The organism is Pseudomonas sp. MPB26 (assembly GCF_046605355.1).
Lineage (GTDB): Bacteria > Pseudomonadota > Gammaproteobacteria > Pseudomonadales > Pseudomonadaceae > Aquipseudomonas > Aquipseudomonas cedrina.
The window spans coordinates 5,012,714-5,069,573 of the sequence record NZ_CP176793.1 but is presented as its reverse complement, the minus strand read 5'-3'; the positions used below and the strand labels follow the sequence as shown (position 1 = coordinate 5,069,573).

The window sequence follows — 56,860 nt, the reverse complement described above, 5'->3', positions numbered from 1 at the left end:
GTGAACCCGGTCAAGGCCACCCTGTTACGCCGCCATGTCGCCTATGTGAACTGCCTGGCCGCGCACCTCAAGGGCGAGCCGTGTCCTGAGGAAGTGCGTGCGTTTATCCCCGCCGAAGAATTTGCCCGCAATGGCGCGACCAATAACTTTGCCAACGATATTCTCACCGGCTCCGCCGCCTTGCTGGCCAAGGAATACAAAACCGGCCACCTGGACAGCATCCGCCTGGCGCGGCTGGAGTCGACCCTGGTGGACTTGTCCAACGCTCAGGGCGGCATGGAGCGTATCGCCAACACACCGCTGCCCTACCCCTACGTGTATTTCCCGCGCCTGTTTATCTCGCTGTTCTGCCTGATCGTTCCGGTGGGCCTGGTGGAATCGCTGGGCTGGTTCACCCCGTTGGCCTCGACGGTGGTGGGCTTCATGCTGCTGGCCATCGAACGCATCGGCACCGACCTGCAAAGCCCGTTCAGCTCCAGTGAGCACCAGATCCAGATGGAAACCATCTGCGAAACCATCGAGAAAAACCTGCAGTCGATGCAGCGCGACGCGCTGGGTGGCGAGCGCATCGGTTAAACACCCTCCGGTCCTCAAGTGCGTGCCCGTGCAGTCGATATAAAGGGTACGCATGGGTCACACCCCCTCAAAACAACACATGCGACGCTCGACGCTACTGTTTCCCCCTTGCCAAAATTATAAATACCCGCGGGTGAAGTCATGAATATCAAGCAAAAGCTGACCTGGGCGTTTGCCGCCATCGCGTGCGTGCCGGTCATTCTGGTGGCCGTGCTGGTCGTGTTGAATCTTCGCGAGGGGGCCCTGGCCAATTTCCTCGACAGCAGCGGTCGCGAGATCCGCCAGATCGACAACGGCATGAAGCAATTCTTCGACGGCATCAGCCAGAACGTCGACTTCGTGGCCAAGGACCCGCGCGTTGTCGCGGCCAAGGACCTCAAGAGCTACGCTGGCGCCGACGCGACGCAAATCCCGCTGACCCCGACCAACAAAGAGCTGCTGGCGATTTTCGACCAGTTCGCCAAAAGCCATCCGAGCACCGCTTACCTGTCCCTGGGCCTCGCCGATGGCGGCTACGCCAGCTGGCCTGACGACACTAAACTGAACAACTACGACCCGCGCGTGCGCCCTTGGTACAAGGCCGCCATCGCGGCGCCGGGCAGCACCGTGCGTACCGGCGCCTATTACTGGGCGCCCGACGATGTGGTGCTGATCGGCACCGTGCGCACCGTCGCCGACGCCACCGGTAACATTCTCGGCGTGGTCGGGCTGGACGTGTCGCTCAAGCAGCTCACCGAGCTGGTGCGCAACATCAAGCTCGGCGACAGCGGCTACTTGATGCTGGTGGAAGGCAACGGCAACGTGCTGGTGGACCCCAGCGATGCCAAGCATAACTTCAAGCCGCTGGCCGACCTGGGCCCGAACTACGCTGAACTGGCCAAGGGCGGTGACGGCGTCACCCAGATCGACATCGACGGCGTCGCCTACATGGCCAACGTGGTCAGCTCCAAAGACCTGGGCTGGCGCTTTATCGGGCTGATCAAGCGCGATGAAGTGATGGCCGGCGCCACCAGCCTGACTTGGTTGATCGCTGCCATCGCCGCTGCATTGGCCGTGGTGTTCGCCCTTGTCGGCGCCAGTTTCGCCAGCATGATCGTGCGCCCGATTCGCGGCGTGGCCGACGGCCTGCAAGAAATTGCCGAAGGTGAAGGCGACCTGACCCGCCAGCTCCAGGTGCAAGGCAAGGACGAAACCGCCAGCCTGGCCGGCTGGTTCAACCAGTTCCTGGGCATGATCGCCCAACTGGTGCAGCGCATCGGCAACGCCTCTTCCGACTTGCAGACCGCCGCTGCCGACACCAGCGAGGTGGCTCACAACATGAACCAGGCCGCCGGCCGTCAACGCGAAGCCGTGGAGCTGGTGAGCACCGCGTTCAATGAAATGGTGGCCACCGCCAACGAAGTCGCGCGTTCCTGCAGCGCCGCCGCCGTCAGTGCCGACGAAGGCTACCGCGACGTGCACGATGGCCAGCAGCATATCGGCGAAGCCACCGGCAGCGTGCTCAAGCTCAGCGAAGACCTGCAGAAGTCAACCCAGACCATGCAACTGCTGGAGCAAGACAGCAAAAACATCAACACCATCCTCGACACCATCCGTTCGATTGCCGAACAGACCAACCTGCTGGCGCTCAACGCTGCCATCGAAGCCGCACGCGCCGGTGACCAGGGCCGTGGCTTCGCGGTAGTCGCCGACGAAGTCCGCGCCCTGGCCCGGCGTACCGCCGACTCCACGGGCGAAATCGACAGCCTGCTCGGCAACCTCGCCCGTCGCACCCAGGAAGTCACGCAGCAGATGCAAGGCAGTCTGCTGGTGTCGCACACCAGCGTGGAACGTATCCAGCAGGCCCGCGACAGCTTCGACAAGATCCGCGGCTCGGTGGACTCGATCCGCGACCAGAACACTCAGATCGCCACGGCCGCCGAAGAACAGCACCAGGTGGCCGAAGAGATCAACCGGCACATCGCGCAGATCCATGCCGATGCGCAACTGGTCGAAGAGTTTGCCCACACGGCGCAGACCGGCTCAGGTCGGTTGACGGATATTTCCGGCCAACTCAAGGGCCTGGTGGGCCGCTTCAAGTACTGACATCCCCTCCAAAGCAGGCGGTGAGCCTTTCACCGCCTGATCGCCACACCCCTCCCCTCACAACTCGACAAGCCCTGCTGGAGCGCTACCACGCGCGCTTGCTGGGATCTTGCTGTCGCCTATTGCGCTTCTCGTATTATGGTATACCATCATACGCAGACCCTCACTTAGACGGAGCAGCCCATGAGTTTCGAAATCCGCAAGATCGTCAGTTATGTAGAAGAGACCTTTATCGAGGGCGGCAAAGCTTCCGACACGCCCGTGAAAATGGTTGGCCTGGCGGTGGTGCTGAAGAACCCCTGGCTGGGTCGTGGTTTCGTCGACGACCTGAAGCCGGAGATCCGCGCCAACTGCTCCGATCTCGGCGCACTCATGGTCGAGCGCCTGGTGGGCATCATCGGTGGTGCCGAGAACATCCAGGCCTATGGCAAAGCGGCCGTGGTGGGTGCCGATGGCGAGATCGAACACGCGAGCGCGATCATCCATACCCTGCGCTTCGGCAACCACTACCGTGAAGCGGTCAAGGCCAAGAGCTACCTGAGCTTCACCAACAAGCGCGGCGGCCCGGGCACCTCGATCCAGATTCCGATGATGCACAAGGACGACGAAGGCCTGCGCTCGCACTACATCACCCTGGAAATGCAGATCGAAGACGCGCCGCGCGCTGACGAAATCGTCGTCGTGCTGGGCTGCGCCGATGGCGGTCGCCTGCACCCACGGATCGGCAACCGTTACATCGACCTGGAAGAGCTGGCGGCTGAAAAAGCCCAGTAAGCAGCACCGGCCATAACAAAAAGCATGCAGGAGCGCTCCATGATTCGGCTCACCGCTGAACGCACCCCGGCCGGCACCAGTTATCTGGCGACCGGCCAAGGCCAGCCTGTGGTTTTGATCCACGGCGTGGGCCTGAACAAAGAAATGTGGGGCGGGCAAGTCGTTGGCCTGGCCTCCCACTACCACGTGATCAGCTATGACATGCTCGGCCATGGCGCCAGCCCGCGTCCGGCCGCCGGCACGCCGTTGCTCGGCTATGCGGACCAGTTGCTGGAGCTGCTCGACCACCTGCAACTGCCCCAGGCCACGGTGATCGGGTTTTCCATGGGCGGTTTGGTTGCACGGGCGTTCGCCCTGCATTACCCCGACCGTCTCAAAAGCCTGGTGGTGCTTAACAGTGTGTTCAACCGCAGCCCCGAGCAGCGCGCCGGCGTGATCGCGCGCACCGCCCAGGCCGCCGAACACGGACCGGATGCAAATGCAGAAGCGGCACTGTCGCGCTGGTTCAGCCGTGAATACCAGGCGGCCAACCCGGCGCAGATCGCCGCCCTGCGCCAGACCCTGGCGGGCAATGATCCCCAGGGTTACCTCACCACCTATGAGCTGTTTGCGACTCAGGACATGTATCGCGCCGATGACCTCAAGGGGCTGCGCGCGCCCACCCTGGTCGCCACCGGCGAACTGGACCCCGGCTCGACGCCGGAAATGGCCCGGCAACTGGCCGACCGCATTCCCGGCGCCACGGTTGCGGTGCTGGCCGAGCAACGGCATATGATGCCGGTGGAATCACCGCGCCTGGTCAATAGCCTGCTGCTGGGGTTTCTGGCCAACGTGTACGCCCAAAACACTCCAATAAAGGGGATCGTTGCATGACACTCGCACGCTTCCAGATGTGCATCGGCGGCGAATGGGTCGATGCCCTGTCCGGCAAGACCTTCGACAGCCTCAACCCGGCCCTGGCCGAACCCTGGGCGCAACTGCCCGATGCCGATGAAGCCGACGTGGACCGCGCCGTACAGGCCGCGCAAACGGCTTTCGCAAGCCCGGCCTGGCGTGACCTCACCGCCACCGCACGGGGCAAGCTACTGCGCCGCCTGGGCGATTTGATCGCCCAGAACACCGAGCAACTGGCGCAGCTGGAAAGCCGCGACAACGGCAAGCTGATCCGCGAGACCCGCGGCCAGGTCAGCTACCTGCCGGAATTCTTCCACTACACCGCAGGCCTGGCCGACAAGCTCGAAGGCGGCACCCTGCCGCTGGACAAACCGGACCTGTTCGCCTACACCGTGCACGAAGCCATGGGCGTGGTCGCCGCGATCATTCCGTGGAACAGCCCGCTGTACCTGACCGCGATCAAGCTCGCGCCGGCCCTCGCGGCGGGCAATACCATCGTGATCAAACCCTCGGAACACGCCTCGGCAACCATTCTGGAACTGGCGCGCCTGGCCCTCGAAGCCGGTATTCCGCCGGGCGTGGTCAACGTGGTGACCGGCTACGGTCCGGGTACCGGCGCCGCCCTCACCCGCCACCCGCTGGTGCGCAAGATCGCCTTCACCGGCGGCGCGGCTACCGCACGGCATGTGGTGCGCAGCAGCGCGGAGAACTTCGCCAAGCTGTCGCTGGAACTGGGCGGTAAGTCACCGAATATCATTTTTGCCGACGCCGACCTCGACAGCGCCATCAATGGTGCTATCGCCGGTATCTATGCGGCTTCCGGCCAGAGCTGCGTGTCCGGTTCGCGCCTGCTGGTGCAGGAGGACATCTACGACGAGTTCGTCGAGCGCCTGGTGGCACGTGCCCAGCGCATCCGCATCGGCAACCCTCTGGACGATGCCAGCGAAATGGGCCCCATGGCCACCGCCCAGCAACTGGCGGTGGTCGAAGGCCTGGTCGCGGACGCCATCGCCGAAGGCGCGCGCCTGCGCACCGGCGGCAAGCGCCCGCAGAACCTCGGTGAAGGCTGGTTCTATGAGCCGACGTTGTTCGAGTGCGACACCAACTCGATGAAAATCATGCAGGAAGAAGTGTTCGGCCCGGTGGCTTCGGTGATCCGTTTCAAGGACGAAGCCCAAGCACTGGCGATCGCCAACGACTCGCAGTTCGGCCTCGCCGCCGGCATCTGGACCCGCGACCTGGGCCGCGCCCATCGACTGGCCCGGGACGTGCGTTCGGGGATCATCTGGGTCAACACCTACCGCGCCGTCTCGGCCATGGCGCCCATCGGCGGCTTCAAAAACAGCGGCTACGGACGCGAAAGCGGCATCGATTCGGTGCTGGCCTACACCGAGCTGAAGACGGTGTGGATCAACCTGTCCCAGGCGCCCATGCCTGATCCCTTTGTGATGCGTTAAGAGTCCACAACCATGATCGAACCCGGCATTTACAAAGACGTCATGAGCTCATTCCCTTCGGGCGTGACGGTGGTCACCACCCTTGACCCGGACGGCGGCATCGTCGGGATCACCGCCAGCGCATTCAGTGCGCTGTCGATCGACCCGGCCCTGGTGCTGTTCTGCCCCAACTACGCGTCGGACACCTACCCGATCCTGCGCGACAGCAAACGCTTTGCGATTCACTTGCTGTCCGCCGGCCAGACCGCCGAAGCCTATGCCTTCGCCAGCAAAGGCAAGGAAAAGGCCAAGGGTATCGAGTGGCATCTGAGCGAGCTGGGCAACCCGCTGCTGGCCAACGCCACGGCCATCATCGAGTGCGAGTTGTGGCGCGAATACGACGGTGGCGACCACGCGATCATTGTCGGCGCGGTGAAGAACCTGATCCTGCCCGCGCAGCCGGTCACGCCGATGATCTACCACAAGGGCAAGCTGGGCCCGCTGCCGACCCTGGCCTGAGGAGCGCTGAAGCATGAGCAACGAAAAATATGAACAGGGCCTGAAAATTCGCACGCAGGTCTTGGGTGAAGCCTACGTACAGCGTTCAATCGACAACGCCGACGACTTCACCCGGCCACTGCAGGACATGGTCACCGAGTACTGCTGGGGCCATGTGTGGGGCCGGGAGGGTTTGTCGCTTAAAGAACGCAGCATGATAAACTTGGCAATGATTTCGGCCCTCAATCGGCCTCACGAACTCAAGCTGCACGTGCGCGGCGCCTTGCGCAACGGGCTGAGTCGTGAACAAATACGCGAAATTCTGCTTCAGGTCGGCATTTACTGCGGGGTTCCCGCTGCCGTGGACAGCTTCCGGCTGGCCCGTGAAGCCTTCGCCGAAGCCGATGCCGAGACCTCCAGTTAACCGCTACATTCAGAGCAGACCCCATGAAACGCGCGCCCCTCGACGACAGCTTCAAGGTCAATCACAACCCGGTCACCCTGCGCGAAATAGTTCTGGAGAAACTGCGCAGCGCCATCATGAATTTCCAGCTGCTGCCCGGTGACCGCCTGGTGGAACGCGACCTGTGCGACCGCCTCGGCGTCAGCCGCACGTCGGTGCGCGAAGCCTTGCGCCACCTGGAGTCCGAAGGCTTGGTGGAATTCGCCGATGCCAAAGGCCCGCAGGTGGCAATCATCACCCTGGCCGATGCCGTCGATATCTATGAACTGCGCTGCGTGCTCGAAGGCTTGATCGTGCAACTGTTCACCCTGCGCGCCAAGGCCAAGGACATCAAGGCCCTGGAAAAAGCCCTCGAGGAAAACCGCAAAGCCCTCAAGGAAGGCGAACTGCAGCAAGTGATCGACTCCGTGCAGGGCTTCTACGATGTGTTGCTCGAAGGCTGCGGCAACCACGTGGCCGCCACCCAGTTGCGCCAGTTGCAGGCGCGCATCAGCTACCTGCGCGCAACCTCGGTGTCCCAGCAGAACCGGCGTGGTGCCAGCAACCAGGAAATGGAACGCATGGTCCAGGCGATCAAGAGCGGTGACCCCCTCGCCGCCCACCAGGCTTGCGTCGACCACGTACGTGCAGCGGCCGCCGTGGCCCTGGATTACCTCAAGCGCAAACAGGAAGAAACCGGCAAGCTCCCCGAGATCACCCTGCCCATTGCGCTCAAAGAACCGCGCATAGGTCACTGACCATGCCCAGCCCCAGCTTCTGCCCGACCTGCGGCGGCCGTGACCTCGGTCACCAGCTGCCACCGGGCGACACCCACGAGCGCCTGATGTGCCGGGGCTGCGGCTATATCCACTACATCAACCCCAAGATCATCGCCGGCTGCATCATCGAGCAGGACGGCAAATACCTGCTGTGCCAGCGCGCAATCCCCCCGCGCCCCGGCACCTGGACGCTGCCGGCCGGCTTCATGGAAGGTGGCGAAACCACCGAAGAAGCGGCGTTGCGCGAAGTCTGGGAAGAAAGCGGCGTGCGCGCCGAGATCGTGTCGCCCTACTCGATCTTCAGCGTGCCCAAAATCAGCGAGGTGTACATCATCTTCCGCGCCATCGCGCTGGAGATCACCGGCCAGTTCGGGCACGAAACCCTGGCCTACAGATTCTTCGCCCCCGAGGACATCCCCTGGGACAGCATCTACTACCCGGCGATCCGGCAGATCCTCGAACGTTACATCGAGGAACGCCAGGCGGGGGTGTATGGCATGTACATGGGGAATGATGACAGCGGCAAGATTCACTTTATGCGCTGAGCCCGGCCCGAATGTGGTTCAACCTGTGCTGACTGGCTTTTGTGGGAGCTGGCTTGCCTGCGATTCAGGCACCTCGGTAGATCAGGCACACCGAGTTGATGTCATCGCAGGCAAGCCAGCTCCCACAGAAAAGCAGATCGGCACAATTCATCCTACCTGCTTTTGATCTTGATCTAAGGCGCCAGCCCTTCCACGATAATAATCTGCGCCTGCGCCACGCCTTCCCGTTGCGCCTTTGCCTCTTGATATTCCACAGACGCGTAGCACGCCAGCGCCTGCTCATAGCTATCAAACTCAATCACTACGTTGCGCTGCCGCGCCGGCCCACCTTCCAGCGCCTCACTGCGCCCGCCCCTGGCCAGAAAGCGCCCGCCAAACTTGGCGAACGCCGCCGGCGCACGGCTCGTGTATTGCGTGTATTGCTCGGCATCCGCCACATCGACATGGGCAATCCAGTAAGCCTTCATCCTGACATCCTCTTGCTTGAATTCTGTGGTATACCATAATACACAAAGCCAACAACATGAGCATTCCCTATGCCCTTCAACAGCATCGCAGACATCATCGAAGACTACCGCCAGGGCAAGATGGTGTTGCTGGTGGACGACGAAGACCGGGAAAACGAAGGCGATCTGTTGCTGCCCGCGGCGTGCTGCACCGCCGAGACTATCAGTTTCATGGCCCGCGAAGCCCGCGGCCTGATCTGCCTGACGCTCACCGACGAACACTGCCAACGCCTGGGCCTGGAACAGATGGTGCCCAGCAACGGCAGCGTGTTCAGCACCGCGTTTACCGTGTCCATCGAAGCCGCCACCGGCGTGACCACCGGCATCTCCGCGGCCGACCGCGCACGCACCGTGGCGGCGGCCGTCGACATCAACGCCGGCCCCGCCGACATCGTGCAGCCGGGGCATATCTTCCCGCTGCGCGCCAAGGATGGCGGCGTACTGACCCGCGCCGGCCACACCGAAGCCGGTTGCGACCTGGCGCGCCTGGCCGGACACACACCGGCCTCGGTGATCGTCGAGGTGATGAACGATGACGGCACCATGGCCCGCCGCCCCGAGTTGGAAGCCTTTGCCCACAAGCACGGGATCAAGATCGGCACCATCGCCGACCTGATTCACTACCGCCTCAGCACCGAACGCACCGTGGTGCGCATCGGCGAACGCGACCTGCCCACGGTGCACGGCACCTTCCGCCTGATCACCTTTGAAGACCACATCGACGGCGGCGTGCACATGGCCATGGTCATGGGCCAACTGCGCCGTGATGAACCGGCGCTGGTGCGTGTGCATGTGATCGACCCACTGCGCGACCTGGTCGGCGCCGACTACAGTGGCCCCTCTAACTGGACCTTGTGGGCCGCCCTGCAACGCGTGGCGGCAGAAGGCAGCGGCGTGGTGGTGGTGCTGGCCAATCATGAATCGTCCCAGGCATTGCTGGAACGCGTACCGCAGTTGACTCAGGCGCCGCGTCAGTTCAACCGGTCGCAGTCGCGGATTTATTCGGAAGTCGGCACCGGGGCGCAGATATTGCAAGACCTGGGTGTGGGCAAATTGCGCCACCTCGGCCCACCGTTGAAATACGCAGGCTTGACCGGTTACGACCTGGAAGTCGTGGAAAGCATCCCCTTTATTTGAGGCGACAAACCCAGCGCTGGCGGATAGCCGGTATGGCAAAGTGCTTGCGCAAAGCTTGGAATACCATAATATGATATTCCATAGGCCGGACAAGCTTGACCAGTCATCCGGACCGACTGCTCCCGATAGGCGGGCACTCCAAAGCCCCGCTCATAAACACAACAATGAGGGCGTAAAAATGGTGTTGAACAAAGGTGCAACTGCGGTGCTGTTCGCGGGCTTGCTGGCGACGGCCAGCCACGCGGCCATGGCAGCCGAAAGCGTCAATTTCGTCAGCTGGGGCGGCAGCACCCAGGATGCGCAGAAGCAGGCGTGGGCCGATCCTTTCAGCAAGGCCAGCGGCATCACCGTGGTCCAGGACGGCCCCACCGACTACGGCAAACTCAAGGCCATGGTCGAAAGCGGCAATGTGCAGTGGGACGTGGTGGATGTTGAAGCCGACTTCGCCCTGCGCGCCGCCGCCGAAGGCCTGCTCGAGCCCCTCGATTTCTCGGTGATCCAGCGCGACAAGATCGACCCGCGTTTCGTCTCCGACCATGGCGTCGGTTCGTTCTTCTTCTCCTTCGTGCTCGGCTACAACGAAGGCAAGCTCGGCGCCGGCAAACCGCAGGACTGGAGCGCCTTGTTCGACACCAAGACCTACCCCGGCAAACGCGCCCTCTATAAATGGCCAAGCCCAGGCGTGCTGGAACTGGCGCTGCTGGCCGACGGTGTTGCAGCCGACAAGCTCTACCCCCTGGACCTGGACCGCGCCTTCAAAAAACTCGACACCATCAAGAAAGACATCGTCTGGTGGGGCGGCGGCGCGCAGTCGCAACAGCTGCTGGCGTCTGGTGAAGTCAGCATGGGCCAGTTCTGGAACGGCCGCATCCACGCCTTGCAGGAAGACGGCGCACCGGTGGGCGTGAGCTGGAAGCAGAACCTGGTGATGGCCGACATTCTCGTGGTGCCTAAAGGCTCGAAGAACAAAGCCGCCGCGATGAAGTTCCTGGCCAATGCCAGCAGCGCCAAGGGCCAGTCGGATTTCTCCAACCTGACCGCCTACGCGCCGGTGAACATCGACAGCGTGCAGCGCCTGGATTCGGTCCTGGCGCCCAACCTGCCGACGGCCTACGCAAAGGATCAGATCACCCTCGATTTCGCTTACTGGGCCAAAAACGGTCCGGCCATTGCGACACGGTGGAATGAATGGCTAGTCAAATGAAAATGACGGCAACCACGCCGACCGGAGGCGCCCTCGGCGCCTGCGGTACAGTTGGCGCCAAGGCCGGGACGCCGTCCCTGGCGCAGCGTTGGCGCGGGTCGAGCAACCTGATCCCGGCGTTGCTGTTCCTAGGCCTGTTCTTCCTGGCGCCGCTGATCGGCCTCCTCCTGCGCGGCGTGCTGGAGCCGGTGCCGGGCCTGGGCAACTACGAACAGCTGTTCGCCAACTCGGCGTATGCGCGGGTGCTGCTCAATACCTTTTCGGTGGCCGGCCTGGTGACCTTGTTCAGCCTGCTGCTGGGCTTTCCGCTGGCCTGGGCGATTACCCTGGTGCCGCGCGGCTGGGGCCGCTGGATCCTGAATATCGTGCTGTTGTCGATGTGGACCAGCCTGCTCGCCCGCACCTATTCCTGGCTGGTATTGCTGCAAGCCTCGGGAGTGATCAACAAGGCGCTGATGGCCATGGGCATCATCGATCAACCGCTGGAAATGGTGCATAACCTCACCGGCGTGGTGATCGGCATGAGCTACATCATGATTCCGTTCATCGTGTTGCCGCTGCAGGCGACCATGCAGGCCATCGACCCGATGATCCTGCAGGCCGGTTCCATCTGTGGCGCCAGCCCTTGGACCAACTTCTTCCGGGTGTTCCTGCCGCTGTGCCGGCCGGGGTTGTTTTCCGGCGGGTTGATGGTGTTTGTGATGTCCCTCGGTTACTACGTCACCCCGGCCCTGCTGGGCGGTGCGCAGAACATGATGTTGCCCGAGTTCATCATTCAGCAGGTGCAATCGTTCCTCAATTGGGGCCTGGCCAGTGCCGGTGCGGCGTTGCTGATTTTCATCACGCTGGTGCTGTTCTACTTCTACCTGAAGCTCCAGCCGGAATCCCCGGTTGGCGCCAGCAACGCGAGGTAAGCCGTCATGCTCCTGACCCCCAACGCCATGAGCCGCAGGATGCGCCTGGGCCTCTACACCACCACCGGTTTGATTGGCCTGTTCCTGCTCTTGCCGATCGTGTTTATCGTGCTGCTGTCGTTCGGCTCGTCGCAATGGCTGGTGTTCCCGCCGCCCGGCTGGACGCTGAAATGGTACGGCCAGTTCTTCTCCAACCCCGACTGGATTAACGCGGCGATGGCCAGCCTCAAGGTGGCGGTGCTGACCACGATTTTCGCCGTCGCGCTGGGGTTGCCGACGGCCTTTGCCCTGGTGCGCGGGCGCTTCCCCGGCCGCGAATTGCTTTATGGCCTGTTCACCCTGCCGATGATCGTGCCGCTGGTGATCATCGCCGTGGCGGTGTACGCGCTGTTCCTCAAGCTCGGCTACACCGGCACGATGTTCGCCTTTGTGGTCAGCCATGTGATTGTCGCGCTGCCGTTCACCATCATCTCGATCATCAACTCGCTGAAGCTGTTCGACCAGTCGATTGAAGACGCCGCGGTGATCTGCGGCGCCTCGCGCTTGCAGGCGGTGTTCAAGGTGACCTTCCCGGCGATTCGCCCAGGCATGGTGGCCGGTGCGCTGTTCGCGTTTCTTGTCTCGTGGGACGAAGTGGTGCTCAGCGTGATGATGGCCAGCCCGACCCTGCAAACCCTTCCCGTCAAAATGTGGACCACCCTGCGCCAGGACCTGACGCCTGTGATCGCCGTCGCCTCGACGTTGCTGATCGGCCTGTCGGTGCTGGTCATGGTGATTGCCGCCGCCCTTCGTCGGCGCACTGAAACCAGCGCCTAAGCGCCCAGGAGCAGAACATGAGTGCAGTGATCCAAGATGTGCGCAACCCTGGCCAACCCCTGGTCAGCCTGCGCAACCTGAACAAGTACTACGGCGACTTTGCCGCCGTGGACAACATCTCCCTGGACATCCAGGACGGCGAGTTCCTCACCTTCCTCGGCTCCAGCGGCTCGGGCAAGAGCACCACCCTGTCAATGCTCGCCGGCTTTGAAACGCCGAGCAGCGGCGAGATCCTGGTGAGCGGGCAATCCCTGGTCAACGTGCCGCCGCACAAGCGCGACATCGGCATGGTGTTCCAACGCTACTCGCTGTTCCCGCACTTGTCGGTGCGCGACAACATCGCCTTTCCCCTGGCCATCCGCAAACTGGCCAGCGCCGAACGCGAGAAACGCGTCGACGCCATGCTCAAGCTGGTACAGCTTGAGCAGTTTGCGCATCGCCGCCCTTCGCAGCTTTCCGGCGGCCAGCAACAACGCGTCGCCATCGCCCGCGCGCTGGTGTACGAGCCGCGAATCCTGCTGATGGACGAACCCCTGGGCGCCCTCGACAAGAAGCTGCGTGAAGACCTGCAGGACGAACTGCGCCAATTGCACCGGCGCCTGGGCATCACCATCGTCTACGTGACCCACGACCAGGAAGAAGCCATGCGCCTGTCCCAGCGCATCGCGATTTTCAGCCACGGCAAGATTGTCGGCCTGGGCAGCGGTTTCGACCTGTACCGGAACCCGCCGAACGCGTTTGTCGCCTCGTTCCTCGGCAACTCCAACTTCCTCAAGCTCAAGGCCCAGGGCAATGCGGCGGCGTCGTTCGAAGGCCAGTCGCTGTCGATCCGCCTGACCAGCGGGCTGCGCACCGAGCAGGATGTATTGCTGATGGTGCGCCCGGAAAAGGCCCTGGCGCTGAGCGTCGAACAGGCCGCCGAGCAACCGTTGGCGGCGGGCTGGAATGAGGTCTCGGCGATCGTCGCGGAGGTGCTGTTTCTGGGCGAGAGCCAGACGTGCGCGGTGAAGACCCTGGGCGGTACGTCAATGACGGTCAAGGCGCTCTCGGCGGCCGGGATGCCGCTGAAGACCGGCGACCCGGTGCGAGTGCGCTGGGCCACGGCGGATGCGTGTGTGTATACGCAGTGGGCGGAGAGTGATTTGAACAAGGCGGCCGGGGTGCACTGACACCTGACGAATGCATCACCTTCGGGTCGCCACGACGTCGGGTCGTGGCGGCCTTTTTTTGTTTTTATCGAGGATACAAAAATGCCCGGCACTGGCCGTAATGCCGTTCAGTTAAGGCTTTTTGTAGGAGCGAGGGGGGCGCCTAGCTCTTGCTCGCGAAAAACGCACAGGCTCCGCGTTCATTCAGGAAACACGCGTTAATGTTGACGTTTTTCGCGAGCAAGCTCGCTCCTACAGAGGGCGATATACGCTTAACTGAACAGCATTACGGCACTGGCCGGGCACTTGAGCCAATTGGGTGCCTAGTCGGTGTAACGCAGCTTCACGGCCCTGACCTTCTGCGTCTGCTTGCGCGTCGCCAGGCAGTAATACAACGGACACGTCACCGCCAACCCCACCAGCCACGACAGGTCCGCGCCTTCCACCAGGTTGGCCCATGGCCCCACATACAAGGACGTATTGGCAAACGGCAGTTGCACGATGATCCCGATGAAATACGCCACGATCGCATGCAGGTTGAACCGCCCATACACCCCGCCATCCGCCTGGAAGATCGAGGCAATGTCATACACCCCGCGCTTGATGATGTAAAAGTCGATCAGGTTGATCGAGGCCCACGGCACCAGCACCAGCAATAACGCAAGAATCAACCCGATGAATTGCGCGATGAAGTCCGCCGACGCGCCCAGCGCCACCAAGCAGCAACCCGTGAGGATCAAGCCCGACAGCGCCACGCGCACCTTGATACTGGGGGTCCAGCGGCTGGCGAAGGTCTGGATCGAGGTGATGATCGAGAGTACCGCGCCGTACAGGTTCAGGGCGTTGTGGCTGATGATATTGAGCAAAAACAGCACCATCAGGATCGGCCCCAGCGCGCCGGTGGCTTGTTTGACCGCGACCATGGCTTCGGTGCCTTCCGGTGTCGCCAGCGCCGCCACCAGGCCGAAGGCGAACGACAGGATGGTGCCCAGGGTTGCGCCCAGGTAGGTGGCGATAAACGGCTGGGTGATGCCGATGTCCGCCGGCAGGTAGCGCGAATAGTCGCTGGTGTAGGGCGAGAAGCTGATCTGCCAGATCACCCCGAGCGACACCGTGGCCAGCCAGCCGGCGGCGTTGAAGCCGCCGCGGGTGAGAAAGTCCGCCGGCAGCTCATGGGCAAAGATATAGACAAAACCGGCGAGCAACGCGCTGCCCATCACCCAGGTGCCGATGCGGTTCAAGGTATGGATAAAGCGGTAGCCGATCACGCCGATGGCCGTGGCGCTGAGGGCGCCGATCAGGATGCTCGCCGGCACCGGCATCGAGGGCACGATACCGACGATGGATTTGCCGGCCAGCACGATATTGGAAATGAAAAAGCCGACGTAGATCAGCGCCGCGAAAAACACGATCAGCAGCGCGCCGTAGCGCCCGAACTGGCCGCGACTCTGCACCATCTGCGGGATGCCCATGCGCGGGCCCTGGGCCGAGGCAAGGGCAATCACCACACCGCCAAGCAGATGCCCGAGGGCAATCGCCAGCAGCCCCCACAGCAGGTTGAGGTGAAACACCTGGGCCACCATCGCGCCGGTGACGATGGGCAGCGGCGCGATATTGGTACTGAACCACAACGTGAACAGGTCGCGGGCCTTCCCGTGGCGCTCTGCGAGGGGGACGTAGTCGACCGTGTGATGCTCGATCAGGGGGTCTTGCCGGGACATCTGAGGCATAGGAATAACTCGCGTTTGTCTGATCTTATAGTTGTTTGACGCCAACCGGGGGCGCTCTACGGCTGCCCCTCAGATGAACACCATATTATGGTATTCCAACATTTTAACAAGGCTGATCCGCTGTTTTTGCCCGCTCCTGATACGGTGATCCAGGCCCTGAAAAGCGTCTAAACTGGGTAAAAAACCCCGTACTAGAGGGGTTTTAATACGCTCATCGCCCATTTAAAAAAGCCCTTGCAACTCTTGTATTACGGTATACCATCAGACCTATAAATTTAAAAACCGCTTCATAGCAGAGGACCATCCCATGATCGATGCCGCCATCTACAAACAAGTGATGGGTTCGTTTCCGTCCGGGGTCACCGTGATCACCACGCTCGATGACGACGGCCAAATCGTCGGCCTCACGGCGAGTGCGTTCAGCTCGCTGTCCATGGACCCGGCCCTGGTGCTCTTCTGCCCCAACTACAGCTCTGACTCCTACCCCGTACTGATCAAGAACAAGCGCTTCGCCATCCATGTGCTGTCCGGCGGGCAGCAAAGCGAAGCCTACGCCTTTGCGCGCAAAGGCAAGGACAAAGCCCAAGGCATCGAGTGGACCCTGAGTGCATTAGGCAATCCGATCCTGGCCAATGCCACGGCCGTCATTGAATGCGAGTTGTGGCGCGAATACGAAGGCGGCGACCACGCCATCATGGTGGGCTCGGTCAAGAACCTGATCGTGCCGGCGCAGCCGGATGGGCCCCTGGTGTATTGCCACGGCAAAATGGGTACCCTGCCGGTGCCTGCCTGACACCCCGCCGAACCCGTTTTTTTGCGGAAAATAACAATAGATCCGAGGTAAGCGTCATGAAATTTTCGCTGTTCGTACACATGGAACGCTGGGATGAAAGCGTCAGCCACCGTCAGCTGTTCGAAGACTTGACCGAACTGACCCTGATGGCCGAAGCCGGTGGCTTCAGCACCGTGTGGATTGGCGAACACCACGCGATGGAATACACCATATCGCCAAGCCCGATGCCGCTGCTGGCTTACCTCGCGGCCAAGACCACCACTATCCACCTGGGCGCCGGCACCATTATCGCGCCGTTCTGGCACCCGCTGCGGGTGGCGGGCGAATGCGCGTTGCTCGACGTGATCAGCAACGGGCGCATGGAAGTGGGCCTGGCCCGTGGCGCTTACCAGGTCGAATTCGACCGCATGGCCGGCGGCATGCCCGCCTCGAGCGGCGGCCAGGCCTTGCGTGAGATGGTGCCGGTGGTACGCGCCCTGTGGAAAGGCGACTACGCCCACGACGGCGACATCTGGAAATTCCCGACTTCCACCAGCGTGCCCAAGCCGATCCAGCAGCCCAGCCCGCCAATGTGGATTGCCGCCCGCGACCCCGACTCGCATAATTTCGCAGTCGCCAATGGCTGCAACGTGATGGTCACGCCGCTGATGAAGGGCGACGAAGAAGTCCTGGACCTCAAGAACAAGTTCCAGGCCGCCCTGGACAACAACCCTGGCGTGCCGCGCCCGCAATTGATGGTGCTGCGTCATACCCACGTGCACGCCGCTGATGACCCGCAAGGCTGGAAAGTCGGGGCCAAGGCGATCTCGAAGTTCTATCGCACCTTCGATGCCTGGTTCGGCAACAAGAGCGTGCCGGTCAACGGCTTCCTTGAGCCAAGCCCGGAAGAAAAGTTCGCCGCACGCCCAGAGTTCGAACTGGAAAGCCTGCATAAAACCGCGATGATCGGCACCGCAGAAGAGATCATCCCGCGCATCCGTTACTACCAGGAACTGGGCGTGGATGAGTTCAGCTTCTGGTGCGACAACAGCCTGCCCCATGCCGAGAAGAAGAAGTCCCTGGCACTGTTTATCGAACAGGTAGTGCCGGCGTTTCGTTGACCGCTTGCAGGCGTCGCATCAAACCGCTGCGACGCCTGCATGCCGGGGCCATCATTTGAACAGTTCGACACCCAATTGGAACGCGACCCACAGCGCCAGTCCCGTGGCGAAGAGCAACGCAATGTTCTCGAACAGGTTATTGCGGTACTCCTTGCCGAGCAGCGACTTTTGGTTGGACATGATCAGCAAGCCGAGGGAAATCACCGGCAGGCCAATGATGTTCAACGCGCTGACGCCGATGGTCAGGGTGACGAAGTCCGGCATGCCCGGCAGCGACCAGATCAGTGGGGTGACCAGGATGAACAGCATGAACCACTTGTGCATCGGGTCATGGTGGAACTCTTTGCCGTAGCGTTCCCGGCGTCCGGCGCGCACGTGCTGGAACGCATCGGTGATCAGCATCGGGAAGGCCGTGGTCTTGCCCGAGATGCTGGCAAACAGCGTCGCGAACACACCGATAAAGAAGATGTACCAGCCGATCGGGCCGAAGAAGATTTCCAGCGCCTTGCCCAGGTCGCCCAAGGTCTTCACTTCGATGCCGTTGGGCCGCAGGATCTCGGCGCCGACAATCCAGATCGCCAGGTTGATCACGATACCGACGAATACGGCAAACAGCAGGTCGTTACGCTGGATGCGCTTGTGCTGCGGGCCGATCCAGCCCTTCTGGCGCATCACGTAGGGGTGCACGAAGTTGGCGATCGAGCCCGCCACCGCGCCGATCACCGACACCGCCACCAGCAACGCGCCATGTACGCCCTCATCCGGCGGAATGCTGAAACCGATCGTGCCTCGGACAATGCCCGCCATATCCGGCCCGGACATCACCGCCAACGCAATGAACGCCAGGGTCATGATCGCCAGCAGGCCTTTCATCACGCCTTCGATCATCGAGTAAATATTGCGCCCGACCAGCAGCCACACCGCCAGCACCACCGCCACCGAGCAGAGCAGCGCATAGTCGGTCTTGAACAGCATGGCCAGCGCTTCACCCGCGCCCTTGATCATGTAGGCATTCATCAAATGCCCCATCAGCAGCGCGTACACCAGCAGGAACCAGGCGAAAAACGGATTCAGCTGGGCATAGCCCTGAAGGATCGTCATGCCTTGGTTATTGCACAGCTGGAACCGCGCAATGATGTTGACGATCAGGTACCTGAGCAGTAGCGATACCGCGAGCACCCACATCATGGCGTAGCCGTAGTTGGCGCCGGCAACGGAGGAGGTAATCAGATCGCCTGCGCCCAGCCAGGACAGTACGGCGATGACGCCTGGGCCAAGCAGCTTTAGAAGTCGTACAACATGGCCGGGCGCAGGCGCCACAGCCTTGCCTTCGACGGATGGAAAACCGGTCATAGCGGGGAGTCTCCGTTATTTTTTTTGTGAGAGCCCAGCTAGTCGAACACAGTTGATACGACGTCGTACAACTGTAGAGAAGAGATAAGTATTAATAAATGTTTCTGCGCCGACACTGAGTCGCCAGTAGTTGTTGTGGCGAGCGGGCTTGCCCTAATGCCGTTCAGTTAAGCGAACGCAATGCTCAAACCAACGAAGATCAAATGTGGGAGCGGGCTTGCTCGCGAAGACGTCAGCTCAGCAAACATTGATGTTGGCTGACCCACCGCTTTCGCGAGCAAGTCGAAGCGTCGAACCGCCGCTCCCACAGGGGATCTGCGCTTAACTGAACGGCATTAGGGCAAGCCCGCTCGCCACAAGCAGCGCACGCTTCACGCGCCCTCCTTGCCCCTTGGCAACGCCCTGTCAGCCTGCTCGAGCGCCGTGATGCGCTCGACTTTCGCCCCGGAGCGCTCCGCTTCGAATTCCGATGCCAGGAACACCTTGACGATGCTCTTGGCCAGCTCGGTTCCGATCACCCGTGCACCGATGGACAGGATCTGCGCGTCGTTGCTTTTGCGCGCGCGCTCGGCCGAATAGGTGTCATGGGCCTGGGCCGCGCGTACGCCGTTGATCTTGTTGGCTGAAATCGCCATGCCGATGCCCGTGCCGCAAATCAGCACGCCCAGGCGCTGCTCGCCGGCTTCCACCGCCGTCGCAACCGCCACCGCGATATCCGGATAGAGCACGGGGCTGAGTGAGTGACAGCCAAAGTCCTGAACCGCGTAACCCAAGGTCTCAATATAGCGCTTGAGCAATTCCTTGAGTTCGAAGCCTGCCTCATCGCAACCGACGGCTACCGAAAACCTAGTGTGTGCACCCATGACTGCTTCTCCGACACGATCAAATGATCACCTACTGAAATATTGCACAATCATTAGCGGACGGCAAACCCTTCGCTGTCAAGGCTTATTTAGCAGGGGACGCGGGTAAAAACATCAAAAACCCAGGAAGACACGGCGCAACCCATTGACAAAATACGCACAAGCGGTTTAAACATATGATCACTATCCGATCATATGATCAAGCTGTTGGATACGCATAACTAATAAGAAAATCAGCAAGAGGACACACCGATGGCCACGCCATTACTGCTCCAGGCTGAACAAGTTTGCAAAGCCTACGCAGGGGTCCCGGCCCTGCGCGACGGGCGGCTCTCCCTGCGTGCCGGCAGCGTGCACGCCCTGTGCGGTGGCAATGGCGCCGGTAAATCGACCTTCCTCAGTATCTTGATGGGCATCACCCAGCGTGACGCCGGCAGCATCCTGCTCAACGGCCAGCCGGTGCAGTTCGACCGCCCCGGCGCGGCGCTCGCCGCCGGCGTGGCGATGATCACTCAGGAGCTGGAACCCATCCCCTACATGACCGTGGCCGAAAACATCTGGCTGGGCCGCGAACCGCGCCGCGCCGGTTGCATTGTCGACAGCAAGGCCCTTAACCGGCGCACCCGCGAGCTGCTGCAAAGCCTGGAATTCGAGGTGGACGCCACCAGCCCGATGCACCGCCTGAGCGTGGCGCAGATTCAGTTGGTTGAAATCGCCAAGGCCTTCAGCCACGACTGCCAAGTGATGATCATGGACGAACCCACCTCGGCCATCGGCGAACGCGAAACAGAAACGCTGTTCAAGGCCATACGCCGCCTGACCGCGCGCGGCGCCGGCATCATTTACGTGTCGCACCGCCTCAGCGAACTGGCGCAGATCGCCGATGACTACAGCATCTTTCGCGACGGCGCCTTTGTGGAAAGCGGGCGCATGGCCGATATCGATCGCGCCCACCTGGTGCGCGGCATCGTTGGCCAGGAGCTGCAGCGCATCGACCATAAGGTCGGCCGCGCATGCACGGCCGCCACCTGCCTGGAGGTCAGCGGCCTGAGCCGCGACGGCGAGTTCCAGGACATCAGCCTGCAACTGCGCCAGGGCGAAATCCTGGGTATTTATGGGCTGATGGGCTCGGGCCGCAGCGAATTCCTCAACTGCCTGTATGGCCTCACCGTGCCTGATGCGGGCACGGCCACCCTGCAAGGCCAGCCCTTGCCCACCGGTACGCCGTCGGCGACGATTCGCGCCGGCATGTCGCTGGTGACCGAAGACCGCAAAGACAGCGGCCTGGTGCTCAGCGCCAGCATCCTTTCGAACATTGCGCTGTCGGCCTATAAGCAGCTGTCGCGCTGGTCGGTGATCAACCCAAGCAAGGAACAGGCCCTGGCACAGAGCCTGGTCAAGCGCCTGCAGATCAAAGTTTCATCGCTCGACCTGCCGGTGGAGTCCATGAGCGGCGGCAACCAGCAAAAGGTCGTGCTCGCCAAATGCCTGTCGACCCAGCCGATCTGCCTGCTGTGCGACGAGCCCACGCGCGGCATCGACGAGGGCGCCAAGCAAGAGATCTATCACTTGCTGGACGCGTTCGTGCGTGCCGGTGGCGCGGCCATCGTGGTTTCGTCCGAAGCGCCGGAACTGCTGCACCTGAGTGATCGCATCGCCGTGTTCAAGGGCGGTCGCCTGGTGACCGTCAGCACCGACACCGCCCTTTCCCAGGAAGCCTTGTTGAGTCTTGCCTCATGAACAGCAAAGTCCTCGCCGCCCCCGTTACCGCCGCGCCGCGCAATCGCCTGCGCCTGTCCCTCGACCGCTTCGGCTTGCCGCTGGTATTTATCCTGCTGTGCCTGGTCATGGCATTTTCCAGCGAATACTTCATGACCTGGCGCAACTGGATGGACATCCTGCGCCAGACCTCGATCAACGGTATCCTCGCCGTGGGCATGACCTACGTGATCCTGACCAAGGGCATCGACCTGTCGGTGGGCTCGATCCTGGCGTTCGCCGGTTTGTGCAGCGCGCTGGTCGCCACCCAGGGTTATGGCCTGCTCGCGGCGGTGAGCGCGGGGATGTTCGCCGGCGCCATGCTCGGCGTGGTCAACGGCTTCATGGTCGCCAACCTGTCGATCCCGCCCTTTGTCGCCACCCTTGGCATGCTCAGCGTGGCGCGCGGCATGACCTTTATCCTCAACGACGGCAGCCCGGTCACCGATCTGCCGGACAGCTTCCTGGCCATGGGCATCGGCAAGCTGGGCCCCATCGGCGTGCCAATCATTATCTTTGCGGTGGTCGCGCTGATCTTCTGGATGGTGCTGCGCTACACCACCTATGGGCGTTACGTGTACGCAGTGGGCGGCAACGAGAAAAGTGCGCGCACCTCCGGCATCGGCGTGCGCAAGGTGACGTTCTCGGTGTATGTGATTTCCGGGCTGCTCGCGGGATTGGCCGGCGTGGTGCTGGCCGCGCGCACCACCTCGGCCCTGCCCCAGGCGGGCGTTTCCTATGAACTGGATGCAATTGCCGCCGTGGTGATCGGCGGTACCAGCTTGTCGGGCGGCACCGGCAGCATCGTCGGCACGCTGTTCGGTGCACTGCTGATCGGCGTGATCAACAACGGCTTGAACCTGCTCGGGGTGTCCTCCTATTACCAACAAGTGGCCAAGGGATTGATCATCGTGCTCGCGGTGTTGATCGATGTCTGGCGCAAGAAAAAACGTTAAGCGGAGTGTGTGCAATGTCCAATTTCTGGAACCAGGCGTTCGACCTCACCGGCCGTTGCGCCGTGATCACCGGGGGCGCCGCCGGTATCGGCCGGGCCTGTGCCGAACTGTTGGTGGAGCGTGGCGCGACTGTGGTGTTGCTGGATCGCGACCCGGCCGTGGTTGACGTCGCCACAGGGCTGGGTGTCGGCCACCTGGGCCTGATCGTCGACCTGCGCCAGACCGACGCGATACAGGCGGCGGTCGACCAGGCGGCCATCCATCTGGGGCGTATCGATTACCTGGTCAACAGCGCCGGCGTGGCCCTGCTGGACAAGGCGCTGGAAGTCAGCGAAAACGCCTGGGACACCACTCTGGATATCAACCTCAAGGCCAGCTTCTTCGTGGCCCAGGCCTGTGCCCGGCACATGCTCGAACGTGGCGGTGGGCGTATCGTCAACCTCGCCTCCCAGGCCGCCGTCATCGGCCTGGACCGCCACGTGGCCTACTGCGCCAGCAAGGCCGCCGTGGTCGGCATGACCAAGGTCCTGGCCATGGAATGGGCGTCCCATGGCATCAACGTCAACGCCGTGTCACCGACCATTGTCGAAACCGCCCTGGGCAAGCAGGCCTGGGCCGGCGAGCTGGGGGAACGGGCCAAATTGCAGATCCCGGTGGGGCGTTTCGCCCAGCCTGAGGAAATCGCCGGCCTGGTGCTCTACCTGGTCAGCGACGCGGCCAAGATGATCACCGGCGAAAACGTGATGATCGACGGCGGCTACAGCATCCAGTAACCAGGCTTCTCTCTATAAGAACAAAAGGAACACGGCATGAATCGAGTCATTAACGACCCAGACCTGGTGGTCGAGGACATGCTTGCGGGCATCCTTATGGCGCACCCGGAACTGGCGCAGTACGAGAGCAATCCACGGGTGATCCGCAAGCGTATCGCTTCACCGGCCGGCCAGGTGGGCATCGTCACGGGCGGCGGTTCGGGCCATGAGCCGGCGTTTCTCGGCTATGTCGGCCCAGGCCTGGTGGATGCGGTGGCGGTCGGCGAAATTTTCTCGTCGCCCACCGCCAAGAGCTTCTTCGATGCGTTCCGCGCCGCCGACCAGGGCGCGGGCGTGGCCTGCCTGTACGGCAACTATGCCGGCGACAACATGAACGTGAAGCTGGCGATGAAAATGGCCGCCAGCAAAGACATGCACATCCGCACCGTGGTCGCCAACGACGACGTGGCCTCGGCCCCTGTGGCGGAGATCGCCAAGCGGCGCGGCGTGGCCGGTGAGATTTTCATGTGGAAGATCGGCGGTGCCGCCGCCGCCCAAGGCTACGACCTCGACGGCGTGATCCGCGTGGCGCAGAAGGCCGTGGACCAGTGCCGCTCCATCGGCGTGGGCCTCACGCCCTGCACGATCCCGGCCGTGGGCAAAGCCAACTTCCAGATCGCCGATGGCCTGATGGAACTGGGCATCGGCCACCACGGCGAACCCGGCATCGAAGTGGTGCCGGTAGAGTCCGCCGCCGCCATGGCCGAGCGCATGCTCGCGCCGATCCTGGCCGACCGCGACTTCACCCAGGACCAGAGTGTAGTGGTGCTGGTCTCCGGGCTCGGCGCCACGCCGGTCATGGAACTGTACATTTTCTATGCCGAGGTCGAGCGCCTGCTGCGCGCCAAGGGCCTGCGCATTCACCGCTGCTATGTGGGCAACTATTTCACGTCCCTGGAAATGATGGGCGTGACCCTGACCCTGCTCGGGCTGGACGCCGAACTGAGCAGCCTGATCGACAGACCGTGCCGCTCCATCGGCATGACCCAAACGGAGTGAAGCATGAGCGAGCATTTCCCCAGCAACACCGGTAGCGCCATCGTCACCAATCTGGTGTCGATCATCGTGGCCAACCGTGAGTACCTCAGCGAAGTGGACGGCGCCATTGGCGACGGCGACCACGGCATCAACATGGCCAAGGGTTTCTCGCGCTGCGGCAAGACCCTGGAGGGACGCGAAGTGTCCCTGGCCGAAGCACTGGACGAGCTGACCCTGGCGTTGATGGAAGGCATCGGCGGCTCCATGGGCCCGCTGTATGGCAGCCTGTTCATCGGCATGGCCGACGAAGTGCGCGGCCGCGACAGTATCGATGCAGCGAGCTTCGCCAGGCTGCTGCGCGGCGGCTTGACGTCACTGCAAGACATCAGCGACGCAGGCGTGGGCGACAAGTGCCTGATGGACACCTTGATCCCGGCGGTCGAAGCGTTTGAGCAGGCTCAGGCCAGCGGCGCCTCATTCAGCGAAGCCTTGCGCCGGATGAAAGACGCGGCGTCCCAGGGCCGCGACTCCACCCGCGACCTGGTGGCGAAGATCGGCCGCGCCAGCCGCCTGGGCGAACGCTCCCTGGGCGTGCTGGATGCGGGCGCGGTGTCCTGCTGCCTGATCCTCACCAATCTCGCCGAATCGGTCGAGGCCCGCCTTCACGCCTGACGGCGCGTGGCGTCATCCAGGGCGAGGATCGTGTAGGCATTCGACACGGTCGTCGCCAGGGTGTTGATCACCCCGGAGCGCAACGCGCCGAGGGTGGCGGCGGCCTTGGTGTTTTCACTGGCGATCGCCACCACGTCGGGAATGCGCGCCAGTTCCTGCACCGAAAGGCCGATCACCCTGCCCTGCATGGCGTTGACGGCCGGCTGGCCATGGATGTCGATAAAGTCGTAGCCCATCATGTCGCCCACCGTACCGGACACGCGTGCCTGGGCGATTTCCTGGGGCGAGAACCAGCCCATGCGCACCATGTTGCTGTTCTCGCTCATGTCGCCAATGCCGATCAAGGCAATATCGGCGCGGCGCGCGCGGTCGAGGGTGGAGCGCACGGTGTCGTTGTTGATCAGCACGCTGCGCAGTTCCGGATTGGCCACCAGGGCCGGGGCGTAGAGGGTTTCGCTCTCGGCGCCGAAACGCAGGGCCAGGCGCCGGCAGATATGGTCGGGGTTCATGTATTCGCCGGCCTTGAGCGAGCCACCGATCGCGCACACGAAGGTGCAGTTGCGTGTCACCGGCAGGAACACATTATCGGCCACCGCGCCCACGTTGCGGCCCATGCCGACGGCGATGATCATGCCGTCGCTGAGGGTTTTGTTCAGGTAATTGGCGACCAGGCTGGCGACCGCCGAGCGCTGGGTGTCGGGGTCGCCATGGTCGACCGCGATCAAGGCGCGGTCCAGCTGGAAACGCTCGACCAAGGCCTGTTCCAGCTCAGTGTTCAGGGCCGGGTGCTGCAATACCCGCACTTCCACCACCCCTTCATCACGGGCGCGCTTGAGCAAGCGGCTGACCTTAACCCGAGACAGGTCGAAGCGCTTGGCAATGGCTTCCTGGGTGATGTTGTCGAGGTAATAAAGCATGGCCACTTCGGTCATCAGGTCGATGTCGCTGGCGGCACGCTGGGCACTGTCGGTCATGGGAGCTTCCATTTACGCCACAAAAAACCATTCTCCCTAGTCTGTGCGGTGCAAGTCCAGCGGCGAATGGCCTCGGGCCGCAAAGTTTGCCGGCACGTGCTGATACTCCCGTGGCGTGCAGCCAAACTCCCGGCGAAACACGGTGTGCAGGTACTGCGCCGAGGTGAAGCCGCACTGCTGTGCGATGTCGGCAATCGCCAGGGTGCTGCTGCGCAAGCCTTTGGCGGCGCTTGCGAGTTTGAAGCGCAGGATCTCGTCATGCACGCTGCAGCCGCGCACCTTGCGAAAGTGCGCTTCCAGCGACGAACGCGACACGCCGACATAGGCCGCCACCTGCGCAGTCTTGATACCCTGGCAGGCGTATTGGCGAATGAACAGCAGCGCCTGCATCACATACGGATTGCCCAAGGGCTGATGCAGGCTGGACGCCTGCACATTGATTGCATCCGGCGGCACCAGCACCTGCGTGCCCGTGCACGGCTTGCCGTGCAGCATCTGGTGCAACAGCGCGGCGGCGGTGCGGCCCATGGTTTCGGTGCCCTGGATCACCGAACTCAACGGCACGCGCGTGAGGGTGCGGGTCAGAGGGTCGTTGTCGATGCCGATCAGCGCCACTTCCTCCGGCACCGCGATGCCCGCAGTGAGGCAGGCCTGCAGCAATTGCCGGGCGCGGGCGTCGGTAACCGCGATGATGCCGATGGGCTTGGGCAGGCTTTGCAGCCAGGCGATCTGCTGCTCCACCGCGCTGTCCCACAGCGGCGCACTGGTGCCCAGGCCACGATAGATCTGCACCGGCAACCCGTCCCGCTGCAACAAACGCTTGAAGGCTTTCTCACGTTCCTGGGCCCAGCGATTGGCCTGGGCTTGCGGCAGGCTGAAGCAGGCAAACCGAGTCAAGCCGGCCTCGATCAAATGCTCGTAGGCCATCCTCATCAACGCCTCGTTGTCCGTCGCCACATAAGGAATGCCCTTGGGGTAGGCACTCGCATCCTCATAGGAGCCGCCCACCGCCACCACCGGCACCTTGCTCCCGGCCAGCGCCTCGCCGATCAGCGGGTCGTCGAAGTCGGCAATGATCCCATCGCCCTGCCAACGCTCGATGCCCTTGAGGCGACACAGAAAATCCTCTTCCAGGAACAGATCCCAGGAGGCACGGGTACTGCTCAGGTAATTGCCGATGCCGGCGATGATGCCACGGTCGTAGATTTTGCTGCCGTTGAAAAGCAAGGCGATGCGGTGCACGGGCGGTAGGGTTTTCATTGTTTTTGTCCTGGGGCCGGTGGGTGCAGGTTAGACCCTGCCACTCAAAATCGCACCATGGCTTGGTGATTTTCATAATCGGCAGCCCCACCGCCGTTGCTAGTATCGAACCATCGCCAAGAACAATAAGGAAAAACGCCATGCCGTACTTCCCCGGTGTCGAGAAGGTTCGCTTCGAAGGCCCCAGCAGCGACGCCCCCCTCGCCTTTCGCCATTACGACGCCAACAAGCTCATCCTCGGCAAGCCCATGCGCGAGCACCTGCGCATGGCGGCCTGTTACTGGCACACCTTTGTATGGCCAGGGGCGGATATGTTTGGCGTCGGCACGTTCAAGCGGCCATGGCAGCGCAGCGGCGACCCGATGGAACTGGCCATCGGCAAGGCAGACGCCGCCTTCGAGTTTTTTTCCAAGCTGGGCATCGACTACTACAGCTTCCACGACACCGACGTCGCTCCCGAAGGCAGTTCGCTCAAGGAGTATCGCGAGCATTTCGCGCAGATGGTCGACCATTTGGAGCGCCACCAGGAACAGACCGGGATCAAGCTGTTGTGGGGCACCGCCAATTGCTTCAGCAACCCGCGCTTTGCCGCCGGCGCCGCGAGCAACCCGGACCCGGAGGTGTTTGCCTACGCCGCCGCCCAGGTGTTCAGCGCGATGAATGCGACGCTGCGGCTCAAGGGTTCCAACTACGTGCTGTGGGGCGGCCGCGAAGGCTACGAAACCCTGCTCAACACCGACCTCAAGCGCGAGCGCGAACAGCTCGGGCGCTTTATGCGCATGGTGGTGGAGCACAAGCACAAGATCGGCTTCAAGGGCGATTTGCTGATCGAGCCCAAGCCCCAGGAGCCGACCAAGCACCAATACGATTACGACAGCGCCACGGTGTTCGGTTTCCTGCATGAATACGGCCTGGAAAACGAGATCAAGGTGAATATCGAGGCCAACCACGCGACGCTGGCCGGGCACAGTTTCCATCATGAGATTGCCACGGCGGTGTCGCTTGGGATTTTCGGCAGCATCGACGCCAACCGCGGCGACCCGCAGAACGGCTGGGACACCGACCAGTTCCCCAACAGCGTCGAGGAAATGACCCTGGCCACCTATGAAATCCTCAAGGCGGGCGGTTTCAAGAATGGCGGCTACAATTTCGACTCCAAGGTGCGCCGCCAGAGCCTGGATGATGTGGACCTGTTCCATGGCCATGTCGCGGCCATGGATGTACTGGCCCTGGCCCTGGAACGCGCGGCCGCCATGCTGCAGAACGACCAGCTGCAACAGTTCAAGGACCAGCGTTATGCCGGCTGGCAGCAGCCGTTGGGCAAAGCGGTGCTGGCGGGTGAGTTCAGCCTGGAGTCCCTGGCCGAGCATGCGTTTGCCAACGAGCTGAACCCGCAGGCCGTGAGTGGGCGCCAGGAGATGCTTGAGGGAGTGGTCAATCGGTTTATCTATCGGTGATAGTGTGACGAGGGGCTTGTTGTGGCGAGCGGGCTTGCCCCGCGTTGGGCTGCGAAGCGGCCCCAAAAATACGGCCCCTCGGTGTGTGCCAGATACAAACACATCGTCTGTAATGGGGCCGCTTCGCGCCCCAACGCGGGGCAAGCCCGCTCGCCATTACAAGCCCACCCACAGGTTCAGTGTTTGTCTAGAGTCTTCCAACAACAATAAAAGGACGCACCACCATGAAGTCATTCAAACGTACCCTGCTCGCCGCCACCCTGGCCCTGCTCGCACTGCCGGTCATGGCCGACCCTGCGCACCCGAAGATCGGTTTCTCCATTGACGACCTGCGCCTGGAGCGCTGGTCCCGAGACCGTGACTACTTCGTCGCGGCGGCGGAAAAACTCGATGCCAAGGTCTTCGTGCAATCGGCCGATGCCAATGAACAGAAGCAGATTTCCCAGATCGAGAACCTGATCTCCCGTGGCGTCGATGTGATCGTGATCGTGCCGTTCAACGCCACCGTGCTCACCAACGCCGTCGCCGAAGCCAAGAAAGCCGGGATCAAGGTAGTGTCCTATGATCGCCTGATCCTCAATGCCGACATCGACGCCTACATCTCCTTCGATAACGAAAAAGTCGGCGAGATGCAGGCCGGCGGCGTGCTGCAAGCCGCGCCCAAGGGCAACTACTTCCTGCTCGGCGGCGCGCCCACCGATAACAACGCCAAGGTGCTGCGCGAAGGCCAGATGAAAGTGCTGCAACCGGCCATCGACAAGGGCGATATCAAGATTGTCGGCCAGCAATGGGTGAAAGAGTGGAACCCCACCGAAGCCCTGAGCATCGTCGAAAACGCCCTGACCCGGAACAATAACAAGATCGACGCCATCGTCGCCTCCAACGACGCCACCGCCGGTGGTGCGATCCAGGCGCTGGCCGCGCAGAAACTGGCGGGCAAAGTGCCGATCTCCGGCCAGGACGCCGACCTCGCCGCGATCAAGCGCGTGATCGACGGCACCCAGACCATGACCGTATACAAGCCGCTCAAGCTGATCGCCACCGAGGCCGCCAAGCTCTCGGTGCAACTGGCGCGCAATGAGAAACCGACGTACAGCTCGCAGTACGACAACGGCAGCAAAAAGGTCGATACCATCCTGCTGACCCCGACGCCGCTGACCAAGACCAATGTCGACCTGTTGGTGAAGGACGGCTTCTATACCAAAGAGCAGATCGGTCTGTAGGAGCGGGCTTGCCCGCGAAAAACGTTAACGATAACGCAGCGCTGTCAGGCAGCCCTCGTCGCCTATGGGTTTTTCGCGAGCAAGCTCGCTCCTGCAGTAATGTCGTCAGCCCTTTGTGTGAGCAATAGTAATGCCTGACTACCTGCTGCAAATGAACGGCATCGTCAAATCCTTTGGCGGTGTCAACGCGTTGAACGGCATCGATATCAAGGTGCGGCCGGGGGAATGCGTTGGCCTGTGCGGCGAAAACGGTGCCGGTAAATCCACCCTGATGAAGGTGCTGTCGGCGGTATACCCGTACGGCACCTGGGACGGCGAAATCCTCTGGGACGGGCAGCCGCTCAGGGCCCAGTCGATCAGCGAAACCGAAACCGCCGGCATTGTGATCATCCATCAGGAATTGACCCTGGTGCCGGACCTGTCGGTGGCCGAAAACATCTTCATGGGCCACGAGCTGACCTTGCCGGGTGGGCGCATGAACTACCCGGCGATGATCCACCGTGCCGAAGCCTTGATGCGCGAGCTCAAGGTGCCGGACATGAACGTGGCGCTGCCGGTGTCGCAGTATGGCGGCGGCTACCAGCAACTGGTGGAAATCGCCAAGGCCCTCAACAAGCAGGCGCGCCTGCTGATCCTGGACGAGCCCTCCTCGGCCCTGACCCGCTCGGAAATCGAAGTGCTGCTGGACATCATCCGCGGCCTCAAGGCCAAAGGCGTGGCCTGCGTGTACATCTCCCACAAGCTCGATGAAGTGGCGGCGGTGTGCGACACCATTGCGGTGATCCGCGATGGCAAGCACATCGCGACCACCGCCATGGCCGACATGGATATCGCGCAGATCATCACCCAGATGGTCGGCCGCGAGATGAGCAACCTCTACCCCACCGAGCCCCATGAGGTGGGCGAGGTGATTTTCGAAGCGCGCAATGTCACCTGCTATGACGTCGACAACCCCAAGCGCAAACGCGTCGACGATATTTCGTTCGTGCTCAGGCGCGGCGAAATCCTCGGCATCGCAGGTCTTGTGGGTGCCGGGCGCACCGAGCTGGTGTCAGCGCTGTTCGGCGCCTACCCCGGCCGCTACAGCGCCGAGGTGTGGCTGGACGGCCAGGTGATCGACACGCGCACGCCGCTCAAGTCGATCCGCGCCGGACTGTGCATGGTGCCCGAAGACCGCAAGCGCCAAGGCATCATCCCCGACCTGGGCGTGGGCCAGAACATCACCCTGGCGGTGCTCGATACCTACGCGCACCTGACCCGCATCGACGCCGAGGCCGAACTGGGCAGCATCGACCAGCAGATCGCGCGCATGCACCTCAAGACCTCCAGCCCGTTCCTGCCGATTACCAGCCTGTCCGGTGGCAATCAGCAAAAGGCCGTGCTGGCGAAAATGCTGATGGCCAGGCCCAAGGTGCTGATCCTCGACGAACCCACGCGCGGGGTGGACGTGGGCGCCAAATACGAGATCTACAAGCTGATGGGCGCGCTGGCGGCCGAAGGCGTTGCGATCATCATGGTCTCCTCGGAACTGGCCGAAGTGCTCGGCGTGTCCAACCGCGTGCTGGTGATCGGCGACGGCCAGCTGCGTGGCGACTTCATCAACGAGGGCCTCACCCAGGAACAGGTGCTCGCCGCTGCGCTCAGCCAACACAATAACAATCGGAAGACCGCGTAGATGAATCAGGTCAAACACCTCTTTACCCGCTACAAAATGCTCGCCCTGGTGATCGCCGTGGCGGTGATCTGGCTGTTTTTCAGTTGGCAGACGGAGGGTGGCTTTCTCACGCCGCGTAACCTGTCGAACCTGCTGCGGCAGATGTCGATCACGGGAATTCTGGCGTGCGGCATGGTGCTGGTGATCATCAGTGGCGAGATCGATTTGTCGGTAGGTTCGCTGCTCGGATTGCTGGGCGGGCTGGCGGCGATCCTGGATGTGGTTTATCACGTGCCGTTATTGGCCAATCTGAGCCTGGTCGCGTTGTGCGGCTTGATGATCGGGCTGGCCAACGGCTACATGGCGGCTTACCTGCGCATTCCGTCGTTTATCGTAGGGCTCGGCGGGATGCTGGCGTTTCGCGGAATTCTGCTGGGGATCACCGGCGGTACGACCATTGCGCCGGTGTCGCCGTCGTTGGTGTACGTGGGCCAGGGGTATTTGCCGCACACGGTGGGCATCGGCCTGGGGGTATTGCTGTTTGCGTTGACCCTGTTCCTCACCTGGAAGCAACGACGCAACCGCGCGTTGCATGGCCTGGCGGCGCATTCACGGGTGCGTGACGCGGTGCGCGTGGTGGTGATTGGCGCCGTACTGGCGGGGTTCGTCACCACCCTCAACAGCTACGATGGCATCCCCGTGCCGGTGCTGCTGTTGCTGGTGCTGCTCGGCGTATTCAGCTACGTCACCAGCCAGACCGTGTTCGGCCGCCGCGTATATGCGGTGGGCAGCAACATGGAAGCCACGCGCCTGTCGGGCATCAACGTACAGGCGGTAAAACTGTGGATCTTCGGCATCATGGGCGTGATGTGCGCCCTCGCCGGCCTGGTCAACACCGCCCGCCTCGCAGCCGGCTCGCCATCGGCGGGCAACATGGGCGAGCTGGACGCCATTGCGGCGTGCTTTATCGGCGGGACGTCGATGCGCGGCGGTTCAGGCACGGTGTATGGCGCGTTGCTCGGGGCGTTGGTGATTACCAGTCTGGACAATGGGATGTCGATGCTGGATGTGGACAGTTACTGGCAGATGATCGTGAAGGGCAGCATTCTGGTGCTGGCGGTTTGGGTGGATGTGAGTACGCGGGCCGGCCGGCGGTAGAGCGTACACAAGAACGCAGAAGATCAAAATGTGGGAGCGGGCTTGCTCGCGAAAGCGGTGGATCAGTCACCTAATACATCAACTGACACACCGCTTTCGCGAGCAAGCCCGCTCCCACATTGACCGCATTCAACTCAGCCACACCCACCTGAACAATGACTGAAGAGAAACGCAGTATTCGATTAAACAGTTGATAAGCGCCGGAAAATATCAGGATCATCCCTCGTCTGAACGCGCCGGCCCATTGGGCCGTTGACAGTCCTGGAGAAGCCAGTGTTACTCCCCTGCTTATTGCTCAAACTTGCCTCGGTGCGCACCGTCGCGCTTTGCGCATTGCTGGTGCTGCCCGTGTTGTCCAATGCCGCCGAACACGCGGATGGTTTCGCCAGGGATGTGACGGGCGGCGGCACGCTTGCCGCCGTGCGCCCTGCCACGTTGGATGCTCTGAAACGTTCGCTGTGCGCCACCTATGACAAACATGGCAACTGCACGGATGGCACGCCGCGCGTGATCGCCCTCGACCACGTCTACGATTTTCGCGGCAGCGTCGTACTCAACGGCAGTGCCGAAACCCGCGAAACCGGCTGCATGGCCAATGCCTGCCCGGCAGGTGGCGGGCAATGGGCACTCAACGGTGCCAACGACTTTTGTCAGTCGAAGCCGTCCGTCCAGGTGACGTATGACAATGCCGGCCTGCAACGCTTGAAAGTAGGGTCGAACAAAACCCTGGTGGGGGTGGGCAAAAACGCCGGCATCCAGGGCATGGGCTTGTTTATCGGCGGCGGCGCCCATAACGTCATCATTCGCAACCTGACCCTGTCGGACATCAATCCACGCGTGGTCTGGGGTGGCGACGCGCTGACCCTCGACGGTGCCGACGGTGTGTGGATTGACCACAACACGTTCGCCCGGATAGGCCGGCAAATGGTCGTGACCGGATGGGGCACCGCCTCCCATGTGACCCTCTCCGACAACGAGTTCGATGGACGCACGCCCTACTCGGCCACCTGCGATGCGCATCACTACTGGGTGTGGCTGTTTCTGGGCCATCACGACACCCTCACGCTGGTCAGAAACTACGTGCACGACACTTCGGGGCGCGCGCCGCATGCCGGCGGCATGGGCGATGCGCAAGTCGACGCGCAAGTGGTCAACAACGTATTCAGCAACCTCAGTTACCAGGGCGCGATCATGTCGCGAACCGCCACCTCGCACCTGCTGGTGGAAGGCAACGCCTTCGAACACGTGACGCATCCGCTGTTCAACGACACCCGCCAACCCGGCACCGCCTTTGCGCTGTTCGAACCCGTGTCGGCGTCGGCCAACGCGGCCTGCCAAAACCTGATCGGCAGGCCCTGCGTGGCGAACCGGCAACACCAGAGCGGCGACGATTATCAACCACGGGATAACGCTGCACTTGAAGCCTTCAGGCCTTACCGTAATGACCTGATCACGCCGTTGCCAGCGGATGTCGCGCTGGCGAAGGTGCCCCGTGAAGCCGGTGCAGGCAAGGCCGGCACGTCCAATTGAAGAAGAACCTGATGCAGCATTTTTCTCTTCTGATGCTGTGCGGCGTCTGCCTTGCCAGCGCTGCCCTGCCCGCCTGCGCGCAACCTGGCGGTTTTGGCTTTACCCAAACGGACGGGCGCGTGGTGGTCGACACCGGCGCCGAGCTGGTCTTCAGTGTCGACACCCGCAACGGCGATCTAGTGTCGATGCGCTACCGTGGCAACGAGCTGCAAACCCTTGAGGCGAAAGGCTCGCAAATCGCCTCCGGCCTCGGTGCCGCACACGTGGAGACCAAGACCGTGGGCGATGTGATCGTCATCACCGCCCAGGCGGGCGACTTGACGCATTACTATCTGGCGCACCGGGACCGAAACGCGATCTATATGGCCACCTATGCGCCGACCCTGCTACCGGTCGGCGAGTTGCGTTTCGTTGCACGGTTCAACGTCAGCAAACTGCCCAAGGCTGCCCAAGGCACCGACTCGAATGTGGGCCAGGCCATCGAAGGCAAGGACGTGTTCTTGCTGGCGGACGGACGCACCAGTTCCAAGTTCTATTCGGCCCGCCCCATGATCGACGATGCCCTGCACGGAGTGAGTGGCCCGGGCGTAGCGGTGTACATGCTGATGGGCAATCGCGAACTCAGCGCCGGCGGGCCGTTTTTCAAGGATATCGCCACCCAGAAAACAGCCACCACCCACGAAATGTATAACTACATGTTCTCCAACCACACCCAGACCGAAGCCTATCGCGGCGGCTTGCACGGTGTGTATGGCCTGCTGTTTACCGACGCGGGCCCACCGAGCAGCGCGCTGACCGACCTGAGGTTCGTGAACAACTCATTGGGGCTCAGAGGTTACGTCGACAGTGCCGCTCGAGGTTCGGTTTCGGCTCACCTGTCCGGCGTCGCTCCCGGGTTGCCTGCCCTGATCGGCTTGAGCAACGCAAGCGCGCAATACTGGGCACGTGCAGACGCCAGGGGTGACGCGCAATTAACGGGGGTACGCGCCGGCCAGTACCGCACAACGCTCTACCAGAACGAGCTGGAAGTGGCGCGAGGCTCGGTGGACGTCAAGACAGGCAGTCTCGCTCATACGGAACTGAACGCGCAGCCGACCGCTGGCCGCATGAACTGGCAGATCGGCGTGCCTGATGGCACACCCACAGGGTTCCTGAATGCCAATCAACTCACCTCGGCCCATCCTTCAGACGCTCGAATGGCCGCGTGGAAACCGCTGACTTACACAGTTGGAAGCAGTGCCATCAGCGAGTTTCCCGCAGCCCAGTGGCGCGACGTCAATTCCCCTACGCGCATCGACTTCATGCTTGGCGCCAACGAGGTCCACGACTATCGATTGCGGCTCTACGTTTCACTGGAGCAAGCGGGCGGGCGTCCGCGCGTGACGGTCAATCACACCTGGGAAGCGCCGGTCGCGGCAGCGTCCAACCAGCCCGAAAGCCGGGGAATTACGCGCGGCACTTATCGAGGCAACAACACACTGTTTGAAATCAACGTCCCGCGTACGGCGCTGCATGCCGGCCAGAACTCCCTGGAAATCGACGTGGCTTCCGGTAAAACCGGCAGCGGCTTCCTGAGCCCGGGTTTCGTGTATGACAGCGTGCAATGGGTGTCGCCATGAGACCGGGGATCGGTACCCTGCCCGTGACTATTCAAACTCCTGACGATTCTCAGGCGTGATCAGCCTGAACGGCACCCACAGCACCGGCGATTCCAACACTTCGCCACGCACCAGGCGCAACGCGGTGTCCACGGCGCCAGCGGCCTGGCCTGCGGCATCCTGGAACACGCTGACGGCCATCTTGCCCTCGGCCATCAATTTCAAACCGTCCGGCGTGCCGTCGATGCCGCCGACCCAATAGTCCTTGGCCTGCTTGCCGGCCTTTTCCAGCCCCATGATCGCGCCGATCGCCATTTCGTCGTTGTTGGCGGCGATGATCGAAAAGTCGACGCCCTGCTTGACCCAGTCCATGACAATGGTGGCGGCCTGGCTACGCTCCCAGTTGCCGACTTTTTTCTGTATCACTTTCATGTCCGAATATTTGGCGACGACTTTTTCCACGTCATCGGTGCGCATCAATGAAGATGCGTTGGCCGGGTCGCCCACCAGAATCACCACGTTGCCTTTGTAACCGGCGCGGCGCGCCAGTTCTTCCATCTGCAACGTGCCCGACTCCAGCTCGTTGGAGCCGACGAACGCGGTCTGTGCCGGCCACTTTTCCGGGTTCGGGTTACGGTTGACGAACACCAGTGGGATCTTCGCGTCCGAGGCCAACTGCATCATCTGCGCCGCGCTTTTGCCGTCGACCATTGCAATGATGATCGCATCCACCTTGGAATTGATCAGGTTGCGCAATTGACGCATCTGCAAATCGACGCTGTCCTTGCCATTCTCCATAAAAATATCGGCGTTCATCACGCTGGCCTGTTGCTGCACACCGTTGCGCAGCAGGGTCTGGAAGTTATCGTCGTATTTCGCCATGCCTACACCCAGCAAGGGCGTGGCGGCCTGGGCCGGGCCCGGAATCAACAGCGTCGCACCCAGGGCGAGCATTAACCATGCTTTCATGTTCTGACTCCTGCGGCTCAAACGCTGAAATGATGGAGCAGCTCGCGCTGCACTTTGGCCATGTTCGACAGCTCTTGGCTGCTGCTGGCGGACTGCTCGGCACCGTTTGCCGTCTGCTGGGCCGAATCGTTGATCTGGATGACCATGCGACTGGTTTCCTGCACCGTGGCGCTCTGCTGCTCGGTGGCGGCGGCAATCTGGATGTTCATGTCGCGGATACTGTCGACCGCGTCGCTCATCGACAGCAGCAAGTCACCGGCGCCCGAGGCCAGGGACACGCACTGGCTGGACTGTGCCTGGCTTTCGTTCATCACGTGCACCACCGAGTGAATTTTTTGCTGCATGAGCCCGATCATGTCCTGGATTTCGCTGGTCGAGGTCTGGGTACGGCTGGCCAGGGAACGCACTTCATCGGCCACGACCGCAAAACCGCGCCCTTGCTCGCCGGCACGCGCCGCTTCGATTGCTGCGTTGAGGGCCAGCAGGTTGGTCTGTTCGGCGATGGTGCGAATCGCAACCACAATGCCCTCGATGTTCTGCCCGTATTTTTGCAGCTCATCGGTCACCTGCGTGGCTTTGTTCACCTGGTCGGCCTGCTGGCGGATATTGACGATGGTCTCGGCCACGCGCTCCTGCACCTTGTGCGTGAGCTCACTGGTGTCGTCCACGGCCTGGCGGGTGTCCTGAGCACGCCGGGCGACTTCTTCGACCGTGCTTTCCATCTGCGTCATGGCCGAGGCGGCCGATTGCAGGCGGTCCTTCTGCTCGTCCACCACACGGGTGGTCTGTTCGCTGTTCAAGGCATTGTTGCCAGCGGTCACGGCCAGCGCATCGGCCGAGCTGATCAACTCACGAAAGGTTTTTTGCAGCGCCTTGGTCAGCTCGTTCAGGTAACCGCCCAACTCACCGAACTCATCTTTGCGGCTGACATCGAAACTCACCCGCATGTCGCCGGCGGTGAGCGTCTTGAGTACTTCGCGAAACGCCGCCAGCGGGCGTCGCAGGCTGAAGGCGACCCAGGTACCAATCGCCACGGCCGCCAGCACCGCCAGCACACAGGCGATCAACAACACGCTGCGGCTGGTGCCGATGGTGGCGTTGGCCGAGTGGCTGGCCTGGTTGGCGACCTCCAGGGACTGGCTGCCGAACTCGCCGATGCGGTCGAGGGTGGCTTTGAGTGCCGCCTCAACCGCATTGCGTTGCTGCTGCACCTGCGCGGCGAGCTTCGCCTCGGCTTGATAGGCCTGGAACAGGCCGTCAGTGGCGGTCAGGTCCGTCAGCAGGCGATTGACCATGACGCCGGCAATCCGCCCGACTCGCGGGTCAATCGCCGTCAGCGCCTGCGCCCGGGTGCTGATCACTTCGTCCTGCAGGTTCAGCACGCGTTGCAGTTTATCGATGGCGGGCGTGACGGTATGGGCCGCGAAGCCATCGTAGGATTTGTTGACTTCCAGCAGCAGTTTCTCTGCTGCGGCCACCTGTTGCGGTTCGTTGACGCTGCGCGCATGCGCGATGTAATCACGCAAGTAGCTGGTCAGCTGCATCGCCTGCGCACTGCTGTAGCCTTGCAGTTTGCGCGTCAGCGCCAACTGCTGCACATGCTGCAAGTGGGAGGTCATCAAGGCCTGCGCCTGTTCGGCGTAGGCAGTAACGTGTTGGCGCTGCTGCGCCAGGTTCGCCCGCAGCGCCTCATGCTCGCCGGTGTAGGCCGCGGTGCTGTCGAGCAACTGCGTGAACTGGGCGATGCTCTCGGTGAACGGCTGCTTGCCGTCCTCGATCTGCTTGGGGTCGGTGCTGATCTGAATGGCCAGCAACGCCTGGTTGGCGCGCAGGATGTGCACGTAGAGCTCACTGGCGGCCCGGCTCAACGGCGCCGACTGGCCGGTGATGATGGACAAGCGACTGCCGATGGACTGCGTGTTCTGATAGCTGATCCCGGCCATGATCAGCAGCAACAGCACCAACACCGCAAACCCGCCGATCACACGCTGCAATATGGTCATGGCTACCCCTTTTAATTTTTATTCGTTGTCCTGAGACGACCAGGCGTGCACCTCCGAGTTCGGGATCGCTCGGGGTGCTAGTGGCTGTATCGGCCCGGTGGGCGGGGACTTGATCAATGCGTTCAAAAAAAGTGGGAGAGCGCTTGCTCCCGATGGCGGTAGGTCAGTCAATGTAAATGTCGACTGATCCACCGCTACCGGGGGCAAGCCCCCTCCCACATTTGCAGCATTTTATCTGCTGATAAATGGCGGCCAGACGGTTACTGGTTCAACATCACATCACGCATTGCGGGGATGTACCCGTAGTCATAAGCCTCCTGCACAAACGAGCGGTCACCCTTCAATACAATCCTGACGGTGGGCGCTTCGGTGCCGCCGATGCGGTAGTCATCGCCGTTGGTGGGCACGCTGTCGATAAACGACGTCACCAGGCCGTTGGGCATCACGCAGTGCGAATACGTCTGGAACGGCTGCGAAGGCGGGTTGCCGAGCACCAGCCCGGAGGCATTCATGGGTGTGTAAGGGCCGAACAGATGATCGCCGACGAACCCATAGACGCCATCCGGCCCCGTCACGCCATCGGCGTAGGTGAATTTATGACTGATGGTGAACAGGTAGTACTTGCCGTCCTGAAACACGTAGTGCGGCCGCTCGGTTTGATCGTTCACGCCGACGGCGGTTACCAGCGGCGGCAGGATCTCCCATTCGTCACCGTTGAGGTCCTTGGCGACGGCAATGCCGATGCAGCCGACCTGATAGCGCGCCCCGCCCACGTCCTCGTGCCCCGGTGGCACCAACCCCAACTCATTGGGGCCCACTTCATGTGTCCCGCGCTCGCCGGCGACGTTGCCTTCAAACACCATGTACAACTTGCCATCCCCGGGGTCGATAAACGGGCTGGGATCACGAAAGTTCCAGGTCGCGTTCTGCGCCTCGGTTTGGTAATAGGTGCCGTCGGCGTCGAACAGCGACTTGACCTGACTAAAGCCTTGCAACTCCACACCGCTGTCGGAGGTGACAACCCGGCCGCGCACTTTGGCAATCGTCGCTCCGGGGGTGACACAGGTGTAATACAGGTCGATATCACCGGCGTTATTGAGCAGGATCGGTGTACCGGCCCATTCACGGGTGGTCGGCGAAACCCCTTCGGCCATGACACGACCGCCGAAGATCCAGTCCTTGCCGGTGCGCGAGTACCAGTAGCAGATACGCGCATGGCCATGGCGGTCTTCCCAGTCACGCTTGATGTCGTAGCGGCCATCGGCATTGATGAATTGCGGATCGTGCGGACGGCGGTCGGCGGTGAGTGTGAAAATCACCGACCAGCCATTGACGGATACCACGGTGCCATCAAGTTCACGCAATGGCATGGTGTCCCAGATAAATACCGTGTCACTCATGACAGGAAAGTCAGGACGCACTAACGGCTGCGTGGTCGTCGGGTCATTCTCATTAACTTTCAGCGCATCGGCCCGAGTCCAACGAGTGGGTGTGTGATTCGCGTGTTTCATGATGATGTCCTTTTACTGACGCTTAAGTGACAAGCGAAGATTGAATAACACATGACAGCCAGCAACTTGCTGCTGACTGAAAAGAGCGAGCCAGAGTTGGCCTTAACGTGCGGAGCAAGGTTTAACATGGAAGCCTGGCTGTCGCAACATGAAGAATTGTTTAGGTTAAAAAGGCCATCACTGTATTTATGTCCTTGATATAAAGACAGTGGCACTTACAATCAACGACAAGCAACTAGAAAGCTAGCCACTCAATTACCAGGCAGCAGGGCTGCGGGCCCGAGCCGTTATTCTTCTGCGCTTAACGGTATTGCGCGCCAAATTAAACCGAGCGCTTAGTTATCAGATTAGTTGCTATCGATATGAAAGCAATCGCAGCATATCAAGTCTACGACCCACACTAACCCAGTAGGTATCTACACATTTTTGTAGTGAGCGGGCTTGTCCCGCGCTGGGCTGCGAAGCCGCCCCAATAAATACACCGCGCAGTTTCAGACAAACCCAATTCACCTGGTTTGGGGCCGCTTCGCAGCCCAGCGCGGGACAAGCCCGCTCACTACAAAGAGATATGCCAGCCTCTGAAAGTTGTGTAGATACCCAGGGCTATCGCAGGCAAGCCAGCTCCCACCTTGCCCGCACTCCACTGTTGGATCGGCGGGGTTAGTGGCATTTGGTTATGGTTTGTAAAAGGCCAGCAAGGCACATCCCTTTTAATTGCAGGACGTTTCCTAGACAATCCCTGCCGCCTTGTGCCTGCTGGAATCGGTGGCTAGTCTTCGCTCCGTCGCTGGGTTTCAGCGATCGGGTTTAGCAGCCTGGCTTCAATAGGCACACGGTTCACGTCCACTTTTATGGTGGCTGTGCGTGGGGCACCTTCGAGTGCGCTGGTTTTCCTATTGACCGGTCTGCTAACCCGCGTACAGCTGCCACCTTCGTTTAGCAGCGTTGGCGGTAGCTCTCATGCTCAATAGGAGTTACACCATGAACAAAGTCCTACCCGACCCACCCCGCGACCCCGCTAAGGACCGCGCCGCCTTCAACCGCGCCATCGAGCATTACCTGCCCACCCAAGGCTTTCACACCGTCAACGAAGACCTCAGCTTCGAAGATGCCCTGCTCTACACCGCCAGTCTGCTGGACAGTGCTTCGGCGACTGCGCTGGATTGCGGGGAACAGTTGGAAAGCCCTGAGCGGGCAAAGATTCTGGCGGTGTGGCATTTGCTGGAGATAGCCAGGACGACGGTGGACCGCTCCATCGAGTGCCTGATGCCTGCAAAAGCAATTGCCTGAATGCGCTGAAAAGTGGGAGATGCGTTTAACTGACCGGCATTAGGGGCTGCCCCCTCTCGCACCAAAGCCGGCTAGAAGATATAGCAACTGCCGCGATCTTCCGTCTCGTAACGCCACGATTGGACGATACCCTCACCTGAGACCAGCACCGAATATCGGCAGTCTCTGATCCAGGTAACGAAGTAGCGCTGGCTGTCGCCTTCCTTCACAACCCGATCATAGACCTTGTCATGATTGACTGGTGACCAATAGGAATCGCCACAGCCGCGGCTGCAGTCCTGATAGATAGGGTCATGAAAACGGGTGCCGACAAATCCGTTCATACTGCCCGTCCATGCCGAGTAAGACGGCGTACAGCCTGACAGCAGCGTTCCCAACAATGGGAACAGTGTGATTCCTTTCAAATCCGTCTCCAAGTGAGTACCTGGTGCAAACGATAACGCATCTGACCAGTGAGTACTTGAACCCCGTACAGACCAAAGACTGTGGGAGCGGGCTTGCTCGCGAATGCGGCATGTCAGCCAGCATATCTGGCGACTGACACCCTGCATTCGCGAGCAAGCCCGCTCCCACACACGTTCTGCTGTGTCCTTGAATTACCTGGACACTGGCATCGCAAACTCCGCGCCCTGCTCGATGCTCTCCGACCAACGCTGCATGATCGATTTCTGCTTGGTGTAGAAGCGCACACCCTCGGTGCCATACGCATGCATGTCGCCAAACAGGCTCTTCTTCCAGCCACCAAAACCATGCCACGCCATCGGCACCGGGATGGGCACGTTGATGCCGACCATGCCCACTTCGATGCGGCGTGCAAATTCGCGGGCGATGTTGCCGTCGCGGGTAAAGCAGCTGACGCCGTTGCCGAATTCGTGGTCGTTGACCAGTTTCACCGCTTCGGCGAAGTCGTTCACGCGGACACACGCCAGCACGGGGCCGAATATTTCTTCGCGATAGATGCTCATTTCACGGGTGACATGATCGAACAGCGTCGCGCCGAGCCAGAAGCCATTTTCCAGGCCCGCTTCGGTGGGCACGTAGTCGCGCCCGTCGAGCAGCAGTTGCGCGCCGGCCTGCACGCCTTGCTCGATGTAGCCACTGATGCGTTCCAGCGCGGCGCGGGACACGATCGGCCCCATCTCGGCCTTCAAGTCGCGGCCGTCGGTGATGCGCAGTTGCTTGGCACGTTCGGTCAAGGCGGCGATGACTTTGTCACCCACATCGCCCACCAGCACGGCCACCGAGATTGCCATGCAGCGCTCGCCGGCACTGCCGTAGGCCGCGCCCATCAGTGCGTCCACGGTTTTTTCGATATCGGCGTCGGGCATCACCACCATGTGGTTTTTCGCGCCGCCCAGGCCTTGCACGCGCTTGCCGTTGCGCGCGCCGGTTTCGTAGATGTACTGGGCAATCGGCGTGGAGCCGACGAAGCTCACCGCCTTGACGTCCGGGTGTTCGATCAGTGCGTCTACCGACTCCTTGTCGCCCTGCACCACGTTGAACACACCTTTGGGCAGGCCGGCTTCACGCAGCAGCTCGGCCATGAACAGCGAGGCGCTCGGGTCGGTCGGGCTTGGCTTGAGGATGAAGGTGTTGCCCGCCGCGATGGCGATCGGGTACATCCACATCGGCACCATCACCGGGAAGTTGAACGGCGTAACGCCGGCCACAACCCCCAGCGGCTGGCGCAGGGTCCAGTTGTCCATGCCACGGGAAACCTGGTCGGAATATTCACCCTTGAGCAGGTTGGGGATGCCGCAGGCAAACTCGAGGATGTCGATGCCACGGTCGACTTCGCCCTGGGCGTCGGTAAAGACCTTGCCGTGCTCGGCGACGATAATGCGCGCCAGGTCGTCCTTACGCGCGCGCAGCAGGTGCAGGTATTCGAACAGCACGCGGGCTCGGCGGATCGGCGGCGTGTCTGCCCAACCGGCGAAGGCGGCCTGGGCCGCGGCGACGGCTTCGGCCACGGTCTGGCGGCTGGCCAGGGCGACGCGGCCGGTCTTTTCGCCGGTGGCCGGGTTGTAAACGTCCTGATAGCGATCATCGCGGGACACGCGCTGGTCGTTGATGTAGTGCTCGATGGTAGTGGTCATGGCAGTCGATCCAGGTGAGTAGCGTTGGAACACACCTTAGGCTTTCGCTTTGTTCCAAACCAGAGCAGAATCCAGAACTTATTGTCCACATTGGCGAACAATGATCCCATGGAAAAAACTGAGATCGAAGGGCTGTGGACCCACATCCATTGGCTGTCGGTGCTGGAGGAACACGGCACCTACACCGCCGCTGCCGCGCGCTTGGGCGTGAGCAAGTCCGCCGTCAGCCAGCGTATTTCCGACCTGGAAAAGGCCACCGGCACACGCCTGGTAACGCGCACCACGCGCAGCGTGCGGCTGACCGAGGCGGGGCTGTCCTTGACCCGTGAAGTGCGTAGCGCCTACGAACAGATCGCGCGCAGCTTCTCGTCGGTGCGCGACTCGGTCGGCGAGATCCGCGGGCTGGTGCGCCTCACCGCACCGGTGGCATTTGCGCGCCAGCAACTGGTGCCGCACCTGTCGGCATTCTTGCAGCAATACCCGCAAGTGCGTATCCAGCTGGATGTGTCGGACGCCCTGAGTTCACTGGCCGCCGAGGGCTACGACCTGGCGGTGCGGCATGGCTTCCAGGTGCCCGAAACCCACGTGGCGTGGAAACTGTGCGATACCGGCTCGGTGCTGGTCGCCACCCGGGATTACCTGCAAAGTCACGGCGAACCGCGTGAACCCGGCGACCTGTCCTCGCACAATTGCCTGTTCTATCCACGCGGCACCGACCAGCCCGCCTGGACCTTCGAGCGCGGCAGCAAACACGTCGAACGCCTCACCGTGCCAATCGCCGGCAGCTTTGCCACCAATAACAGCGAAGCCTTGCGCGACGCGGCGCTCAGTCACCTGGGCATCGCCCTGCTCCCCGACTTCAGCGCGCACGCCGCCCTGGCCAGCGGCACGCTGGTGCAGGTGCTCAAGGGCTGGACGCTCAAGGGCGCGTTTGCCGATGAGATTTACCTGATTCGCCCGTATTCGCCGCATGTGCCGAAGTCGGTCAGTGCGTTGGTCAGTTATTTGAAGGGCAAATTGTCGGGTGGGTTTCGGTTCTTGCCCTGAACCCATGCTTAATCAGCCTGCCGATCATCACCACTCGATCAACGCCCACGAGTTTTTTGCATAACGTTCCGGTGTTTTTGAGCGTTCTGCTCTGATTTATGCGTGCCTATACTCGGTCCAGCCTCTCGGTTGCAGCCGAAGGCCAGTCCCCACAACAATAATCAAGGACAGCCACCATGACCCAGCCCTTCCTGGCCGCTCGGGATTTTCTGCTCGCTCACCGCACCGACTACGCCACCGCCGTACGGGATTTTCGCTGGCCGCAACTGGACGAATTCAACTGGGCCCTGGACTATTTCGATGCCATGGCCGAGGGCAATGTGGCCAATGCGCTGTGGATCGTCGAGGAAGACGGCAGCGAGCAGCGCTACAGCTTCCAGCAATTGGCCGCGCGTTCCAACCAGGTCGCCAACCATCTGCGCGCCCTCGGCGTACGTCGCGGTGACCGTGTGCTGTTGATGCTCGGCAACGATGTGGCGCTGTGGGAAACCATGCTCGCGGCGTTCAAGCTCGGCGCCGTGGTCATCCCCGCTACGGCCCTGCTGAACGCCGATGACCTAAGCGACCGTATCCAGCGCGGGCAGGTTCGTCACTTGGTGGTGGGCGAGGCGCATGTGCATAAATTCGCCGGGCTGGCCCACGGTTGCAGCCGTATCTGCGTGGGCTCGGCGCCTGCCGGCTGGGCCGCGCACAGCGCCGCCTATGAACACAACGAGCAGTTCGAAGCCGAAGGCTGCACCCTGGCCACCGATCCGATGCTGCTGTACTTCACCTCCGGCACCACGTCCAAGCCAAAAATGGTGCTGCACAGCCACCAGAGCTACCCGGTGGGCCATCTGTCGACGATGTACTGGATCGGCCTGCAGCCGGGGGATCTGCACTTGAATATCTCGTCACCAGGCTGGGCCAAGCATGCGTGGAGTTGCCTGTTCGCGCCGTGGAATGCCGGCGCGTGCATCTTTATTCATAACGTCGCGCGGTTCAGCGCACCAGCCTTGCTCGCGACGTTGGAACGTTACCGCGTGACCAGCCTGTGCGCGCCGCCCACCGTGTGGCGCATGTTGATCCAGGAAGACCTGGCCAGCTACAAACCGCGCCTGAGCCTGCGCGAACTGGTCGGTGCCGGTGAGCCGCTGAACCCGGAAATCATTGAGCAGATCCAACACGCCTGGGGCTTGCCGCTGCGCGATGGCTTCGGCCAATCGGAAACCACCGCCCTGGTGGGCAACACCCCGGGCCAAGTGCTCAAGCCAGGTTCCATGGGCCGCCCACTACCGGGCTACCAGGTCGCGCTGCTCGATGCCGATGGCATTCCCGGCACCGAAGGCGAAGTCGCCCTGCCCCTGGACGTGCGCCCGCTGGGCCTGATGCTGGGCTACGAAGACAGCCCGGAAAAAACCGCCGAAGTCATGCGTGACGGATACTACCGTACCGGCGACACCGCGCAGATCGACGCCGACGGCTATATCACGTTCGTGGGCCGCGCCGACGATGTGTTCAAGGCGTCCGATTACCGCATCAGCCCGTTCGAGCTGGAAAGTGCCTTGATCGAACACCCGGCGGTGATGGAAGTGGCCGTGGTGCCCAGCCCCGATCCGGTGCGCCTGGCCGTGCCCAAGGCGTTTCTGATCCTGGCCCATGACGCAGCGGGCAGCGCCGAGCTGGCCCGGCATATCCTGGCCTTTGCCCGCGAACACCTGGCGCCCTACCAGCGGGTGCGACGTATTGAGTTCGTCACCGAGCTGCCCAAGACCATTTCCGGCAAGATTCGCCGCGTGGAGCTGCGCCAGATGGAGAGGCTGCGTCGTCAGAGCGACACTCGCGGCGAGCAGGAACATTTCGAGGAAGATTTCGCATAAAAAAAGCCCGGTGATACACGCGGATGCGTCACCGGGCAAAGCGAAGCGACCAAGCTTCAGAAACGCGGTTTGACGGTCTTCCAGTCGGGTTGATAACGCTGCATCTGTTTCACATCGTCGCGCTGGCGAATGCCGCAGCTGAGGTACTGGTCATGCAGCTTGCCCAGTTGATCAGGGTCAAGCTCCAGGCCCAGGCCCGGTGCGCGGGTAATAGTCACGCAGCCATCGACAATGGGCAACTTGCCGCCCTTGATCACTTCTTCGTCCGGTTCCTGCCAGGGGTAATGGGTGTCGCAGGCGTAATCGAGGTTGGGCACCGACGCGGCCACGTGCGCCATCGCCATCAGGCTGATACCCAGGTGTGAATTGGAGTGCATCGACACGCCCAGGCCGAAGGTATGGCACATCTTCGCCAAGACCTGGGTGTCGCGCAGGCCGCCCCAGTAGTGGTGGTCGGCGAGCACGATTTGCACGCTGTTCAGCGCCACGCTGCGGCGGAACTCGTCGAAATCGGTGACCACCATGTTGGTCGCAAGCGGCAAGCCGGTACGCCTGTGCAGCTCGGCCATACCGTCCAGGCCGGGCGTCGGGTCTTCGTAATATTGCAGGTCATCGCCGAGCAGTTCGGCCATGCGAATCGAGGTTTCCAAGGACCAGTTGCCATTTGGGTCAATGCGCAGCGGCACGCCGGGGAAGGCTTTTTTCAGCGCCTTGATACAACGCACTTCATGTTCCGGCTCCAGGGCGCCGGCCTTGAGCTTGATGCTTTTGAAGCCGTAGGTGTCGATCATGCGCCGGGCCTGGGCGACGATCTGCTGTTCGTTGAGCGCTTCGCCCCAACTGTCGGCTTTGTAGGGCGAATCGATGTGTTCGGCGTACTTGAAGAACAGGTAGGCGCTGAACGGGATCCGGTCGCGGATCGCGCCGCCGAGCAGGTCCACCAGCGGCACATTCAGGGAGTGGGCCTGCAGGTCGAGCAGCGCCACTTCGAACGCCGAGTAGGCGTTGCTCACGGCCTTGCTGGCATGGGAGCCCGGCGCCAGTTCCGCGCCACTGAGGCTCGCGGGTTTATGCGCGGCCACCGTGGCCTGAACGATCGCGCGCAGCCCGTTCAGGTTGAAGGGGTCGAGACCGATCAGTTGCGGCTGCACCTGTTGCTGGATCGCCAGCGCCGGGGCATCGCCGTAGCTTTCGCCAAGGCCGATGTAGCCGGTGTCGCTCTCTACCTCGATGATCGAGCGCAATGCAAAAGCTTCATGGATCCCGCTGGCGTTAAGCAGCGGCGGGTCGCGAAAGGCAATGGGCGTGACGGTAACGCGGACGATTTTCAAGAGGCGGCTCCTTGTGGGCCTGGACGCAGGGCGTGTGGGTGAGCAGTCGGTGTGGACGTGGGCGGCACGCTGCCCCGTGGCGAGGTGCGCGTAAAAAACACCACCACCGCCGCCAGCAGCGATGTGGCGGCCAGGCCATACAACCCGCCTTCGATGGAGCCGGTGGTCTGCTCCAGCAGGCCGAAGGTGGTGGGCGCGACGAAGCCTCCCAGGTTGCCGACCGAATTAATCAGGGCAATCACCGCCGCAGCAATGCGCGCATCCAGGTAACCCTGGGGGATCGGCCAGAACAGTGCGGAAGCGGCCTTGAAGCCAATCGCCGCAAAACAGATGGCGACAAAGGCAAACACCGGCCCGCCGGTGGTGGACATGAACATGCCGAAGGCGGCAATCACCAGCATCAGCGCCACCCATGCCTGCTGGTGTTTCCACTTGCTGGCCAGGGCGGCGAAAACGTACATGGCGACGATGGAAATCAGCCAGGGAATCGAGTTGAACAGGCCGACTTGGAAGTCGCCCAGGTTGCCCATTTTCTTGATCATGCTGGGCAGCCAGAAGGTGGCGCCGTAGATGGTCAGGGCGATGGAAAAGTAGATAAAGCAGAACAGTGCAATCTGCCTGTCGGCGAGCAACTTGAACATCGACGGTCGCACGGTCTGGGCCGCTTCACGTGCCTGTTGTTCGGCCTCGATAGCACTGACCAGTGCGTGCTTTTCCTCTGCGCTGAGCCACTTCGCCTGATGCGGATGGGATTGCAGCCAGAACCACACAAAGCCGCAGAGCACGATCGAAGCAAAGCCCTCGATCAGGAACATCCACTGCCAGCCATGCAGGCTCAAGCCGTTGATGTGCAGCAACGCCCCCGACACCGGTCCGGAGATGACCGAGGCAATTGCCGAACCGCTGAGGAAAATCGCCATGGCCTTGCCGCGCTCGGAGGCTGGCAGCCACTGGGTGAAATAATAGATGACCCCTGGGAAAAACCCGGCTTCGGCGGCGCCGAGGACAAAACGCAGGATATAAAAGCTGGTTTCACCCTTGACGAAGGCCATGGCCATCGCGGCCGCGCCCCAGGTGAACATGATGCGCGTCAGCCAGGCCCGTGCGCCGTAGCGTTGCAGCAGCAGGTTGGACGGCACTTCGAAGATCGCATAGCCAATGAAGAACAACCCGGCGCCCAAGCCATAGGCCGCCGCGCCAATGCCCAGGTCGATTTCCAAATGGCTGCGCACAAAGCCGATGTTGACCCGGTCGATGTAGTTGACGATGAACATCACCACAAACAGCGGCAGTACATGACGCTTGACCTTGGCGGCGGCGCGGGCCAGCACGTTCGGGTCGGGCGGGTTCTGGAGGGTATCCAAGGGGTGACTCCCATTCATTGTTTTTTTAGGGGCGAGTCGATGATGGACGCGGGAGATTGTTCCCGTCTAATCTAACTTGGCATTCGATTGATACCTGGATTAGATCAATGTTCGAACTGACTCAACTGCGCTGCTTCACCACCGTAGCCACCGAGCTGAATTTTCGGCGCGCGGCCGAACGGCTGAACATGACCCAACCGCCCCTCAGCCGGCAGATCCAACTGCTTGAACATCACCTGGGTGTCGAGCTGTTTACCCGCACCACCCGCAGCGTCGCGCTCACCGCCGCCGGCCGTGCGTTTTTTATCGAGGCACAGAACCTGCTGGAGCGCGCCCAGCAAGCGGCGGTGACCGCGCGACGCTTCGCCGAGGGCGACATCGGCACGGTGAATATCAGCTTCGTCGGCAGCGCGGTGTATGAGTTCTTGCCCAGGGTGATCGCCGAGGCGCGGCTCAACCAGCCCCACGTCAAGATCGACCTGTCGGAGATGAACACCTACCAGCAATACGAAGCCCTGCGCGCCCGCCGCATCGACCTGGGCATCGTCCGCGCACCGCTGCTGGAACCGGGTTATGCCACCGAATGCCTGGTGCGCGAACCCTTTGTGCTGGCCGTACCGAGCAGCCATCGACTGGCCAACGCCGAGAGTGTCAGCGTGCACGACCTGGACGCCCAGCCGTTCCTGATGTACGCGCACTCGGCCTACCCGCCGTTCAACGAACTGCTCACCGGCCTGCTGCGCTCGGCCCGCGTCGCGCCTGAGTATGTGCAGTGGCTGGGTTCGTCGCTGACCATCCTGGCACTGGTCAACGCTGGCATGGGCCTGGCGCTGGTACCGCGTTGCGCCAGCAGCGTGGTGTTCAAGAATGTGGTATTCCGCGATATCGACCTGGGCGACGGGGCACAGAGCGAGCTGCATTTGATCTGGCGCGAAAACAACGACAACCCGGCATTTGCGATGTTGCTGGAGGGGATTCGCAGTGCGGTGCGCGATGGTTGGGCCTGAGTCTACTGCCCCACAACGTGTAGTGAGCGGGCTTGCCCCGCGCTGGGCTGCGAAGCGGCCCTAATAAAGACAACGCCGGCCTCCAGGTAGAACCGAATCGCCTGGTTTGGGGCCGCTTCGCAGCCCAGCGCGGGGCAAGCCCGCTCACTACATCTCAGCCGACGGGCCATAACTCAATCCTCTTGAATACTTGCCTGATCCTGCGACTTATCGGATTTCAGATAGATAGCCCTTGCGCGCTGGTCTAGAGTTCGACAATGAGCGGCCGCCGTAACCACTACTAATAAATGGCCGCCTCCACCGATGATGAGCAGGTGAGCCATGGAATTACGCATCAATCAGAAAACCTATGAGGTCGACGCCGACGCCGACACGCCGCTGCTGTGGGTGATCCGCGACGACCTGGGCCTGACCGGCACCAAGTTCGGCTGCGGCCTGGCCCAGTGCGGCGCCTGTTCGGTGCTGGTGGACGGCAATGTGGTGCGCTCATGTGTGACGCCGGTCGCCGGCGTGGTCGGGCGTGAGATCACCACCATCGAGGCGATTGAAACCGACGACGTGGGCAAGCGCGTGGTCGCGGCCTGGGTCGAGCGCCAAGTGGCGCAATGCGGTTACTGCCAGTCCGGGCAGGTGATGGCGGCCACTGCCCTGCTCAAGCACACCCCCGCGCCGAGCGATGCGCAGATTCAGGCGGCGATGGTCAACCTGTGCCGTTGCGGTACGTATAACGCTATTCATGCGGCCGTCCACGACCTGGCCAAGCAGGAGGGCGTCTGATGAACATGCGCCCTGAACTGCCCGATCTGTTATCCGGTGAACCCATAAACCTGTCGCGCCGTCGCTTCCTGGCGAGTACCGCCGTGGGTGCGCTGGTGATCGGCTTTGGCCTGCCGCTCGGCTCCGCCAGAGTGCAGGCCGCCGCCAGCGCAGAACGCGGCACCCAGGTGCCGGCTTTCCTGGAAATCCGCCCGGATGGCAGCGTGCGCCTGCTCAGTCCCTTCATGGAAGGCGGCCAAGGCACCCACACCGCCATGGCGCAGATTGTCGGTGAAGAACTGGATGCCGACCCCGCCACGTTCATCGTCGAAGCAGCGCCGCCCGGCGAAGCCTATGTAGTGATGGAAAACGGCATGCGCATCACCGGCGGCAGCATGTCGGTGCGCATGAGCTACCCGACCATGCGTCGCCTCGGCGCCCTCGCCCGCGCCATGTTGCTGCAGGCCGGCGCCGAGCAGTTGGGTGTGCCGGTCGCCGAATTGACCACCCAGCCTGGCCGGGTAGTGCACGCAGCGTCCGGTCGCTCGCTGGGCTACGGCGAATTGGCCGGGCGCGCCCTGGACATGCCGGTGCCCGACCCGGCCAGCATCACGCTGCGCGATCCGAGCCAGTTCCGCTGGATCGGCAAACCGGTCAAGCGTCTGGACGCCTACGACAAATCCACCGGCAAGGCGCAATACAGCATCGACCTGAAAGTCGACGGCATGCTCCACGCCGCGGTACAGCATGCGCCACGCCTGGGCATGACCGTGGGCGGCCTGCGCAACCAGTCACAGGTCGAAGGCATGAAAGGCGTGCATTCGGTGCACCTACTGCCCGGTGCCGTGGCGGTGGTGGCTGAACGCTGGTGGCACGCCAAGCGTGCGGTGGAAGCGGTCCAAGTCGACTGGCTGGAAGCGGCGGCCGACTCGAGCGTACGCGTGATGCCGGCGGACTTTTCCAGCGACAAGTACCGCGACTTCCTCGGCGCCCAGCAAGGCCCGGCCCGCGACGAGGAGAATGAAGGTGACGTGGCCGGCGCGCTGGCAGGCGCCAAGACGCGCATCGAAGCCACCTACCACAATCAGTACGTCAACCATGCCCAGCTGGAGCCGCCGTCGGCCCTGGCACGCTACAACGCCGACGGTACGCTGGACATTTGGCTGCCCAACCAGGCGCCGGACATGTTCCGCGCCGATATCGCCAAACGCACCGGCCTCGACGTGGCGAAGATCAATCTGCATTCGCCACTGCTGGGCGGTTTTTTCGGCCGGCATTTCCTGTATGACTCGGCCAACCCCTACCCTCAGGCCATCGCGTTGGCCAAAGCGGTGGGCCGGCCGGTCAAGGTGATCTGGACCCGCGAGGAAGAGTTCCTGCGTGACGTATTGCGCCCGGTGGCCGTGGTCAAGTTCCGCGCCGCGTTGGACGACAAAGGCCTGCCCCTGGCGATCGAAGCCGTCAGCGCCACCGAAGGCCCGAGCGAAGCCATCGCCGGTAAACAGGGCGAGAAAATCGACCCGACGGCCCTTGAAGGGTTGTCGGGCAAAGCCTACGCCATCCCCAATAAACGCATCGCGCAGATCTACGTCAAAGGCCCGGCGATGCTCGGCTATTGGCGTTCGGTGGGCAATTCGCTCAACGACTTTTTCTACGAAGCGTTCCTGGATGAGCTGGCCGACAAAGGCGGCCAGGATCCCTATGAATTGCGCCTGCATCTGTTGCGCGACAATTCACGGCTGACCACCCTGCTGCACGCGGTGGGCGAGTTGTCCGGCGGCTGGAAGCGTGGCCCGTTCACGGCCGAAGACGGCAGCCGACGCGCGCGCGGCGTGGCCATGGCTTCACCATTCGGCTCCCACGCGGCAGTGATCGCCGAAGTGTCCATCGAGAACGGCCAGGTCAAAGTCCACGATATCTGGCAAGCCATCGACCCGGGCAGCATCGTCAACCCGGCGATTGTCGAGGCGCAAGTCAATGGTGCCGTGGCGTTGGGTTTATCCCAGACGTTGCTGGAAGAAGCGGTGTACGTGGACGGCATGCCACGGGCGCGCAACTACGACCTGTATCCGATCCTGGCGGCCGCGCAGATGGCGCGGGTGCATGTGCGGATTGTCGAAAGTGGCGAGAAGATGGGCGGCATCGGTGAACCGCCGCTGCCCGCCGTCGCACCGGCCGTGGCCAACGCCGTGGCGCAACTGACCGGCCAGCGTATTCGCAGCCTGCCCTTGAGCCGACACACCTTCAGCTGACCTTCAGGAAACGCCCATGAACAACCGTCGATTCGCAAGAACCGCAGGCTGGCTGGCGCTGCCCTGCCTGGTCGCGGCAGGCCTGCTGGCCTGGTACGTCACCCGTGAGCCCGCAACGCCGTTCGCACAGGAACCGGCCGCCGCCACCTTCGAGCCCGCACTGGTCAGCCGCGGTGAATACGTCGCCCGCCTGAGCGACTGCGTGGCCTGCCACAGCCTGCCGGGCAAGGCGCCGTTCGCCGGTGGCCTGGAAATGGCCACGCCGCTGGGTGCGATTCACGCCACCAACATCACGCCGGACAAGACCACCGGGATCGGCGCCTACAGCCTGGCCGACTTCGACCGGGCGGTGCGCCAGGGCGTGGCGCCGGGTGGCCGCCGGTTATACCCGGCCATGCCCTACCCTTCCTACGTCAAGCTCAGCGACGATGACGTGCGCGCGTTGTATGCGTTCTTCATGCAGGGCGTGCAACCGGCCAACCAGGCGAATATCCCCAGCGATATCCCATGGCCCCTGAACATGCGCTGGCCCATCGCACTGTGGAACGGCCTATTCGCGCCCACCGCGACCTATGTCGCCAAGGCTGATCAGGACGCGCTGTGGAACCGTGGCGCCTACATCGTCCAGGGCCCCGGCCACTGTGGCAGTTGCCACACGCCGCGCGGCCTGGCCTTCAACGAAAAAGCCCTGGACGAGTCCGGTGCGCCGTACCTCGCCGGCGCCCTGCTCGACGGCTGGTACGCACCGAGCCTGCGCCAAGACCCCAACACCGGGCTGGGACGCTGGAGCGAGGCGCAGATCGTGCAGTTCCTCAAGACCGGGCGCAACGCCCATGCCGTGGTCTACGGCTCGATGACCGAAGCCTTCAACAACTCGACGCAGTTCATGCGGGACGACGACCTGGCGGCCATCGCCCGTTACCTCAAGGCACTGCCCGGCGACCCGCAACGCGACGGCACGCCCTGGCAGTATCAAGCGGTGAACGCGCGCCAGGACGTCCCCGGCGCCCACACCTACGCGACCCGCTGCGCCTCCTGCCATGGCCTGGACGGCAAGGGCCAGCCCGAATGGATGCCCCCCTTGGCCGGCGCTACATCGGCGTTGGCCAAGGAAAGCGCCTCCGCGATCAACATCACCCTCAACGGCTCGCAACGCGTGGTGACCGCCGGCGTACCGGATGCCTACCGCATGCCGGCGTTCCGTGAGCAATTGTCCGACCAGCAGATCGCCGAAGTGCTCAGTTACGTGCGCGGAACTTGGGGCAATAACGCTGGCGCGGTGGACGCGAAAGCAGTGGGCAAGCTGCGTGGGCAGACCGACCCGGCGAGCAGCAGCCCGATCATCCTGCAGATGCGCTGAGTTCAGGGCTTGAGGTTTTTCACACTGGCAAACGTCGCCTCGCCCCGTGCCTGTTCCATCACGTTCATCGGCATGGGCGCAGGCGACGGGCGGATAACCGGTTTGAGCAGGATGGAGCGTTCACTGTCCATCACTGAGCGTTCGTCGCTGGGCGGCACGCCGAAGTACTCCCGGTAGCATTTGGAAAAATGCGGGGTGGACACAAAGCCGCAGAGCACCGCCAACTCCACGATTGAGATCGGCGTCTGCTTGAGCAACTGCCGTGCGCGAATCAACCGTAGCCGCAGGTAGTAGCGCGAGGGTGAACAGTGCAGGTATTTCTGGAACATGCGCTCAAGCTGTCGACGCGACAACGCCACGTAGGCGGCCAGTTCATCCAGGTCGATCGGCTCTTCCAGGTTGGCCTCCATCAACGCCACGATGTCCTGCAGCTTGGGTTGCTGGGTGCCCAGCATGTGCTTCAAGGGCACACGTTGATGGTCCTGCTCGTTACGGATTCGCTCGTACATAAACATGTCGGAAATGGCCGCCGCCAATTCGTGCCCGTGATCACGTCCGATCAGGTGCAGCATCATGTCCAATGGGGCCGTGCCGCCCGAGCTGGTGAGGCGGTCCCGGTCAAGGGTGAACAGGCTGGTACTGAGCGTCACCCGAGGAAACGCCTCCTGCATCGCCGCCAGCCATTCCCAATGCACACTGCATTCGTAGCCATCGAGCAAGCCGGCCCGTGCCAGCACCCAACTGCCGGTACAAATGCCCCCCAGGCGCTTGGAGTAACGGGCCTGGCCGCGTAGCCATTTGACCAGTTCGCCCGTCACGGTCGCCTGGATACCAACGCCGCCGCAGACGATCACGATATCGGCCGACGGCGCGCTGAGTATCGAACCGTCCGGTGTGATGGGCACGCCGTCACTGGCCCACACCGGGTTACCGTCGGCACTCGCCGTGTGCCATTGGTACAGCTCTTGGCCCGACAACTGGTTGGCCATGCGCAAGGGCTCGACCGCCGAGGCCAGTGACATCAGGGTGAACTGGTCCAGCAGCAGGAAAACGATGCTGCTCACAGGGCGAGCGGTCATGGCGATGAGGCTGCGGCCGCGGTTTTTGCCGTGCGTTCGGGCTGCCGCGCGGTGAGCAATCCGATCAGCGAAATGATCAAGGCCAGAGCGATGGTCGAAGACACCTCAAAGCGGTGCTCGGGCGTGACCAGCATCACCGTCAAGGCGGCGCAGATAAACACGATGACCAGCCAGGTCAGCCAGGGAAACAGCCACATCTTGAAGGTCAGCGTCACGTTGCGCTGCCGCAGGATCTTGCGCATGCGCAACTGAGACACCGCGATCACCAGGTACACCAGCAAGGCGATGGCGCCTGAACTGGCCAGCAGGAACTGAAACAGCCCGGCCGGCATGAAGTAGCTGAACAGGGTCACGCCCGCGCCCAGGACCGTACTGGCAATCACTGCCGCCCGGGGCACACTCGCGGCCGAGGTCTTCTTCATCAGCCCGGGCGCATCGCCGCGCTTGCCCAGGGAAAACAGCATGCGCGAGGCAATGTAGATCGAAGAGTTCATGCAACTGGCCACGGCGATCAGCACCACCACGTCCACCAGCAGCTTGGCATGGGGAATATTCATCAGCTCCAGCGCCCGCTGATACGACCCGACCGAGGCCAGGAGCGGGTCATTCCAAGGCACTACGGAGATCACCACGAAAATCGACAACACGTAGAAAACACCGATGCGCCACATCACTGAGCGCGTCGCGCGGGCAATATTCTGCGCCGGGTTTGTGGATTCGGCCGCCGCGATGGTAACCGCCTCGGTGCCGATAAAACTGAACATAATGGTGATGAAGGCGCCGACCACCGCCGACAGCCCGTTGGGCGCGAAACCGCCATGGTCGCGCATCAACTGGCCGAGCCCACTGGCCTCCCGCTCCGGAACCCAGCCCATCAGCACCGCGAAGCCCAGGCCGATGAAGGCGATGATCGCGATGACCTTGGCCATGGCGAACCAGAACTCGAACTCGCCGTACTTGGACACGCTGAACAGGTTGGTGACCACCAACAAAAAGATCGACAACAAGGCAAACAGCCAAGCGTCGATCTGCGGAAACCACTGGTTGAGGATATGCCCGGCGGCCAAGGCTTCGATGGGGATCACCAGCACCCAGAACCACCAGTACAGCCAGCCGATGGTAAAGCCGGCCCACCGGCCGATGGCCTGGTCGGCATAGGTCGAGAATGAGCCGGTATCCGGATTGGCCACCGCCATCTCCCCCAGCATACGCATGACCAGCACCACCAGCAGGCCGGAAAACAGATAGGCCAGCAGCACCGCGGGACCTGCCGCCGCAATCGCATGCCCGGAACCGACAAACAGCCCCGCGCC

At 62.2% G+C, this 56,860-nt stretch carries 48 protein-coding genes and 3 pseudogenes (2 of these 51 cut by a window edge); 35 read left to right on the top strand and 16 right to left on the bottom strand.

Annotation, left to right across the window (positions count from 1 at the left end):
* The 10 genes and pseudogenes from ACLH0H_RS23320 to ACLH0H_RS23275 form a co-directional block, all read left to right on the top strand.
* On the top strand, window positions 1-576 hold the 3' portion of the coding sequence (locus ACLH0H_RS23320) for a bestrophin family protein (RefSeq protein ID WP_076954347.1). Its footprint begins 315 nt before the window's first position; only the last 576 of its 891 coding nucleotides appear in the window; its start codon lies beyond the left edge, outside the window; its stop codon occupies window positions 574-576.
* Between the two features lie 141 nt (window positions 577-717).
* Window positions 718-1,800, top strand: a pseudogene (locus tag ACLH0H_RS23315) (cache domain-containing protein); the annotation flags it as partial.
* A 324-nt stretch (window positions 1,801-2,124) separates the two neighbouring features.
* Window positions 2,125-2,661 (top strand): annotated as a pseudogene (locus tag ACLH0H_RS23310) (methyl-accepting chemotaxis protein); the annotation flags it as partial.
* A 183-nt stretch (window positions 2,662-2,844) separates the two neighbouring features.
* Window positions 2,845-3,435 carry an amino acid synthesis family protein gene (locus tag ACLH0H_RS23305; RefSeq protein WP_411379812.1) on the top strand — a complete coding sequence of 197 codons (591 nt, stop codon included), beginning with the start codon at window positions 2,845-2,847 and terminating at the stop codon, window positions 3,433-3,435.
* Between the two features lie 39 nt (window positions 3,436-3,474).
* Window positions 3,475-4,308: an alpha/beta fold hydrolase gene (locus ACLH0H_RS23300; RefSeq protein WP_307401230.1), complete on the top strand. Its 834-nt coding sequence runs from the start codon at window positions 3,475-3,477 to the stop codon at window positions 4,306-4,308.
* Window positions 4,305-5,786: an aldehyde dehydrogenase gene (locus ACLH0H_RS23295; protein WP_411379811.1), complete on the top strand. Its 1,482-nt coding sequence runs from the start codon at window positions 4,305-4,307 to the stop codon at window positions 5,784-5,786. The genes ACLH0H_RS23300 and ACLH0H_RS23295 overlap by 4 nt, the downstream gene beginning before the upstream one ends.
* A gap of 12 nt (window positions 5,787-5,798) precedes the next feature.
* The gene (locus ACLH0H_RS23290; RefSeq protein WP_411379810.1) at window positions 5,799-6,284 is read left to right on the top strand and encodes a flavin reductase family protein; all 486 of its coding nucleotides are present in this window, start codon (window positions 5,799-5,801) and stop codon (window positions 6,282-6,284) included.
* Window positions 6,285-6,297: 13 nt separating this feature from the next.
* On the top strand, window positions 6,298-6,687 hold the full coding sequence (locus ACLH0H_RS23285; RefSeq protein ID WP_411379809.1) for a carboxymuconolactone decarboxylase family protein: 390 nt from the start codon (window positions 6,298-6,300) through the stop codon (window positions 6,685-6,687).
* A gap of 23 nt (window positions 6,688-6,710) precedes the next feature.
* On the top strand, window positions 6,711-7,463 hold the full coding sequence (locus tag ACLH0H_RS23280) for a GntR family transcriptional regulator (protein WP_057721964.1): 753 nt from the start codon (window positions 6,711-6,713) through the stop codon (window positions 7,461-7,463).
* Between the two features lie 2 nt (window positions 7,464-7,465).
* Window positions 7,466-8,029, top strand: coding sequence for an NUDIX hydrolase (locus ACLH0H_RS23275; RefSeq protein ID WP_411379808.1), 564 nt, complete (start codon window positions 7,466-7,468; stop codon window positions 8,027-8,029).
* Between the two features lie 173 nt (window positions 8,030-8,202).
* Here ACLH0H_RS23275 and ACLH0H_RS23270 read toward each other — a convergent pair whose 3' ends face one another.
* Window positions 8,203-8,496, bottom strand: coding sequence for a DUF1330 domain-containing protein (locus ACLH0H_RS23270; RefSeq protein WP_411379807.1), 294 nt, complete (start codon window positions 8,494-8,496; stop codon window positions 8,203-8,205).
* Window positions 8,497-8,565: 69 nt separating this feature from the next.
* On the opposite strand from ACLH0H_RS23270, the gene ribBA reads away from it, so the two are divergent.
* The 5 genes from ribBA (at window position 8,566) to ACLH0H_RS23245 (ending at window position 13,775) form a co-directional block, all read left to right on the top strand.
* Window positions 8,566-9,672 carry a bifunctional 3,4-dihydroxy-2-butanone-4-phosphate synthase/GTP cyclohydrolase II gene (gene ribBA / locus ACLH0H_RS23265; protein ID WP_411379806.1) on the top strand — a complete coding sequence of 369 codons (1,107 nt, stop codon included), beginning with the start codon at window positions 8,566-8,568 and terminating at the stop codon, window positions 9,670-9,672.
* Between the two features lie 178 nt (window positions 9,673-9,850).
* Window positions 9,851-10,876, top strand: coding sequence for an ABC transporter substrate-binding protein (locus ACLH0H_RS23260; protein ID WP_411379805.1), 1,026 nt, complete (start codon window positions 9,851-9,853; stop codon window positions 10,874-10,876).
* Window positions 10,861-11,790 (top strand): ABC transporter permease, encoded by a 930-nt coding sequence (locus ACLH0H_RS23255; protein WP_411379804.1) that lies wholly within the window; start codon window positions 10,861-10,863, stop codon window positions 11,788-11,790. The genes ACLH0H_RS23260 and ACLH0H_RS23255 overlap by 16 nt, the downstream gene beginning before the upstream one ends.
* 6 nt (window positions 11,791-11,796) lie before the next feature.
* Complete coding sequence (locus ACLH0H_RS23250; RefSeq protein ID WP_411379803.1) at window positions 11,797-12,606, top strand: ABC transporter permease; 810 nt, start codon at window positions 11,797-11,799, stop codon at window positions 12,604-12,606.
* 17 nt (window positions 12,607-12,623) lie between these two features.
* The gene (locus ACLH0H_RS23245; protein ID WP_411379802.1) at window positions 12,624-13,775 is read left to right on the top strand and encodes an ABC transporter ATP-binding protein; all 1,152 of its coding nucleotides are present in this window, start codon (window positions 12,624-12,626) and stop codon (window positions 13,773-13,775) included.
* 302 nt (window positions 13,776-14,077) lie between these two features.
* Here ACLH0H_RS23245 and ACLH0H_RS23240 read toward each other — a convergent pair whose 3' ends face one another.
* Window positions 14,078-15,484 (bottom strand): purine-cytosine permease family protein, encoded by a 1,407-nt coding sequence (locus tag ACLH0H_RS23240; RefSeq protein WP_411379801.1) that lies wholly within the window; start codon window positions 15,482-15,484, stop codon window positions 14,078-14,080.
* 307 nt (window positions 15,485-15,791) lie between these two features.
* Here ACLH0H_RS23240 and ACLH0H_RS23235 point away from each other — a divergent pair, with 307 nt between their 5' ends.
* Window positions 15,792-16,277 (top strand): flavin reductase family protein, encoded by a 486-nt coding sequence (locus ACLH0H_RS23235; RefSeq protein ID WP_307401268.1) that lies wholly within the window; start codon window positions 15,792-15,794, stop codon window positions 16,275-16,277.
* A gap of 56 nt (window positions 16,278-16,333) precedes the next feature.
* Window positions 16,334-17,377 (top strand): LLM class flavin-dependent oxidoreductase, encoded by a 1,044-nt coding sequence (locus ACLH0H_RS23230; protein WP_411379800.1) that lies wholly within the window; start codon window positions 16,334-16,336, stop codon window positions 17,375-17,377.
* Between the two features lie 51 nt (window positions 17,378-17,428).
* On the opposite strand, the gene ACLH0H_RS23225 is transcribed toward ACLH0H_RS23230, so the two are convergent.
* Both ACLH0H_RS23225 and rpiB read right to left on the bottom strand, forming a co-directional pair.
* A complete protein-coding gene (locus tag ACLH0H_RS23225) occupies window positions 17,429-18,730 on the bottom strand; it encodes an Nramp family divalent metal transporter (RefSeq protein ID WP_411379799.1) in 1,302 nt (433 codons plus the stop codon).
* 371 nt (window positions 18,731-19,101) lie between these two features.
* Complete coding sequence (gene rpiB / locus ACLH0H_RS23220; RefSeq protein ID WP_076954375.1) at window positions 19,102-19,593, bottom strand: ribose 5-phosphate isomerase B; 492 nt, start codon at window positions 19,591-19,593, stop codon at window positions 19,102-19,104.
* A gap of 252 nt (window positions 19,594-19,845) precedes the next feature.
* Between rpiB and ACLH0H_RS23215 the strand changes: the two genes are divergently transcribed.
* Genes ACLH0H_RS23215 through dhaL form a run of 5 tightly spaced genes read left to right on the top strand, consistent with a single transcriptional unit; the run spans window position 19,846 to window position 24,769 of the window.
* Complete coding sequence (locus tag ACLH0H_RS23215; RefSeq protein ID WP_186690336.1) at window positions 19,846-21,333, top strand: sugar ABC transporter ATP-binding protein; 1,488 nt, start codon at window positions 19,846-19,848, stop codon at window positions 21,331-21,333.
* Window positions 21,330-22,307, top strand: coding sequence for an ABC transporter permease (locus ACLH0H_RS23210; RefSeq protein WP_076954377.1), 978 nt, complete (start codon window positions 21,330-21,332; stop codon window positions 22,305-22,307). The genes ACLH0H_RS23215 and ACLH0H_RS23210 overlap by 4 nt, the downstream gene beginning before the upstream one ends.
* A 14-nt stretch (window positions 22,308-22,321) precedes the next feature.
* Complete coding sequence (locus tag ACLH0H_RS23205) at window positions 22,322-23,080, top strand: SDR family oxidoreductase (RefSeq protein WP_411379798.1); 759 nt, start codon at window positions 22,322-22,324, stop codon at window positions 23,078-23,080.
* Window positions 23,081-23,116: 36 nt separating this feature from the next.
* The gene (locus ACLH0H_RS23200; RefSeq protein WP_411379797.1) at window positions 23,117-24,118 is read left to right on the top strand and encodes a dihydroxyacetone kinase subunit DhaK; all 1,002 of its coding nucleotides are present in this window, start codon (window positions 23,117-23,119) and stop codon (window positions 24,116-24,118) included.
* Between the two features lie 3 nt (window positions 24,119-24,121).
* A complete protein-coding gene (gene dhaL / locus ACLH0H_RS23195) occupies window positions 24,122-24,769 on the top strand; it encodes a dihydroxyacetone kinase subunit DhaL (protein ID WP_411379796.1) in 648 nt (215 codons plus the stop codon).
* On the opposite strand, the gene ACLH0H_RS23190 is transcribed toward dhaL, so the two are convergent.
* Window positions 24,760-25,743: a sugar-binding transcriptional regulator gene (locus ACLH0H_RS23190; RefSeq protein WP_076954381.1), complete on the bottom strand. Its 984-nt coding sequence runs from the start codon at window positions 25,741-25,743 to the stop codon at window positions 24,760-24,762. The genes dhaL and ACLH0H_RS23190 overlap by 10 nt on opposite strands.
* A 36-nt stretch (window positions 25,744-25,779) precedes the next feature.
* Window positions 25,780-27,003, bottom strand: a complete 1,224-nt coding sequence (locus tag ACLH0H_RS23185) for a XylR family transcriptional regulator (RefSeq protein WP_411379795.1) — start codon at window positions 27,001-27,003, stop codon at window positions 25,780-25,782.
* 140 nt (window positions 27,004-27,143) lie between these two features.
* Here ACLH0H_RS23185 and xylA point away from each other — a divergent pair, with 140 nt between their 5' ends.
* The 6 genes from xylA to ACLH0H_RS23155 all read left to right on the top strand — a co-directional run bounded on the left by xylA (window position 27,144) and on the right by ACLH0H_RS23155 (window position 35,644).
* A complete protein-coding gene (xylA, locus tag ACLH0H_RS23180) occupies window positions 27,144-28,460 on the top strand; it encodes a xylose isomerase (RefSeq protein ID WP_411379794.1) in 1,317 nt (438 codons plus the stop codon).
* A 224-nt stretch (window positions 28,461-28,684) separates the two neighbouring features.
* Complete coding sequence (gene xylF, locus ACLH0H_RS23175) at window positions 28,685-29,683, top strand: D-xylose ABC transporter substrate-binding protein (RefSeq protein ID WP_411379793.1); 999 nt, start codon at window positions 28,685-28,687, stop codon at window positions 29,681-29,683.
* Window positions 29,684-29,813: 130 nt separating this feature from the next.
* A complete protein-coding gene (gene xylG, locus ACLH0H_RS23170) occupies window positions 29,814-31,358 on the top strand; it encodes a D-xylose ABC transporter ATP-binding protein (protein WP_411379792.1) in 1,545 nt (514 codons plus the stop codon).
* Window positions 31,359-32,495, top strand: coding sequence for a sugar ABC transporter permease (locus ACLH0H_RS23165; RefSeq protein WP_411379791.1), 1,137 nt, complete (start codon window positions 31,359-31,361; stop codon window positions 32,493-32,495).
* Window positions 32,496-32,804: 309 nt separating this feature from the next.
* Entirely contained in the window at window positions 32,805-34,025 is a 1,221-nt protein-coding gene (locus ACLH0H_RS23160) for a pectate lyase (RefSeq protein ID WP_411382453.1), read from the top strand.
* A gap of 11 nt (window positions 34,026-34,036) precedes the next feature.
* Window positions 34,037-35,644, top strand: a complete 1,608-nt coding sequence (locus ACLH0H_RS23155; protein ID WP_411379790.1) for a rhamnogalacturonan lyase B N-terminal domain-containing protein — start codon at window positions 34,037-34,039, stop codon at window positions 35,642-35,644.
* A gap of 27 nt (window positions 35,645-35,671) precedes the next feature.
* Here the strand turns inward: ACLH0H_RS23155 and ACLH0H_RS23150 are convergent, their stop codons facing one another.
* The 4 genes and pseudogenes from ACLH0H_RS23150 to ACLH0H_RS23135 form a co-directional block, all read right to left on the bottom strand.
* Window positions 35,672-36,592 carry a substrate-binding domain-containing protein gene (locus ACLH0H_RS23150; RefSeq protein WP_411379789.1) on the bottom strand — a complete coding sequence of 307 codons (921 nt, stop codon included), beginning with the start codon at window positions 36,590-36,592 and terminating at the stop codon, window positions 35,672-35,674.
* 17 nt (window positions 36,593-36,609) lie between these two features.
* Window positions 36,610-37,365, bottom strand: a complete 756-nt coding sequence (locus tag ACLH0H_RS23145; protein ID WP_411382452.1) for a methyl-accepting chemotaxis protein — start codon at window positions 37,363-37,365, stop codon at window positions 36,610-36,612.
* Between the two features lie 102 nt (window positions 37,366-37,467).
* Window positions 37,468-37,887 (bottom strand): annotated as a pseudogene (locus ACLH0H_RS23140) (HAMP domain-containing protein); the annotation flags it as partial.
* A gap of 968 nt (window positions 37,888-38,855) precedes the next feature.
* Window positions 38,856-40,106 (bottom strand): glycoside hydrolase family 68 protein, encoded by a 1,251-nt coding sequence (locus ACLH0H_RS23135; RefSeq protein WP_411379788.1) that lies wholly within the window; start codon window positions 40,104-40,106, stop codon window positions 38,856-38,858.
* Between the two features lie 981 nt (window positions 40,107-41,087).
* Between ACLH0H_RS23135 and ACLH0H_RS23130 the strand changes: the two genes are divergently transcribed.
* Window positions 41,088-41,396 (top strand): DUF6124 family protein, encoded by a 309-nt coding sequence (locus ACLH0H_RS23130; RefSeq protein ID WP_411379787.1) that lies wholly within the window; start codon window positions 41,088-41,090, stop codon window positions 41,394-41,396.
* Window positions 41,397-41,467: 71 nt separating this feature from the next.
* Here ACLH0H_RS23130 and ACLH0H_RS23125 read toward each other — a convergent pair whose 3' ends face one another.
* Complete coding sequence (locus tag ACLH0H_RS23125; RefSeq protein WP_411379786.1) at window positions 41,468-41,719, bottom strand: hypothetical protein; 252 nt, start codon at window positions 41,717-41,719, stop codon at window positions 41,468-41,470.
* 273 nt (window positions 41,720-41,992) lie between these two features.
* Window positions 41,993-43,492, bottom strand: a complete 1,500-nt coding sequence (locus ACLH0H_RS23120) for a CoA-acylating methylmalonate-semialdehyde dehydrogenase (RefSeq protein ID WP_411379785.1) — start codon at window positions 43,490-43,492, stop codon at window positions 41,993-41,995.
* A gap of 108 nt (window positions 43,493-43,600) precedes the next feature.
* Here ACLH0H_RS23120 and ACLH0H_RS23115 point away from each other — a divergent pair, with 108 nt between their 5' ends.
* Together ACLH0H_RS23115 and ACLH0H_RS23110 are read left to right on the top strand one after the other, a co-directional pair.
* Window positions 43,601-44,539, top strand: a complete 939-nt coding sequence (locus ACLH0H_RS23115; RefSeq protein ID WP_411379784.1) for a LysR family transcriptional regulator — start codon at window positions 43,601-43,603, stop codon at window positions 44,537-44,539.
* Between the two features lie 176 nt (window positions 44,540-44,715).
* Window positions 44,716-46,398 (top strand): AMP-binding protein, encoded by a 1,683-nt coding sequence (locus tag ACLH0H_RS23110; RefSeq protein WP_411379783.1) that lies wholly within the window; start codon window positions 44,716-44,718, stop codon window positions 46,396-46,398.
* A 56-nt stretch (window positions 46,399-46,454) separates the two neighbouring features.
* On the opposite strand, the gene ACLH0H_RS23105 is transcribed toward ACLH0H_RS23110, so the two are convergent.
* The gene (locus ACLH0H_RS23105; RefSeq protein ID WP_411379782.1) at window positions 46,455-47,729 is read right to left on the bottom strand and encodes a glucarate dehydratase family protein; all 1,275 of its coding nucleotides are present in this window, start codon (window positions 47,727-47,729) and stop codon (window positions 46,455-46,457) included.
* Window positions 47,726-49,093 (bottom strand): MFS transporter, encoded by a 1,368-nt coding sequence (locus ACLH0H_RS23100; protein ID WP_411379781.1) that lies wholly within the window; start codon window positions 49,091-49,093, stop codon window positions 47,726-47,728. Before ACLH0H_RS23100 ends, ACLH0H_RS23105 begins: the two co-directional genes overlap by 4 nt.
* 107 nt (window positions 49,094-49,200) lie before the next feature.
* Here ACLH0H_RS23100 and ACLH0H_RS23095 point away from each other — a divergent pair, with 107 nt between their 5' ends.
* The 4 genes from ACLH0H_RS23095 (at window position 49,201) to ACLH0H_RS23080 (ending at window position 54,468) form a co-directional block, all read left to right on the top strand.
* Window positions 49,201-50,100 (top strand): LysR family transcriptional regulator, encoded by a 900-nt coding sequence (locus tag ACLH0H_RS23095; RefSeq protein WP_411379780.1) that lies wholly within the window; start codon window positions 49,201-49,203, stop codon window positions 50,098-50,100.
* A gap of 321 nt (window positions 50,101-50,421) precedes the next feature.
* Window positions 50,422-50,877 (top strand): (2Fe-2S)-binding protein, encoded by a 456-nt coding sequence (locus ACLH0H_RS23090; RefSeq protein WP_411379779.1) that lies wholly within the window; start codon window positions 50,422-50,424, stop codon window positions 50,875-50,877.
* Window positions 50,877-53,108, top strand: coding sequence for a molybdopterin cofactor-binding domain-containing protein (locus tag ACLH0H_RS23085; RefSeq protein ID WP_411379778.1), 2,232 nt, complete (start codon window positions 50,877-50,879; stop codon window positions 53,106-53,108). The genes ACLH0H_RS23090 and ACLH0H_RS23085 overlap by 1 nt, the downstream gene beginning before the upstream one ends.
* A 16-nt stretch (window positions 53,109-53,124) precedes the next feature.
* Window positions 53,125-54,468, top strand: a complete 1,344-nt coding sequence (locus tag ACLH0H_RS23080; protein ID WP_411379777.1) for a c-type cytochrome — start codon at window positions 53,125-53,127, stop codon at window positions 54,466-54,468.
* Window positions 54,469-54,470: 2 nt separating this feature from the next.
* On the opposite strand, the gene ACLH0H_RS23075 is transcribed toward ACLH0H_RS23080, so the two are convergent.
* Entirely contained in the window at window positions 54,471-55,547 is a 1,077-nt protein-coding gene (locus ACLH0H_RS23075; RefSeq protein WP_411379776.1) for a GlxA family transcriptional regulator, read from the bottom strand.
* Window positions 55,544-56,860 carry the 3' portion of a GABA permease gene (gene gabP / locus ACLH0H_RS23070; RefSeq protein ID WP_411379775.1) on the bottom strand. The gene runs 93 nt beyond the window's last position, so only the last 1,317 of its 1,410 coding nucleotides appear in the window; its start codon lies off the right edge, out of view; the stop codon is at window positions 55,544-55,546. The genes ACLH0H_RS23075 and gabP overlap by 4 nt, the downstream gene beginning before the upstream one ends.

What these genes read in the sequence shown, in the direction of transcription:
- ACLH0H_RS23305 (WP_411379812.1), top strand. Translation starts at nt 2,845, where the DNA reads ATGAGTTTCGAAATCCGCAAGATCGTCAGTTATGTAGAAGAGACCTTT.
- ACLH0H_RS23300 (WP_307401230.1), top strand. Translation starts at nt 3,475, where the DNA reads ATGATTCGGCTCACCGCTGAACGCACCCCGGCCGGCACCAGTTATCTG.
- ACLH0H_RS23295 (WP_411379811.1), top strand. Translation starts at nt 4,305, where the DNA reads ATGACACTCGCACGCTTCCAGATGTGCATCGGCGGCGAATGGGTCGAT.
- ACLH0H_RS23290 (WP_411379810.1), top strand. Translation starts at nt 5,799, where the DNA reads ATGATCGAACCCGGCATTTACAAAGACGTCATGAGCTCATTCCCTTCG.
- ACLH0H_RS23285 (WP_411379809.1), top strand. Translation starts at nt 6,298, where the DNA reads ATGAGCAACGAAAAATATGAACAGGGCCTGAAAATTCGCACGCAGGTC.
- ACLH0H_RS23280 (WP_057721964.1), top strand. Translation starts at nt 6,711, where the DNA reads ATGAAACGCGCGCCCCTCGACGACAGCTTCAAGGTCAATCACAACCCG.
- ACLH0H_RS23275 (WP_411379808.1), top strand. Translation starts at nt 7,466, where the DNA reads ATGCCCAGCCCCAGCTTCTGCCCGACCTGCGGCGGCCGTGACCTCGGT.
- ACLH0H_RS23270 (WP_411379807.1), bottom strand. Translation starts at nt 8,496, where the DNA reads ATGAAGGCTTACTGGATTGCCCATGTCGATGTGGCGGATGCCGAGCAA.
- ribBA (WP_411379806.1), top strand. Translation starts at nt 8,566, where the DNA reads ATGCCCTTCAACAGCATCGCAGACATCATCGAAGACTACCGCCAGGGC.
- ACLH0H_RS23260 (WP_411379805.1), top strand. Translation starts at nt 9,851, where the DNA reads ATGGTGTTGAACAAAGGTGCAACTGCGGTGCTGTTCGCGGGCTTGCTG.
- ACLH0H_RS23255 (WP_411379804.1), top strand. Translation starts at nt 10,861, where the DNA reads ATGGCTAGTCAAATGAAAATGACGGCAACCACGCCGACCGGAGGCGCC.
- ACLH0H_RS23250 (WP_411379803.1), top strand. Translation starts at nt 11,797, where the DNA reads ATGCTCCTGACCCCCAACGCCATGAGCCGCAGGATGCGCCTGGGCCTC.
- ACLH0H_RS23245 (WP_411379802.1), top strand. Translation starts at nt 12,624, where the DNA reads ATGAGTGCAGTGATCCAAGATGTGCGCAACCCTGGCCAACCCCTGGTC.
- ACLH0H_RS23240 (WP_411379801.1), bottom strand. Translation starts at nt 15,484, where the DNA reads ATGCCTCAGATGTCCCGGCAAGACCCCCTGATCGAGCATCACACGGTC.
- ACLH0H_RS23235 (WP_307401268.1), top strand. Translation starts at nt 15,792, where the DNA reads ATGATCGATGCCGCCATCTACAAACAAGTGATGGGTTCGTTTCCGTCC.
- ACLH0H_RS23230 (WP_411379800.1), top strand. Translation starts at nt 16,334, where the DNA reads ATGAAATTTTCGCTGTTCGTACACATGGAACGCTGGGATGAAAGCGTC.
- ACLH0H_RS23225 (WP_411379799.1), bottom strand. Translation starts at nt 18,730, where the DNA reads ATGACCGGTTTTCCATCCGTCGAAGGCAAGGCTGTGGCGCCTGCGCCC.
- rpiB (WP_076954375.1), bottom strand. Translation starts at nt 19,593, where the DNA reads ATGGGTGCACACACTAGGTTTTCGGTAGCCGTCGGTTGCGATGAGGCA.
- ACLH0H_RS23215 (WP_186690336.1), top strand. Translation starts at nt 19,846, where the DNA reads ATGGCCACGCCATTACTGCTCCAGGCTGAACAAGTTTGCAAAGCCTAC.
- ACLH0H_RS23210 (WP_076954377.1), top strand. Translation starts at nt 21,330, where the DNA reads ATGAACAGCAAAGTCCTCGCCGCCCCCGTTACCGCCGCGCCGCGCAAT.
- ACLH0H_RS23205 (WP_411379798.1), top strand. Translation starts at nt 22,322, where the DNA reads ATGTCCAATTTCTGGAACCAGGCGTTCGACCTCACCGGCCGTTGCGCC.
- ACLH0H_RS23200 (WP_411379797.1), top strand. Translation starts at nt 23,117, where the DNA reads ATGAATCGAGTCATTAACGACCCAGACCTGGTGGTCGAGGACATGCTT.
- dhaL (WP_411379796.1), top strand. Translation starts at nt 24,122, where the DNA reads ATGAGCGAGCATTTCCCCAGCAACACCGGTAGCGCCATCGTCACCAAT.
- ACLH0H_RS23190 (WP_076954381.1), bottom strand. Translation starts at nt 25,743, where the DNA reads ATGACCGACAGTGCCCAGCGTGCCGCCAGCGACATCGACCTGATGACC.
- ACLH0H_RS23185 (WP_411379795.1), bottom strand. Translation starts at nt 27,003, where the DNA reads ATGAAAACCCTACCGCCCGTGCACCGCATCGCCTTGCTTTTCAACGGC.
- xylA (WP_411379794.1), top strand. Translation starts at nt 27,144, where the DNA reads ATGCCGTACTTCCCCGGTGTCGAGAAGGTTCGCTTCGAAGGCCCCAGC.
- xylF (WP_411379793.1), top strand. Translation starts at nt 28,685, where the DNA reads ATGAAGTCATTCAAACGTACCCTGCTCGCCGCCACCCTGGCCCTGCTC.
- xylG (WP_411379792.1), top strand. Translation starts at nt 29,814, where the DNA reads ATGCCTGACTACCTGCTGCAAATGAACGGCATCGTCAAATCCTTTGGC.
- ACLH0H_RS23165 (WP_411379791.1), top strand. Translation starts at nt 31,359, where the DNA reads ATGAATCAGGTCAAACACCTCTTTACCCGCTACAAAATGCTCGCCCTG.
- ACLH0H_RS23155 (WP_411379790.1), top strand. Translation starts at nt 34,037, where the DNA reads ATGCAGCATTTTTCTCTTCTGATGCTGTGCGGCGTCTGCCTTGCCAGC.
- ACLH0H_RS23150 (WP_411379789.1), bottom strand. Translation starts at nt 36,592, where the DNA reads ATGAAAGCATGGTTAATGCTCGCCCTGGGTGCGACGCTGTTGATTCCG.
- ACLH0H_RS23135 (WP_411379788.1), bottom strand. Translation starts at nt 40,106, where the DNA reads ATGAAACACGCGAATCACACACCCACTCGTTGGACTCGGGCCGATGCG.
- ACLH0H_RS23130 (WP_411379787.1), top strand. Translation starts at nt 41,088, where the DNA reads ATGAACAAAGTCCTACCCGACCCACCCCGCGACCCCGCTAAGGACCGC.
- ACLH0H_RS23125 (WP_411379786.1), bottom strand. Translation starts at nt 41,719, where the DNA reads ATGAACGGATTTGTCGGCACCCGTTTTCATGACCCTATCTATCAGGAC.
- ACLH0H_RS23120 (WP_411379785.1), bottom strand. Translation starts at nt 43,492, where the DNA reads ATGACCACTACCATCGAGCACTACATCAACGACCAGCGCGTGTCCCGC.
- ACLH0H_RS23115 (WP_411379784.1), top strand. Translation starts at nt 43,601, where the DNA reads ATGGAAAAAACTGAGATCGAAGGGCTGTGGACCCACATCCATTGGCTG.
- ACLH0H_RS23110 (WP_411379783.1), top strand. Translation starts at nt 44,716, where the DNA reads ATGACCCAGCCCTTCCTGGCCGCTCGGGATTTTCTGCTCGCTCACCGC.
- ACLH0H_RS23095 (WP_411379780.1), top strand. Translation starts at nt 49,201, where the DNA reads ATGTTCGAACTGACTCAACTGCGCTGCTTCACCACCGTAGCCACCGAG.
- ACLH0H_RS23090 (WP_411379779.1), top strand. Translation starts at nt 50,422, where the DNA reads ATGGAATTACGCATCAATCAGAAAACCTATGAGGTCGACGCCGACGCC.
- ACLH0H_RS23085 (WP_411379778.1), top strand. Translation starts at nt 50,877, where the DNA reads ATGAACATGCGCCCTGAACTGCCCGATCTGTTATCCGGTGAACCCATA.
- ACLH0H_RS23080 (WP_411379777.1), top strand. Translation starts at nt 53,125, where the DNA reads ATGAACAACCGTCGATTCGCAAGAACCGCAGGCTGGCTGGCGCTGCCC.
- ACLH0H_RS23075 (WP_411379776.1), bottom strand. Translation starts at nt 55,547, where the DNA reads ATGACCGCTCGCCCTGTGAGCAGCATCGTTTTCCTGCTGCTGGACCAG.